The 55,733-nt window shown below is 39.9% G+C and carries 61 protein-coding genes and 3 pseudogenes (2 of these 64 cut by a window edge); 47 read left to right on the forward strand and 17 right to left on the reverse strand.

The genetic code is table 11. From position 1 onward, the window contains the following. The 4 genes from ACJV7B_RS00215 to ACJV7B_RS00230 all read right to left on the reverse strand — a co-directional run. Nucleotides 1-161, reverse strand: partial view of an aspartate/glutamate racemase family protein gene (locus ACJV7B_RS00215; RefSeq protein ID WP_004136284.1) — the 5' portion only. It extends 565 nt beyond the left edge of the window; 161 of the gene's 726 nt are visible here — the first part of the coding sequence; the start codon lies at nucleotides 159-161; its stop codon lies beyond the left edge, outside the window. 42 nt (nucleotides 162-203) lie between these two features. Next, entirely contained in the window at nucleotides 204-1,445 is a 1,242-nt protein-coding gene (locus ACJV7B_RS00220; RefSeq protein WP_119520502.1) for a carboxylate--amine ligase, read from the reverse strand. Between the two features lie 85 nt (nucleotides 1,446-1,530). Next, nucleotides 1,531-3,303 carry a UDP-N-acetylmuramoyl-L-alanyl-D-glutamate--2,6-diaminopimelate ligase gene (locus tag ACJV7B_RS00225; protein ID WP_375169000.1) on the reverse strand — a complete coding sequence of 591 codons (1,773 nt, stop codon included), beginning with the start codon at nucleotides 3,301-3,303 and terminating at the stop codon, nucleotides 1,531-1,533. 80 nt (nucleotides 3,304-3,383) lie between these two features. Continuing rightward, nucleotides 3,384-4,163: an exonuclease domain-containing protein gene (locus ACJV7B_RS00230; protein ID WP_375169572.1), complete on the reverse strand. Its 780-nt coding sequence runs from the start codon at nucleotides 4,161-4,163 to the stop codon at nucleotides 3,384-3,386. A 107-nt stretch (nucleotides 4,164-4,270) separates the two neighbouring features. On the opposite strand from ACJV7B_RS00230, the gene ACJV7B_RS00235 reads away from it, so the two are divergent. Then, nucleotides 4,271-4,843 carry a sigma-70 family RNA polymerase sigma factor gene (locus ACJV7B_RS00235; protein WP_375168999.1) on the forward strand — a complete coding sequence of 191 codons (573 nt, stop codon included), beginning with the start codon at nucleotides 4,271-4,273 and terminating at the stop codon, nucleotides 4,841-4,843. Nucleotides 4,844-4,903: 60 nt separating this feature from the next. Here the strand turns inward: ACJV7B_RS00235 and ACJV7B_RS00240 are convergent, their stop codons facing one another. The 4 genes from ACJV7B_RS00240 to ACJV7B_RS00255 all read right to left on the reverse strand — a co-directional run bounded on the left by ACJV7B_RS00240 (nucleotide 4,904) and on the right by ACJV7B_RS00255 (nucleotide 7,786). Then, nucleotides 4,904-4,978 (reverse strand): 50S ribosomal protein bL37, encoded by a 75-nt coding sequence (locus tag ACJV7B_RS00240; RefSeq protein ID WP_369803150.1) that lies wholly within the window; start codon nucleotides 4,976-4,978, stop codon nucleotides 4,904-4,906. Nucleotides 4,979-5,084: 106 nt separating this feature from the next. Next, nucleotides 5,085-5,585: a Cys-tRNA(Pro) deacylase gene (gene ybaK, locus ACJV7B_RS00245; protein WP_116793876.1), complete on the reverse strand. Its 501-nt coding sequence runs from the start codon at nucleotides 5,583-5,585 to the stop codon at nucleotides 5,085-5,087. A gap of 176 nt (nucleotides 5,586-5,761) precedes the next feature. Next, nucleotides 5,762-6,817, reverse strand: coding sequence for a type I glyceraldehyde-3-phosphate dehydrogenase (gap, locus tag ACJV7B_RS00250; RefSeq protein ID WP_004134581.1), 1,056 nt, complete (start codon nucleotides 6,815-6,817; stop codon nucleotides 5,762-5,764). A gap of 171 nt (nucleotides 6,818-6,988) precedes the next feature. Further along, entirely contained in the window at nucleotides 6,989-7,786 is a 798-nt protein-coding gene (locus ACJV7B_RS00255; RefSeq protein ID WP_116793877.1) for a thiamine diphosphokinase, read from the reverse strand. 245 nt (nucleotides 7,787-8,031) lie between these two features. Here ACJV7B_RS00255 and asnB point away from each other — a divergent pair, with 245 nt between their 5' ends. The 10 genes from asnB to ACJV7B_RS00305 all read left to right on the forward strand — a co-directional run bounded on the left by asnB (nucleotide 8,032) and on the right by ACJV7B_RS00305 (nucleotide 18,218). Then, nucleotides 8,032-9,918 (forward strand): asparagine synthase (glutamine-hydrolyzing), encoded by a 1,887-nt coding sequence (gene asnB / locus ACJV7B_RS00260; RefSeq protein WP_116793878.1) that lies wholly within the window; start codon nucleotides 8,032-8,034, stop codon nucleotides 9,916-9,918. 227 nt (nucleotides 9,919-10,145) lie between these two features. Then, the gene (gene infC / locus ACJV7B_RS00265) at nucleotides 10,146-10,883 is read left to right on the forward strand and encodes a translation initiation factor IF-3 (protein WP_205727541.1); all 738 of its coding nucleotides are present in this window, start codon (nucleotides 10,146-10,148) and stop codon (nucleotides 10,881-10,883) included. Continuing rightward, nucleotides 10,864-11,058: a 50S ribosomal protein L35 gene (gene rpmI / locus ACJV7B_RS00270; RefSeq protein WP_004128670.1), complete on the forward strand. Its 195-nt coding sequence runs from the start codon at nucleotides 10,864-10,866 to the stop codon at nucleotides 11,056-11,058. The genes infC and rpmI overlap by 20 nt, the downstream gene beginning before the upstream one ends. 68 nt (nucleotides 11,059-11,126) lie before the next feature. Continuing rightward, nucleotides 11,127-11,510, forward strand: coding sequence for a 50S ribosomal protein L20 (gene rplT / locus ACJV7B_RS00275; RefSeq protein ID WP_004105106.1), 384 nt, complete (start codon nucleotides 11,127-11,129; stop codon nucleotides 11,508-11,510). A gap of 96 nt (nucleotides 11,511-11,606) precedes the next feature. After that, nucleotides 11,607-12,566 (forward strand): site-specific tyrosine recombinase, encoded by a 960-nt coding sequence (locus ACJV7B_RS00280; RefSeq protein ID WP_375168998.1) that lies wholly within the window; start codon nucleotides 11,607-11,609, stop codon nucleotides 12,564-12,566. Between the two features lie 48 nt (nucleotides 12,567-12,614). After that, nucleotides 12,615-13,454 carry a ParA family protein gene (locus ACJV7B_RS00285; protein WP_004134586.1) on the forward strand — a complete coding sequence of 280 codons (840 nt, stop codon included), beginning with the start codon at nucleotides 12,615-12,617 and terminating at the stop codon, nucleotides 13,452-13,454. Nucleotides 13,455-13,662: 208 nt separating this feature from the next. Further along, entirely contained in the window at nucleotides 13,663-15,588 is a 1,926-nt protein-coding gene (gene typA / locus ACJV7B_RS00290) for a translational GTPase TypA (RefSeq protein WP_375168997.1), read from the forward strand. Nucleotides 15,589-15,633: 45 nt separating this feature from the next. Beyond that, nucleotides 15,634-16,041 carry an alcohol dehydrogenase gene (locus ACJV7B_RS00295; protein ID WP_116793882.1) on the forward strand — a complete coding sequence of 136 codons (408 nt, stop codon included), beginning with the start codon at nucleotides 15,634-15,636 and terminating at the stop codon, nucleotides 16,039-16,041. Nucleotides 16,042-16,122: 81 nt separating this feature from the next. Continuing rightward, complete coding sequence (locus ACJV7B_RS00300; RefSeq protein ID WP_375168996.1) at nucleotides 16,123-17,121, forward strand: prephenate dehydratase domain-containing protein; 999 nt, start codon at nucleotides 16,123-16,125, stop codon at nucleotides 17,119-17,121. Further along, a complete protein-coding gene (locus tag ACJV7B_RS00305; protein ID WP_375168995.1) occupies nucleotides 17,115-18,218 on the forward strand; it encodes a prephenate dehydrogenase in 1,104 nt (367 codons plus the stop codon). The genes ACJV7B_RS00300 and ACJV7B_RS00305 overlap by 7 nt, the downstream gene beginning before the upstream one ends. Before the next feature lie 37 nt (nucleotides 18,219-18,255). Here ACJV7B_RS00305 and ACJV7B_RS00310 read toward each other — a convergent pair whose 3' ends face one another. Beyond that, a complete protein-coding gene (locus tag ACJV7B_RS00310) occupies nucleotides 18,256-18,549 on the reverse strand; it encodes a DUF6725 family protein (protein ID WP_375168994.1) in 294 nt (97 codons plus the stop codon). Between the two features lie 78 nt (nucleotides 18,550-18,627). On the opposite strand from ACJV7B_RS00310, the gene ACJV7B_RS00315 reads away from it, so the two are divergent. The 13 genes from ACJV7B_RS00315 (at nucleotide 18,628) to ACJV7B_RS00375 (ending at nucleotide 33,806) form a co-directional block, all read left to right on the forward strand. Then, nucleotides 18,628-19,596 carry a tyrosine recombinase XerC gene (locus ACJV7B_RS00315; protein ID WP_116793886.1) on the forward strand — a complete coding sequence of 323 codons (969 nt, stop codon included), beginning with the start codon at nucleotides 18,628-18,630 and terminating at the stop codon, nucleotides 19,594-19,596. A gap of 384 nt (nucleotides 19,597-19,980) precedes the next feature. Beyond that, nucleotides 19,981-21,618 carry a peptide ABC transporter substrate-binding protein gene (locus ACJV7B_RS00320; protein WP_375168993.1) on the forward strand — a complete coding sequence of 546 codons (1,638 nt, stop codon included), beginning with the start codon at nucleotides 19,981-19,983 and terminating at the stop codon, nucleotides 21,616-21,618. Nucleotides 21,619-21,832: 214 nt separating this feature from the next. Further along, a complete protein-coding gene (locus ACJV7B_RS00325; RefSeq protein ID WP_004128653.1) occupies nucleotides 21,833-22,759 on the forward strand; it encodes an ABC transporter permease in 927 nt (308 codons plus the stop codon). A gap of 14 nt (nucleotides 22,760-22,773) precedes the next feature. Continuing rightward, nucleotides 22,774-23,751 (forward strand): ABC transporter permease, encoded by a 978-nt coding sequence (locus ACJV7B_RS00330; protein ID WP_116712362.1) that lies wholly within the window; start codon nucleotides 22,774-22,776, stop codon nucleotides 23,749-23,751. A 24-nt stretch (nucleotides 23,752-23,775) separates the two neighbouring features. Then, entirely contained in the window at nucleotides 23,776-25,791 is a 2,016-nt protein-coding gene (locus ACJV7B_RS00335; protein ID WP_419388665.1) for a dipeptide ABC transporter ATP-binding protein, read from the forward strand. 137 nt (nucleotides 25,792-25,928) lie between these two features. Then, entirely contained in the window at nucleotides 25,929-26,795 is an 867-nt protein-coding gene (locus tag ACJV7B_RS00340; RefSeq protein WP_004128646.1) for an exodeoxyribonuclease III, read from the forward strand. 155 nt (nucleotides 26,796-26,950) lie between these two features. Beyond that, the gene (locus ACJV7B_RS00345) at nucleotides 26,951-27,712 is read left to right on the forward strand and encodes a DUF3710 domain-containing protein (RefSeq protein ID WP_119520474.1); all 762 of its coding nucleotides are present in this window, start codon (nucleotides 26,951-26,953) and stop codon (nucleotides 27,710-27,712) included. Nucleotides 27,713-27,742: 30 nt separating this feature from the next. Next, nucleotides 27,743-28,522: a DUF3159 domain-containing protein gene (locus ACJV7B_RS00350; RefSeq protein ID WP_419388666.1), complete on the forward strand. Its 780-nt coding sequence runs from the start codon at nucleotides 27,743-27,745 to the stop codon at nucleotides 28,520-28,522. Between the two features lie 51 nt (nucleotides 28,523-28,573). Next, nucleotides 28,574-29,983, forward strand: a complete 1,410-nt coding sequence (locus ACJV7B_RS00355; protein ID WP_419388667.1) for a class I SAM-dependent RNA methyltransferase — start codon at nucleotides 28,574-28,576, stop codon at nucleotides 29,981-29,983. 279 nt (nucleotides 29,984-30,262) lie between these two features. Next, nucleotides 30,263-31,219, forward strand: coding sequence for a recombinase family protein (locus tag ACJV7B_RS00360; protein ID WP_419388668.1), 957 nt, complete (start codon nucleotides 30,263-30,265; stop codon nucleotides 31,217-31,219). Nucleotides 31,220-31,245: 26 nt separating this feature from the next. Next, the gene (locus ACJV7B_RS00365) at nucleotides 31,246-31,839 is read left to right on the forward strand and encodes a DUF4097 family beta strand repeat-containing protein (RefSeq protein ID WP_415691511.1); all 594 of its coding nucleotides are present in this window, start codon (nucleotides 31,246-31,248) and stop codon (nucleotides 31,837-31,839) included. 92 nt (nucleotides 31,840-31,931) lie between these two features. After that, nucleotides 31,932-32,216 carry a hypothetical protein gene (locus tag ACJV7B_RS00370; protein ID WP_419388669.1) on the forward strand — a complete coding sequence of 95 codons (285 nt, stop codon included), beginning with the start codon at nucleotides 31,932-31,934 and terminating at the stop codon, nucleotides 32,214-32,216. A 111-nt stretch (nucleotides 32,217-32,327) separates the two neighbouring features. Next, the gene (locus ACJV7B_RS00375; RefSeq protein ID WP_246904755.1) at nucleotides 32,328-33,806 is read left to right on the forward strand and encodes an Lsa family ABC-F type ribosomal protection protein; all 1,479 of its coding nucleotides are present in this window, start codon (nucleotides 32,328-32,330) and stop codon (nucleotides 33,804-33,806) included. A 583-nt stretch (nucleotides 33,807-34,389) separates the two neighbouring features. Here ACJV7B_RS00375 and ACJV7B_RS00380 read toward each other — a convergent pair. After that, on the reverse strand, nucleotides 34,390-35,193 hold the full coding sequence (locus ACJV7B_RS00380) for a sulfite exporter TauE/SafE family protein (protein ID WP_004136325.1): 804 nt from the start codon (nucleotides 35,191-35,193) through the stop codon (nucleotides 34,390-34,392). A 129-nt stretch (nucleotides 35,194-35,322) separates the two neighbouring features. On the opposite strand from ACJV7B_RS00380, the gene ACJV7B_RS00385 reads away from it, so the two are divergent. The 11 genes and pseudogenes from ACJV7B_RS00385 to ACJV7B_RS00435 all read left to right on the forward strand — a co-directional run. Beyond that, nucleotides 35,323-35,661, forward strand: coding sequence for a hypothetical protein (locus ACJV7B_RS00385; protein ID WP_419388670.1), 339 nt, complete (start codon nucleotides 35,323-35,325; stop codon nucleotides 35,659-35,661). A 46-nt stretch (nucleotides 35,662-35,707) separates the two neighbouring features. Next, a complete protein-coding gene (locus tag ACJV7B_RS00390; protein WP_004136327.1) occupies nucleotides 35,708-36,199 on the forward strand; it encodes an NUDIX hydrolase in 492 nt (163 codons plus the stop codon). Between the two features lie 265 nt (nucleotides 36,200-36,464). After that, entirely contained in the window at nucleotides 36,465-36,644 is a 180-nt protein-coding gene (locus ACJV7B_RS00395) for a hypothetical protein (RefSeq protein WP_009994761.1), read from the forward strand. Nucleotides 36,645-36,827: 183 nt separating this feature from the next. Continuing rightward, entirely contained in the window at nucleotides 36,828-37,106 is a 279-nt protein-coding gene (locus ACJV7B_RS00400) for a hypothetical protein (protein ID WP_116793898.1), read from the forward strand. Between the two features lie 172 nt (nucleotides 37,107-37,278). Then, complete coding sequence (locus ACJV7B_RS00405) at nucleotides 37,279-37,890, forward strand: CadD family cadmium resistance transporter (protein WP_419388671.1); 612 nt, start codon at nucleotides 37,279-37,281, stop codon at nucleotides 37,888-37,890. A 312-nt stretch (nucleotides 37,891-38,202) separates the two neighbouring features. Beyond that, complete coding sequence (locus ACJV7B_RS00410; RefSeq protein WP_004136333.1) at nucleotides 38,203-38,397, forward strand: hypothetical protein; 195 nt, start codon at nucleotides 38,203-38,205, stop codon at nucleotides 38,395-38,397. 132 nt (nucleotides 38,398-38,529) lie between these two features. Next, nucleotides 38,530-39,702 carry an ATP-binding protein gene (locus ACJV7B_RS00415; protein WP_004136335.1) on the forward strand — a complete coding sequence of 391 codons (1,173 nt, stop codon included), beginning with the start codon at nucleotides 38,530-38,532 and terminating at the stop codon, nucleotides 39,700-39,702. Between the two features lie 351 nt (nucleotides 39,703-40,053). Continuing rightward, on the forward strand, nucleotides 40,054-41,040 hold the full coding sequence (locus tag ACJV7B_RS00420) for a helix-turn-helix domain-containing protein (protein WP_419388672.1): 987 nt from the start codon (nucleotides 40,054-40,056) through the stop codon (nucleotides 41,038-41,040). Between the two features lie 222 nt (nucleotides 41,041-41,262). After that, a complete protein-coding gene (locus ACJV7B_RS00425; protein ID WP_004134760.1) occupies nucleotides 41,263-41,412 on the forward strand; it encodes a hypothetical protein in 150 nt (49 codons plus the stop codon). Nucleotides 41,413-41,415: 3 nt separating this feature from the next. Then, complete coding sequence (locus ACJV7B_RS00430) at nucleotides 41,416-41,901, forward strand: NUDIX hydrolase (protein WP_004136341.1); 486 nt, start codon at nucleotides 41,416-41,418, stop codon at nucleotides 41,899-41,901. 158 nt (nucleotides 41,902-42,059) lie between these two features. Continuing rightward, nucleotides 42,060-42,515 (forward strand): annotated as a pseudogene (locus ACJV7B_RS00435) (DUF4097 family beta strand repeat-containing protein); the annotation flags it as partial. Between the two features lie 90 nt (nucleotides 42,516-42,605). On the opposite strand, the gene ACJV7B_RS00440 reads toward ACJV7B_RS00435, so the two are convergent. Next, the gene (locus ACJV7B_RS00440) at nucleotides 42,606-42,983 is read right to left on the reverse strand and encodes a type II toxin-antitoxin system death-on-curing family toxin (protein ID WP_419388673.1); all 378 of its coding nucleotides are present in this window, start codon (nucleotides 42,981-42,983) and stop codon (nucleotides 42,606-42,608) included. Then, nucleotides 42,980-43,228 (reverse strand): type II toxin-antitoxin system Phd/YefM family antitoxin, encoded by a 249-nt coding sequence (locus ACJV7B_RS00445; protein ID WP_419388674.1) that lies wholly within the window; start codon nucleotides 43,226-43,228, stop codon nucleotides 42,980-42,982. Before ACJV7B_RS00445 ends, ACJV7B_RS00440 begins: the two co-directional genes overlap by 4 nt. A 169-nt stretch (nucleotides 43,229-43,397) precedes the next feature. On the opposite strand from ACJV7B_RS00445, the gene ACJV7B_RS00450 reads away from it, so the two are divergent. From ACJV7B_RS00450 to ACJV7B_RS00470, 5 genes are all read left to right on the forward strand, one after another. Beyond that, nucleotides 43,398-43,538: a hypothetical protein gene (locus tag ACJV7B_RS00450; protein ID WP_419388675.1), complete on the forward strand. Its 141-nt coding sequence runs from the start codon at nucleotides 43,398-43,400 to the stop codon at nucleotides 43,536-43,538. A 248-nt stretch (nucleotides 43,539-43,786) separates the two neighbouring features. Then, a complete protein-coding gene (locus ACJV7B_RS00455; protein ID WP_419388802.1) occupies nucleotides 43,787-44,221 on the forward strand; it encodes a hypothetical protein in 435 nt (144 codons plus the stop codon). Between the two features lie 130 nt (nucleotides 44,222-44,351). Next, nucleotides 44,352-44,648, forward strand: coding sequence for a type II toxin-antitoxin system RelB/DinJ family antitoxin (locus ACJV7B_RS00460; RefSeq protein WP_419388676.1), 297 nt, complete (start codon nucleotides 44,352-44,354; stop codon nucleotides 44,646-44,648). A 13-nt stretch (nucleotides 44,649-44,661) separates the two neighbouring features. Then, a complete protein-coding gene (locus ACJV7B_RS00465; protein ID WP_419388677.1) occupies nucleotides 44,662-45,945 on the forward strand; it encodes an MFS transporter in 1,284 nt (427 codons plus the stop codon). A gap of 364 nt (nucleotides 45,946-46,309) precedes the next feature. Further along, nucleotides 46,310-47,503: a hypothetical protein gene (locus ACJV7B_RS00470; protein ID WP_419388678.1), complete on the forward strand. Its 1,194-nt coding sequence runs from the start codon at nucleotides 46,310-46,312 to the stop codon at nucleotides 47,501-47,503. 128 nt (nucleotides 47,504-47,631) lie between these two features. On the opposite strand, the gene ACJV7B_RS00475 is transcribed toward ACJV7B_RS00470, so the two are convergent. Beyond that, nucleotides 47,632-47,964 (reverse strand): type II toxin-antitoxin system RelE/ParE family toxin, encoded by a 333-nt coding sequence (locus ACJV7B_RS00475; protein WP_419388679.1) that lies wholly within the window; start codon nucleotides 47,962-47,964, stop codon nucleotides 47,632-47,634. Continuing rightward, a complete protein-coding gene (locus ACJV7B_RS00480; protein ID WP_419388680.1) occupies nucleotides 47,961-48,266 on the reverse strand; it encodes a type II toxin-antitoxin system RelB/DinJ family antitoxin in 306 nt (101 codons plus the stop codon). Before ACJV7B_RS00480 ends, ACJV7B_RS00475 begins: the two co-directional genes overlap by 4 nt. Before the next feature lie 486 nt (nucleotides 48,267-48,752). Between ACJV7B_RS00480 and ACJV7B_RS00485 the strand changes: the two genes are divergently transcribed. The 3 genes and pseudogenes from ACJV7B_RS00485 to ACJV7B_RS00495 all read left to right on the forward strand — a co-directional run bounded on the left by ACJV7B_RS00485 (nucleotide 48,753) and on the right by ACJV7B_RS00495 (nucleotide 50,824). Beyond that, nucleotides 48,753-49,259: a GNAT family N-acetyltransferase gene (locus ACJV7B_RS00485; RefSeq protein ID WP_297643787.1), complete on the forward strand. Its 507-nt coding sequence runs from the start codon at nucleotides 48,753-48,755 to the stop codon at nucleotides 49,257-49,259. A 9-nt stretch (nucleotides 49,260-49,268) separates the two neighbouring features. Beyond that, nucleotides 49,269-50,209 (forward strand): annotated as a pseudogene (locus tag ACJV7B_RS00490) (hypothetical protein). A gap of 369 nt (nucleotides 50,210-50,578) precedes the next feature. After that, nucleotides 50,579-50,824 (forward strand): hypothetical protein, encoded by a 246-nt coding sequence (locus ACJV7B_RS00495; RefSeq protein WP_116793902.1) that lies wholly within the window; start codon nucleotides 50,579-50,581, stop codon nucleotides 50,822-50,824. Between the two features lie 39 nt (nucleotides 50,825-50,863). On the opposite strand, the gene ACJV7B_RS00500 is transcribed toward ACJV7B_RS00495, so the two are convergent. From ACJV7B_RS00500 to ACJV7B_RS00510, 3 genes are all read right to left on the reverse strand, one after another. Beyond that, entirely contained in the window at nucleotides 50,864-51,103 is a 240-nt protein-coding gene (locus ACJV7B_RS00500; protein ID WP_419388681.1) for an IS3 family transposase, read from the reverse strand. A gap of 293 nt (nucleotides 51,104-51,396) precedes the next feature. Further along, nucleotides 51,397-51,672 (reverse strand): type II toxin-antitoxin system RelB/DinJ family antitoxin, encoded by a 276-nt coding sequence (locus tag ACJV7B_RS00505; RefSeq protein ID WP_119486770.1) that lies wholly within the window; start codon nucleotides 51,670-51,672, stop codon nucleotides 51,397-51,399. Between the two features lie 123 nt (nucleotides 51,673-51,795). Beyond that, nucleotides 51,796-52,206 carry a hypothetical protein gene (locus tag ACJV7B_RS00510; protein ID WP_004136366.1) on the reverse strand — a complete coding sequence of 137 codons (411 nt, stop codon included), beginning with the start codon at nucleotides 52,204-52,206 and terminating at the stop codon, nucleotides 51,796-51,798. A gap of 346 nt (nucleotides 52,207-52,552) precedes the next feature. Here ACJV7B_RS00510 and ACJV7B_RS00515 point away from each other — a divergent pair. The 4 genes and pseudogenes from ACJV7B_RS00515 to ACJV7B_RS00530 form a co-directional block, all read left to right on the forward strand. Then, nucleotides 52,553-52,699 (forward strand): annotated as a pseudogene (locus tag ACJV7B_RS00515) (restriction endonuclease); the annotation flags it as partial. A gap of 204 nt (nucleotides 52,700-52,903) precedes the next feature. Next, the gene (locus ACJV7B_RS00520) at nucleotides 52,904-53,200 is read left to right on the forward strand and encodes a type II toxin-antitoxin system RelB/DinJ family antitoxin (RefSeq protein ID WP_419388682.1); all 297 of its coding nucleotides are present in this window, start codon (nucleotides 52,904-52,906) and stop codon (nucleotides 53,198-53,200) included. A gap of 423 nt (nucleotides 53,201-53,623) precedes the next feature. Further along, a complete protein-coding gene (locus ACJV7B_RS00525) occupies nucleotides 53,624-54,199 on the forward strand; it encodes a hypothetical protein (RefSeq protein WP_419388683.1) in 576 nt (191 codons plus the stop codon). A 322-nt stretch (nucleotides 54,200-54,521) separates the two neighbouring features. After that, nucleotides 54,522-55,733 carry the 5' portion of an MFS transporter gene (locus ACJV7B_RS00530; protein ID WP_410314687.1) on the forward strand. 102 nt of this gene lie beyond the right edge of the window, so 1,212 of the gene's 1,314 nt are visible here — the first part of the coding sequence; it begins with the start codon at nucleotides 54,522-54,524; its stop codon lies beyond the right edge, outside the window.

Raw genomic sequence — 55,733 nt, forward strand, 5'->3', positions numbered from 1 at the left:
ATATAAGCCGTTCTATCTGGCACAGAAGCGTCGTTAAACACCACATAATCCAAAAACTCTTGATCATTATGAGCATGTGTTTCTTTATTCAGTAAACGAATATAGCTTTCTGTTGCAAGAGTACCCATTCCGCCAAGTACAGCAAAAAACGGCCGTTTCATCGTGTAATTTTCCTTTCGGAACCCATATTGTGCCGGAGTATTTCACGCCTTATTGCGGAAAAATTCAGCATAGCGCTTCTTGTAAATTGAAAACATATGACGAATCATAAGCCAGCGTAGTAGGTTCATATCCTTCTTATATTCTAGCGTAGTGCCCCAATCGCCGCGACTAATCATACTAGTACCACGCTTCTTTTCTTCGCCTTCTGCTACATAATTTAAGAAAATAGAGCGTGGAATTTCCATCCACAATTTTTCTCCACGGCCAAATACAGTATTTCCGTCAAAAGGCTTATGGTCAATTAAATCTTCAACAAAATATTTCGCAATATTAAAGCCGTTTAAAGTCACAAAGTAGCTTGAGCGGCCTTGACGTAAGTTTATTTCAAAAAGTTTATACTCTCCGTCGCGCTCATCGTATTTCATATCAAAATTAGCTACGCCAACGTATTTAATATCTTCTAGGAACGCTTTAATGTTGCGGAAAACTTCCTCATTGTAGTCAGGAATAATAGCAGCGTAATTGCCGACCGCTTCTGGAGTTGGGTCTTCAAGAAGCGGGTGTCCAAGGAACATCATTCGCACATTGTGCTCGCTGTCTACGTATGCGTTTAGAACGCGCATACGGCTATCGTCGCCCGGAATAAAGTCTTGCAAAATCATTTCGCCATCGTAACCGGCTTTATAAGAACGTTGAATAAGAGTATCAAGATCCTCAGGCGTGTTGATAATAAAAGCCTTCTTACGCCCATCAAAATCGACTTTAAGCCATTTGGCGCTATCTGCAGGCTTCATAGCAATCGGGAAATCGAATGGAAGATCTTTGTACGCGCAAGAAGCTACTTCCTCAGCGTTTACTACCTTAGTTTTTGGATGTGCAAGATTGTACTTTTCGCAAGTTTTATAGAACGAGCTTTTAAGGCTAAGCTGTCGGTTTAATTCATTTGGCAAAGTGTGGAAAGCAAAATAGTCGCGCAATTTTTCTCCACACTGGCTTAACAAATTTGCGTAAACATCTCCGCAAGGAATAAGTAGAAGCTTAGTATTTGGATTCTCTTTCTTCCATGATTCTCCAAACGAAAGCATTGTGCTTAAAAATGTTTTAAGCTCGCCAAAATTTGGGACGATTCTCACATCAATAATCTTGCTAAATTTTGTAGGAGAAAGTTGGAAATATGCAAAAGCTATAGAAGTAATACCGTATGCTTCATGGAATGCTCTAGCCATTCCGTAAGCGTTAATATCGCTGCCGAGCAGCACTGGTTGGAATTTTTGATTAGTCATTAATATCTTCTTTATGGTTTATTCGTTCGTTTATTTGTAGCATGTATTCGTAGCGTTTACTTCTACGTTTTTGCAATACTTAATGTTAAAGCGTAAAAAGACGTTTTATGATTTCTGAATCACCCTCGTAAGGCACATGCTTGTTTTCGTGTTTAATCCAACGCTCATCGCCTTTGCCAATCAAAAGAATAACGTTGAATTTTTCTTCGCGATTAAAGCTTTTTCGAGCGTCGTCAACACTGTATTCCACTGCATCTGGACGGTCTATAATAATATGCGACTTAACGTTTTCGTTAGTTATGTAGCCTCGCATATCTTTGCAAATATCCATTTCGTCTTCTGTATTTGTGTCTTCAGTTGTAAAAATAAACTGGTAAATACGATTTTGAGCAGCTTGAACGATTTCCTTACGACGATCGTAAGCTTTATTACCTGCAGATCCTGTTACTAGTGTAATTCTAGGGTTTTCCTTACCGTAACGTTCATCAACAAAATCAAGAAGTGCTTTAGTGGAAATATAATTATGCGCGTAATCAACAACAGCAATTGTGTTAGACTGTGCGTCTTTGAATACTTCCATGCGTCCAGGAATCTTAATATTTTCAATAGATTTCAGTGCTGCTAAATCAGTATCCTGATTAATTGAAAGTTCTCCAGCAATAGCAATTGCTGCTAAAGCGTTTTCGTAATTAAAATCTCCCGCAATTGCAAGCGAAAAGTCGTCAACAGTAGAGTAGTGTACGTCTTCATCGCCGTTATCTTCGTCCGTATCTCTAATAGAAATGCAATGCGACTCACTGTTTCCTGTAGGCATTGCAATGTAGTCAGGCGTAAGTAGCTCGGCATAGTCGTCGTCGTTAACAGATGCGCAATAATCTATGTGATTATCTTCTAAATCGTCACTATTCATAGCTTCGCAAGAACTATTGTCTATTTCATCTTTTTGGATTCTTGCAAAAGTTGTTACAGGCACATTGTTACGTTCTGCATCTTGCAACAAAAGATCTGCGTGATCAGCATCCGCATTTAATACCAATCGCTTAGTATTTGCAATAATTTGACGTTTGCAATACAAGTAATCTTCAAAAGTTGGGTGCTCAATAGGACTAATATGATCCGGACTAATATTTAAGAAAGCTGCAACGTCAAACTTAAGCCCGTACACGCGATTTACCTTATAAGCTTGGGAAGAAACTTCCATAACAAGGTATTTCATGCCGTTATCTACAGCTTCGCGCATCATTTTAAAAGCGTCGAAACTCTCGGGAGTTGTTAAATCTGACTCAACGTAATTAACACCGTCTAAGCAGTTATCTACGGAGGAGAACAACGCTGCTTTTGAGCCAGAATGTGCGTTTAGAATAGCGTGAGTAAAGTATGCGGTAGTTGTTTTACCTTTAGTTCCAGTAATTCCAACAACTGTGAGTTTTTCTTGAGGATTTCCAAAGAATGCTGCAGAAAGTATGCTCATTGCTTTGCGCACGTCTGTAACAATTAAGCCAACAGCATTTGTGTACTCGGCGTAACTCTGCTCAGCAACGTATGCGCTAAGACCTTTGCTGTCTGCGTCTAAAAGATATTCAGGTTTAAAATTGCCCTTAATAAAAAGCAAAGTTCCAGGCTTAATATCGCGAGTATCGTAAGTTGCGTGGGCAAAACACTCATCCGCATCAAAATTGGCAAAATAATACGGGTTTAAAGACCATATTTCATTACGGGAATGCGTAGAGTCTGTAGCTTTTTCGCTATTGGAAACTGAATCTTGTGACTCGTGATGCTGAATCATTTCGCGCAACAAGCCATATTGTTGCAAAAGCTTACTTGCGCTTGTTAGTGACAACGTGTTGTGCATAGTCATATTTTTCTTTTCGCTAAACATAAGTAAATATTTTTAAGCAATAATGCAATTGGATTATAAATTGTTTATTTTAAACAAGTTTAAAGCCAAGTCCCACGAATTGGCTCACGGCCATGAGATTCAAGCCACTTGTTAAAACTATCTCTCCAACGAATATATGCTTCTCTCTGCCAACTCATTAGCTTGCTTAATGTCATGCTTCCAATTTGCTCATACGCATTGCAAATAGGAGCAACTAAATCAAGAGCTGCCACAGTATCTGCAGTAGCATCGTGGAAGTCACCAATTGGTTCAACGCCATAGAATCGGGAAGTAAGAGTTAAAGTGCGTTTCCCAGGTCTTATAGAAACAGCGCGATCAATAACTAGCGGATCTACCGTAAGAACATCGTTTTCTGTAAGAGTGCTTATGCTGCAAGCTGGTCGTTGATTTAAAGATTTGAGTTGCCAACGGTTCAAATCATGACGAAGCATAGCAACATCAAACGGTGCGTTATAAGCCAGCAATGGAATATTTTTTGCTTGAGCCAAGCTAACTGCTTGTGCCAGGGTTTCAAGTTCTTCTACAGGTTCTCCGCCGTGTTCTTGAAGGTATTCGTCTGTGAAACCATTTACTTCGCTTGCTTTAGGATTCATAGGCTGATGAGGGTTAATTAGCCATGTAGAAACAGTATCGCCTTCGTGTCCTAAAGAAGGATTTCTTAAAACCAAGGTTGCGGAAGCTATTGCGTCTTTACCAATATTTGCTCCGGTCGTCTCAGTATCGAAACCAAGCAGCCACGATTTTGAAAGTGGAGTGTTTTCCTCTTGAAATGGAGCTGCATTTAAAGCATCTAACAATTCTTTAATATTTGTTGGCATAGTCACAATATTACCGCAATGGCGGGTTTTGGCGCGCGGGCAATCTACAAAGCGATTCGTCGAGATATTTGCAAATCTATGTGCAAAGTAAAAAGTATTATTAAGTTATGACTAAGTCTAATAAGTGCGCGCTTGTTAAGCGTAAATATGAGCAATTTGAGCAGCTTATTACTCCATGTGTTGATTCTTTATACACTCAAGCTATGCGATTAACCAATAATGCGCAGGATGCTCAAGATTTAGTACAAGATACTTTTGAGCGTGCGCTAAAATCTTTCTCAACTTTTCATCCTGGCACAAATTTTTCAGCTTGGATTAACAGGATTGAGCGCAATTTGTATTTTAATCAATACGCAAAAGAAAAGCGTGCGCCTAAGCGAGCAAACGATAAAACTGGCGATTATAACGATTGGGATATTTACGAAGCTTCTAATCATGCTCCAAGTGGACTGGTTTCTGCGGAACAAGAGTATTTTGAAGGATTCGCTCCTAAGGAGATTATTGCAGCTTTAGGAACTCTTCCTCCTGATCGCAGAAAAGTTTTTGTTGAGGCTGCTATCAATGGGAAATCTTATAAGCAGATTGCCAAAGAAGAAGGCATAAAAATTGGTACTGTTATGAGCAGGCTTAATCGTGCTAGAACTCAGTTAAAGCACGAGCTTGCAGATTTATGCAGATAATCAAAACAAAAAGCCCGCGTAGAAGCGGGCTTTATAGTATTTATAAGCAAAAATTACAGCTTAAGCATTTGGCCTTTTGCCGTGATTTGCTGCTTTTTTACGACGCGCCTTGCGCTTGCGGCCACGCATACCCATAATGGTACTCCTTAACGATTAATTAACAACCTTAGGGATTATCGCACGTTGCCAAGACGTTATACTAGCTCACGCCTAGCTTATGCTAAATCTCGTTGCAGAAAACTTATGCTGCAATATCTGCAACGGTTGCATTTAACAATGTTACGATGTCTTGAGGATTAAGCACCACGTCAAGTCCGCGCTTTCCTCCAGAAACAAGAATCTCATCAAACTGCATTACGCTAGTGTCAAGAACTGTTTCATGATGTGTTTTCTGACCAAACGGCGAAATTCCGCCAACCACGTATCCGCTTTCACGTTGCGCAACTTCTGGGCTTGTCATACTAGCTTTCTTTGCGCCAACAGCTGCAGCAATTGCTTTCATATTTAGTCGTCCATTTACTGGAACAATTCCAACTACTCGCTTTTCGCCAGTATCAACCATAAGTGTTTTACAAACTTGGGCGGCACTTACTCCAAGTTTTTCAGCAGCTTCAATCCCATAGCCGTCATCCATATGATCTGCATCATGCTCATATTGAGCAATTCTAAAATTGATTCCTGCTTTTTCTAATTGAGCAATAGCAGGAGTTGCTTTTCCTGTTTCTGCATGTTTTTTACTCATTGCGTTTCCCCTTATATTGCGTGGCTTAGTAGCAATTTTGTGTTACATGATATGCTATACCAACTTTTGACTTAATGTGAATCTAAAAAATAAACCCCTTGTGAGCTTAGAAAGCAGCACAAGGGGTTTTATAAACCTTACAAAATCAGATTATTCTGATTTTTACTTGAGCGAAATCACTCGGAGATTTCAGCGAAGTAAAGAAGGGTGCGAATCATGTTAGCGGTGAAGCCGCACTCGTTATCGTAGAAGGTAACGGTACGAGCCAAAGTTACGCCGTCAACGGTGTTCACATCGGTCTGAGTTGGGTCGAAAACGCCACCGTGGGTGTCGCCAATAATGTCGGAAGACACGATGCTGTCGGCATTGTAGCCGAAGTACTCGCAGTTCTCAAAAGCCTTCTTGAAGGCTTCGTTGATTTCTTCAGTGGTTGCTGGCTTCTCAAGAACGGTGGTCAACTCGGTAACGGAACCATCTGGAACCTGAATACGCTGTGCGTGACCCTGGAGCTTGCCGTTAACTTCTGGCACAACCTTGCCGATTGCCTTAGCAGCGCCGGTGGAGTGCTCAATGGTGTTGCAAGCTGCAGAACGGTTGTTACGTGGCTTGGAGCCGCGTGGGCCGTCAAGAATCATCTGAGTTCCGGTGTAAGCGTGGATTGTGGTCATGAAGCCGGACTTAATTCCCCAGTTATCTTGCAAGAGCTTAACCATGGCAGCCATGGAGTTGGTGGTGCAAGAACCAGCGGAAACAATGTTGTCGGAGGCCTTCAAAATCTGATGGTTTACGCCGAATACGACTGTTGGGGTGGTTTCATCCTTAGCAGGAGCGGAGATAAGAACCTTCTTAGCGCCAGCGTTCAAGTGAGCCTGGGACTTTTCTGCAGAAGTATAGAAACCGGTGCATTCAAGCACAAATTCAACGCCATCATTCTTAACCCATGGAATGTTATTGGCGTCCTTCTCGGCGTATACCTTATAAGTCTTACCGTCTACGACGATTGCGTCTTCGGTAGAAGTCACCTCAACTGGGGTGCCGTCATCGTGGCGGAATGTGCCGTGGGTGCTGTCGTACTTAAGCAAGTAGGCGAGCATAGAAGGAGTGGTCAGATCGTTGATGGCTGCGACTTCGATATCACCGGCTTGACCGCCGCGAGCTTGAAGCTCAAAAATACGACGGAATGCAAGACGACCGATGCGACCGAAACCGTTAATACCAATCTTGACTGTCATGTGGTTCTCCCTTGAGTGAGACCTCGTGCGCAACGTTTAAGTCGCGCTATTTTCGCGATGAAAACTCACGCATTGTGGTCATCGTTATTTGAATTAACGGTGTTTATTTTAGTGTGCGGTCTGTACGAAAAGTTGCAGAATAGTGCACGTAATGTGTAAAGAGTTAAAGGTCTATTCGTTGTAAGTCATAGACTCTGCAGCTGCAGTAGTTGAGTCAGTTGGAGTTGCTTCACTTTCCAGAGGAACAGCTAATGCTTCAGAAATAGAAGTGTCAATTTTACCTAAATCTCCAACAGGCCTCTTGAACCAGCTAACTTGCGGCAAAGGAGCGTTAATTGGGAATGTTACAATAAGCGTTCCTTCATGAACATCAATATGAGCCGGTGTGTTGTTTAATAATTCGTTGCTTAAACCTTGAACAGCGTCGCCGTGCATAACAGCATGCTCAAGCTGATATTTTAGACCAGTCTCGTTTACATCATTTGAAACAGGAGTGTGCGAAAACACTGAAACTATGCGAGATTCGCTTCCGTTTGATGCTGGAAAATCAAGTGAACCATCGTGAATAGCGGTAACGATTTGACCGTCGCCATATAAGAAGCCAATTCCGCCGCGACGAGCTAAGCGAACCATAAGTTGAATATTGGAAATTGTATGGTCAACGCGTCCACCTAAGCCGCCAAAAATATGGAATTCTCTAGCTCCTTTAGACCATCCAACTTTTAATGCGGAAAGTAAATCTGGATCGTCCTTTTCAGATGGCAAACGTGTAATAATGGCGTCGGTAGGAAGCTTAAGGCGAACAGAATCAAAATCTCCAATAAGAGCATCTACATGCAAACCTAATTCGCATGCATGATCCCATCCACCATCTGCAGCAATAGTTAGTGCGCGATCCGGCACATGCTCACGTGTATTGTCGTAATAATCTCCTGCTGCTAGTACTACGCAGCGTTGCAAAGGTTCCATATCATCATAATAACGCGCTATTAGTATCTATTTAATGCTTCCAAACAATAGTTTACAAACGCTGTATTGAGTAGTATTTTGTTATGTTTTTGCTTGATATTCTTCAATAACATAAAGCGCTTGATGTAACATTGCATATCAGACTAGATTTTCTAAGACATTATAGATTTTCTGCATAAGTAGCAGGAAAATAATTTGTTGGAAAATAATATGACTTGTGTTGTGCACCTTACGAGGAGAAATAAATGTGCGGAATTGCTGGGTTCATTAATGACACCCCAATTAACGTCAAAAAACAAATTGTTAAAGATATGACGGATGTAATTGCTCACCGTGGGCCTGACGAGTATGGCACAATGATTGATGATCATGCAGCATTGGGATTTCGTCGTTTAAGCATTATTGATCTTCACGGCGGTTCTCAGCCAATGTATAACGAAGACGGAAATCTTGCAGTTACATTCAACGGTGAAATTTATAACTACAAGCCACTTCGCGAAGAACTTATTAAAGCTGGTCACATTTTCCACACTGATTGCGATACAGAAGTATTAGTGCACGGTTATGAACAGTGGGGTAAGGATTTACTTAAACGTTTGCGCGGAATGTTTGCGTTTGTTATTTGGAATAAGCAAACTCAAGAATTGTTCGGCGCTCGCGACCATTTTGGTATTAAGCCTTTCTATTATGCGCAAATGAACGGTACTTTTATGTATGGTTCCGAAATTAAATCTCTTCTTCGTCACCCGGATTTTAAGAAGGAACTAAACGAGAACGCGCTTAAGCCTTTTATGACTTTCCAATATCCTGCAATTAGTGAGACTTTCTTTAAGGGCGTGTTTAAGCTTCCTGAAGGACATTGCTTCACTTATAAAAATGGTGAGATGAAAATCGAACAGTATTACGATCCTAATTTCCGTGAAAGCAAGCAGCATTTGAACGAGCTTGTGGATTTGATTGATAAAACTGTTTGCGATTCTGTTAAAGCTCATCAGATTGCAGATGTTGAAGTTGGTTCCTTCCTTTCTTCAGGCGTAGATTCTAGCTATGTTGCCGCTGTTGCTCGCCCAGAGCACACGTATTCAATTGGTTTTGCTGGTGGACGTTATAACGAGTCCAAGCAGGCTGGAGAATTGGCGAAAATTATTGGCTTGAATAATAAATCTGAAATTATTGATGCTGAAGACGCATTCCGTTATTTCCCGCAGATTCAATGGTATTTAGATGAGCCTGATTCTAACTTCTCTTGCGTCCCATTGTTCTTCCTAGCGAAGCTAGCTTCTCAGGATTTGCGCGTTGTGTTAAGCGGCGAAGGCGCAGATGAATTATTTGCAGGATACATTGATTATGGTGTTCACACGCGTTCCAAGCTTATTAAAGTTGTGACGCGTATGCTCGCAAAGTTGCCGAAAAAGTTGCGTTATGCAATTGGTAGAGCAGCAAAAGGAAAGCATTTCCATGGAGCATGGCATTTGTACGCTAATTTGGCTCCAGCTGAGGAGCATTTTATTGGACAGTCAAAGGTTTTCAATGAGGAAGATGCTGTAAAACTTTTGAAGCCTGAATACCGTAAAGGTCCGCATGTTATGGATATTGTTGGTGCTATTTACAACAGAATTTTAGGTAAGGGTCTTTCGGAAGTTAAGAAGAAGCAGTATCTCGATATGCATCAGTGGATGCCGGGAGATATTTTGCTTAAGGCAGATAAAATGACAATGGCTCACTCTTTGGAGCTTCGTGTGCCTTTACTTGACCGTATGCTTATGGATGTTGCAGAGCAGGTTCCTACTAAGTATTTGATTACTGATGAAAATACGAAGTTTGCTTTCCGTCAAGCGGCTGCACGTCATTTGCCTAAAGCTTGGTATGACCGCGAAAAGCTCGGTTTCCCAGTGCCAGTTAAGGATTGGTTGCGCGAAGAACGTTTTTATAAGATTGTGCGCAAAACTTTTGAAAGTGACGATGCGGCAAAGTTCTTCGATCGTGACGCTTTACTTCAAATGATAGATAACAACTATGCTAAGCGTACTGACGATCGTCGCAAGATTTGGACAGTTTACACTTTCTTGACCTGGTATGACGTGTACTTTAATCACGACGGATTGAAGCCTGATCCTGTGCAGGTTGCGTAAGCAAGTCTATTAACAATTTGCGCAATGGTTATTTGTCAAGGCATGTAGTATACTAAACATTTGGCTTGAGTAATCAAGAAAGTGGGATGTCCCCACCTGGAAGCCTACTGTGGTTTCGGGTTCATTACTTCGCTCATGCGAGTTGGCTTTGTTTTAAGCTGCTTGCCGCGTGTAATTTTGCGCGTTTTATTGATATGAAGTGTTGAATCCTTAAACTCTTGGACTTCTTGGTGTATTGCATTCTACCAGTATTTAGAAGGATTGGAGTCATCATTAGCGACGAACCACGCATTAACGAGGAGATTCGAGTCCCTCAGGTGCGCCTTATTGGTCCAAAAGGCGAGCAGGTGGGAGTTATCGCAACCTCTGTCGCGTTAAACCTTGCAAGGGAAGCTAACCTCGATCTCGTCGAGGTAGCGCCTACTGCTAAGCCTCCAGTAGCCAAGCTTATTGACTACGGTAAGTACAAGTACAACGAAAAGATGAAGGCTCGTGAAGCACGCCGTAATCAGACCACTGCTGAGGTTAAGGAAATTCGTTTCCGCCTCAAGATTGATGATCATGATTTTGACGTTAAAAAGGGTCATGTACTTCGTTTCTTGAACGGTGGAGATAAGGTAAAGGTCACTATTATGTTGCGTGGCCGCGAACAGTCTCGTCCAATTGGCGGCGTTGAACTGTTACGCCGACTTGCGGATGAGGTCTCTGAAAGTGGCACCGTTGAGTTTGCGCCGAAGCAAGAGGGTCGCAATATTATTATGACTCTCGCTCCAAAGGGCAAGAAGATTCATACACAGTCTGAGCAGCGTCGTAGAGGCGCTGAATCTCGTGCAGAGCGTCAAGCTCGCCAGGCTGCACGTCTTGCGGCAAAGCAGGAAGTGCAGGCACAGGCTGCAGATGCAGTAAATGCTATGCAATCCGATCAACATCACAAGGAGGGCAGCAATGCCGAAGATGAAAACTAATTCCGCAGCGTCCAAGCGCGTTCGTCTTACCGGTACCGGTAAGGTGATGCACGATGGTAGCGCCATGCGCCACAACTTGGAGCACAAGTCGGCTCGTAAACGTCGTGCTCTTTCCGAAGATAAAGTATTGGCTACTGCGCAGAGCAAGAAGCTTAAGGGCTTGCTCGTTAAGTAAGTAACAAGTAAGAATTGCTTGTAAACGAATACGCAATCATAAATTTTTAAGAAAGCTGAGGAATACTTATGGCACGAGTAAAGCGCGCAGTAAACGCTCACAAGAAGCGTCGCGTTGTTCTTGAGAGGGCTTCTGGCTACCGCGGTCAGCGCTCCCGTCTTTACCGCAAGGCAAAGGAACAGCTGCTCCACTCATTTACTTATAACTTCCGCGATCGCAAGGCTCGCAAGGGTGATTTCCGCAAGTTGTGGATTCAGCGCATCAACGCTGCAGTTCGCGCTGAAGGCATTACCTACAATCGCTTCATTCAGGGCTTGCATTTGGCAGGCATCGAATTGGATCGTCGCGCTCTTGCTGAGCTCGCTGTTTCCGATATTGAAGCATTCAAGGCTGTTGTCGAAGCTGCTAAGGCTGCATTGCCAGCTGACGTAAACGCTCCAGTTGAAGCCTGATTTCGCTTTAATAGAGTTTGATTTTAAGCCCGTCTATTTTAAGGCGGGCTTTTTCTTTTAAAACAACAAATTTACTTATTAGCTATAATTATTTTTATGCGCTCAAATCTTGATTCTGACAATAGAAAAAATAATATTCCTGAAGAATTTGCATCTTATATTCAACGTTTTATTGCGCATATTGATATTGAGCGTGGTCTTTCTAAAAAAACTGTATCGGCATACGCTTCAGATTTGCAAGATTACGCATCTTGGCTTTATGGTGAACGAAAAATTAAAGATGTTACCGCTATCTCGCAGTTAGATATTGAATCATATATTAGAACTTTGCATAAATTAGGTTTGGGATCTCGCACTGTTGCTAGAAGACTTGCAAGTATTCACGAATGGCATCGTTTTATGCTCGCTCATGGAGATATTAGCGCTGACGCTTCAGCGTTTGTAAAAGCGCCAAAACAGGCAGATTACTTGCCGGATGTGCTAAGCATTGATGAAGTAAATCGTGTTATTGAAGCTGCTGGAAATTTTGGTAGCGAGGACGCTATTTCGATTAGAGATGCAGCTTTGCTAGAATTTTTGTACGCTACAGGAGCGCGAATTTCGGAAGCAGTTGGTGTAAAATTCGAAGATATTGATTTAGACGACTCCGTTGTAAAACTTACTGGCAAAGGCGCAAAGCAGCGTCTAGTTCCAATTGGTGGTTGCGCGATTAGGGCTATTCGTAAGTATATTGAAAAATCTCGCCCAATATTATCTTCAAAAGGCAAGAAAGAATTGCACACTATTTTCTTAAATAAACGTGGCAATGCTTTATCTCGCCAGTCAGCATGGTTTGTTGTGGTTGATGCAGGTAGCCGCGCAAAACTTGGACGCCCCTTGCACCCGCATACGCTACGGCATTCCCTTGCCACGCATCTTATTGCAGGAGGTGCAGATGTTCGCACAGTTCAAGAGCTTCTTGGTCACGCTTCTGTAACAACTACGCAAATTTACACGCACATTAGCCCAGATGCTTTATTTGAAGCGTATGTAATGAGTCATCCTCGTGCTAGATAATTTCATTCTCAGAGTTTCGTGAGTATACCTGTTGATAAAGTGGGGAACATGCCTACTGATTTACTTGGACGCGAATACGAGACTTTTCATGCGCCGGAGCCGCTTACTTCTCACGGTCCTGCGCGAATTATTGCTATGTGCAATCAAAAAGGTGGAGTCGGTAAAACAACCAGCTCTATTAACATTGCTGGAGCTTTAAGCCAGTATGGTCGTCGCGTTTTAATTGTTGATTTCGATCCGCAAGGTGCTGCAACTGTTGGTCTTGGCATTAACGCTAACGCGCTTGACAACACGGTTTATACAGCATTATTCGATTCGTCAGTAGATGTTCACGACGTAATTCGCCATACTGAAACCGAAAATATTGATATTATGCCAGCGAATATTGATTTATCTGCTGCAGAAGTTCAGTTGGTTACAGAAGTTGGCCGTGAACAGATTCTCGCAGGCGTATTGCGTAAAGTTAGAGACGAGTATGACGTTATTATCGTAGACTGCCAGCCTTCTCTAGGTTTGCTTACTGTAAACGCGCTAACAGCAGCAGATGGCGTAATTATTCCGCTTGCTGCAGAGTTCTTTGCACTTCGAGGTGTTGCTCTTCTTATGCAATCTATTGAAAAAGTGCAGTCTCGAATTAATCCAAATCTTAAAGTATTTGGCGTTCTGGTTACTATGTATACACGCACTTTGCATAGCGAAGAAGTCTTACAGCGCATTTACGAAGCTTTCCAAGACCGAGTTTTGCATTCCGTGATTTCCCGCTCTATTAAATTGCCGGATTCTACTGTTGCTGCAGTTCCTATTACTATTTTTGCTCCTGAGCACAAGACTGCAAAAGAGTATCGTGAGGTTGCGCGCGAGCTTATTGCTAAAGGTGTTGTTGCTTAAGTTTTTTACTGCTTGATTTGCGCGAGTTGTTTTTACTTCTCGCACTTTTTTGTAAGGCTGTCTTAGCTCGCGAGTAAAATCGGCGAGGTTTGGCAGTTTGCCGATTTTGGTTTTGCCAATAACGTATTGCGGCTATTTGATTGGCTTCAGCTTTAAAATAGTTGCTTGTAAATAGTTACTTAAACGCGAAGAATGGAAGAGGTTTGTGATGACTGTTCGCGGTGATATTCGAAATGTGGCAATTGTGGCGCACGTCGACCACGGTAAGACCACTCTGGTAAACGCCATGCTTCAACAGTCGCACGTATTCTCTGAGCGTGAAGAAGTTCCAGATCGCGTTATGGATTCCAATGATTTGGAACGCGAAAAGGGCATTACTATTCTTGCTAAGAACACGGCTGTGCAGTACACCGGTCCGTTGGCTGAAAAATATGGTCACCCAGAAGGCATTACTATTAACGTGATCGATACCCCTGGCCACGCTGACTTTGGTGGCGAGGTTGAGCGCGGTATTTCCATGGTTGACGGCGTTGTTCTTCTTGTTGACGCTTCTGAAGGTCCACTTCCGCAGACTCGTTTTGTGCTTCGTAAAGCTTTGGAAGCTAAGCTTCCGGTTATTTTGTGCGTGAATAAGGTTGATCGTCCAGATGCTCGTATTGAAGAAGTTGTTGGCGAATCTACAGATTTGCTTCTTGGCTTGGCTCAGGATGTTGTTGAGGAAGGTATTGATCTTGATCTCGATGCTTTGCTTGATTTGCCAGTAATTTATTGCGCTGCTAAAGCCGGTTATGCTTCTCAAAATCAGCCAGAAAATGGCGGTTTGCCAGATAACGACAATTTGGAACCACTGTTTGATTCTATTATTTCAAATATTCCAGCTCCGCAATACGAGGAAGGCGCTCCTCTTCAAGCTCATGTTGCAAACATTGATTCCTCCGACTTCCTTGGACGCTTGGGCTTAGTTCGTATTTATAACGGCATTTTGGAAAAGGGTAAAACTTACGGTCTTTCCCGCGTCGACGGCTCTATTGAAAACTTCCGTGTTTCTGAGCTTCTTCGCACTCAAGGCTTGGAGCGTACTCCTGTAGCTTCTGCAGGTCCTGGCGATATTGTGGCTGTTGCTGGCGTCAACGATATTATGATTGGCGAAACGATTGTTGATCAGAACGATCCAAAGCCTCTTCCGTTAATTCATGTTGACGATCCTGCAATTTCTATGACTTTCGGCGTAAACGATTCTCCTCTTGCTGGAACTGAAGGCAAAGATCATAAGCTTACTGCTCGTATGATTAAGGATCGTTTGGACCGCGAGCTTATTGGTAACGTTTCTATTAAGGTTATTCCAACTGAGCGTCCAGATGCTTGGGAAGTTCAGGGTCGTGGCGAGCTTGCGTTGGCTGTGTTGGCTGAGCAGATGCGTCGCGAAGGCTACGAGCTTACGGTTGGACGTCCTCAGGTTGTTACTAAGACTATTGATGGTCAAATTAACGAGCCTATGGAAAGTACAACTATTGACGTTCCAGAAGAGTACATGGGTACTGTTACCCAGCTTATGGCTGATCGTAAAGGCCGCATGGATTCTATGAGCAACCACGGTTCTGGTTGGGTTCGTTTGCAGTTTACTGTTCCTTCTCGTGGTCTTATTGGTTTCCGCACGGCTCTTCTTTCTGCTACTCGCGGAACTGGTATTGCAAGCTCTATTTCTGCAGGCTACGCTCCTTGGGCTGGTCAGATTGTTACTCGCCAGAACGGTTCCATGGTTTGCGATCGCAAGGGTGTTGCAACTCCTTACGCTATGCAGCGTTTGCAGGCTCGTGGTATCTTCTTTGTGGATCCGCAAAGCCCAGTTTACGAAGGCCAAATCGTTGGTATTAACAACAAGCCAGACGAGTTGGATGTAAACATTACGCTTGCTAAGCACATGACTAACATGCGTTCTTCGACTGCTGATGTGCTTGAGACTTTGACTCCGCCAATTAAGATGAGTTTGGAAGAGTCTCTTGATTTTGCTAACGAAGACGAGTGTGTGGAAGTTACACCTGAAGCAATTCGTGTTCGCAAGATTATTTTGAGCCGTGACGAATGGTATAAGTGGCGTGCTAAGCAGCGTCGTCAAAACAATAATGCTGCGTGATGTATTCTCGAAAATACTATTTGTAAATTGAGGCGCTGATTTACTATGACAGCAAAACCGTGGTCGCATCGCTTACCTTTATGGGGTAGGTATGCGACCACGTGTGTTTCTTCTGCAATATGCGCACTAATTGGAACTTTTGTGCATCGCGCTGGAGCAATGAATAATTTGCCATATGGTTTTGTTATTGCCGTAATATTGCTCGCACTTTCTGCTTGGTGTTCCAGAGCTCGTAGTGGATGGTGGGGATTATTTATTCACGCAGTAGTTTTTTCTGCTGTTGTATGGATTCTAGCGCTTGGTTTTATTGGTAACGCAATTCTTATTCCTGTAGGCTTTACTATTCCTATGCCTTGGTGTGTGAAATACGTTGGGTATTTTTGGCTTTATGGCATTCTTATTGCTCACGCAATTTTGCTTTGTATGCCTCAGCGTTGGTTTGTTGTTGAATAGTGTTAAATAAGTAAAGAATTTACAGTAGTCTTTACAATAGTTTTGACAGTATTTTTTACAGTGGTCTTTAAGGGAATAGCCATGGATAGTAATAAGAACAGTAATAGTGCTCGTAAATTATGTTATTTAGGGCCGGAAGGTTCTTTTACTCATCAAGCTGCTTTAAAAGTTCAACAGCAGTTACAATCATTTGATAATTTGCCACTTATTCCAGCTGCTTGCGAGAATGTTCTTAGCATTGCTAGTGAAATTGAGAAGCATAACAATTGGGGTGTTATTGCGTGGGAAAACAATATTGAAGGCGTTGTAATACCTAATTTAGATTTACTAATCGATGCAAAAAATATGGTTGGCATTGCTCGCGTAGGCGTCGATATTAGTTTTGATGCTGTTATTTGCAAGTCAGATTCAATTGATAACTGTTCTGCTATTGTTGCTCATCCGCACGCGTTGGCACAATGCCGTAAGTTTGCTCAAAAGCGCGGTTTGAAAGAAAAAACTGCGTCTTCAAACGCTGCTGCTTGTAGGGATTTAGTTCCTGGCGAAGTTGCTTTATGCCCTAGAATTTGTGCCGATTTATACAATAGGCAGATTGTGAGCGAAGGTGTTGAAGATTTTTCTGGCGCTCGCACTGAGTTTTTAGTATTAGCTCCTCGAGATGAGGTTTTAGATTTTGTTAATATTCAGCGCGAAAACTTTTCATCATTTTCATCAATTATTGCTTTTATTCCGCGTTGCACGGGCGCTGGCGTGCTAGCAAATTTGCTTGACGTTGTGCGCGATCATGGTCTTAATATGACTTCTTTTATGTCTAGGCCAATTAAAGGGCAGGATGGTTTATACAGTTTTATTGCAACTGTTGATTCTGCTCCTTGGGATTCTATGTGTAAAGATATGATTCAAGAGGTTGTTGAGCATGGAGATTGGGTTCGAGTTTTAGCAGTGTATCCTTCCGAAAAGCGCAATAATCCTGTGATGAACGATTGGATGCTGCCTAATGGCGGAGTGTGTGTTGAACCTTCGGTTGATTCTTTGCGCAATTTGAACGTAATGCAGGCAGAAAGAGAATTATTATGGTAGAAAACGCTGAATTTTCGCAAAATTTTTCTGTTGGTATTGTAGGTCTTGGTCTTATTGGTGGATCTCTTGCAAAAAGACTTGCAAAATTGCCTGAATGTAGCGTTTATGCGTGGAATCGTCATCATAATCCATACGAAGAAGCTGAAAATTTAGGAATTACTTGCGTGGACAATGTGCAAGATTTAGCTAAGCTTCGCCCAAACGTTCTGATTTTGTGCAATTCTCTAGCTTCTATGCCAAGTATTTTGCAGGAAATCGCACCTTATGTTGACAAATCTCGCACAACTATTAGCGATGTTGGTAGTGTAAAAACTTTAGTTCGCCAGCAAGTTGCTGCAGCAGGTTTGCAGGATTGCTACGTTGGTTCGCATCCTATGGCGGGTAGTGAATTTACTGGTTGGAAAGCTTCTAGTGCTGAGCTTTTAAATGGTGCTTTGTGGGCTTTAACCGTTGATAGCAACACGGAATTTTGGCGAGTTAGCAATGTTTTACGAATGATTGTTTCGCTATGCAAGAATCGCGCAATAGTTTTAGACGACGAAACGCACGATAATTCTGCGGCACTTATTTCTCACATGCCTCACGTTGTTGCGACTTCTCTTGCAAATGTATTATGCGATCAGCCTAATCGTGCTATTGCTTTGCAATTATCTGCAGGCTCTTGGCGAGATATGACGCGCGTTGCTCTTACAGATCCTCAACGCACGCGCGCAATGGTAAGCGAAAATCGGCATAATACTGCGAAATTATTGCGTTCTGTAATTTCTGAACTAACTTTTGCTGCGGATATGCTGGATCAAGATGTAGAAGTTGCTGACGATAATGAGCAAGAGTTTTTTGCTAAAGCTCAATCGTGGAGAGAATATAAATACCAGCAGCGCAACTCGTGTAAAACGAATACGCAACAAAGTGATGCTGCAAATCAAAGCGATGCTGCTAATAGCAGATTGTGGAAGTATGATTCCAGAATCAATTGGCAGCAGGAATTACTAGAATCCGCGCGCTTAGGTGAATCTATTGTTGAAATCTGCGGATTTAATACCAACGAATCTTCGCAACTGCTATTGTGCGCAGATAATTCTCTAAGCAACGTCTAATGCGAGTTTGTGCTTAGTGTGGCGCGAGTTTTAATGTCTATATTTTAAGCGGCTTTTGGAATTTGCGTTCCGGCATTGGCCTTAAGCGTGCAATTGTGCTGGCATCAATGAACATTTCTTCGGCAGCTCTAGTGCCGTTTGCTGCAGGATCTCGAAGTAAGTGAAGCGTTTCTCCATCCCACTCAAGTACGTGCCCAATCGCATCATGATACTCGATTTTTTGCTTTCCATCGTTATTTTCTTCTATAATTTTGTATGTTCTTACTACTATGCGCGTGCCTGCAGGTATTCGCTGTGGTAGTGTAGTCAAGTTTTTTATACGTGTTTCCATAACATGCTCCTTGTTGTATTATGCATGTGACTGGCGCGTATGGCAAACGTTTATAAAGTTACGCAAGGGTGATTAAGCATGGAAAATAAGCGAGTGGCTTCCAATAGTTTCGTAAATTTTCCTGCCCAATATGCGAGTTTAGTAGATGATTACATTACGTATGTAAGCGCGAATAAGGGCTTGGGGGAGCGCACGAATCGAGCTTACACAAGTGATATTAAACAGTGTTTAGCATGGTGTAATCGTCACGGTTTTAAAAATATTTCAGATCTTACTACGGATGATTTGCGTTCTTGGATGGCAGACGCTTCTAGAAATCATGCTCGTTCAAGCTTGGCAAGAAAAGTTGTTGCTGTGCGCGGATTTTTCGCATGGTGCCAGCATGTTGGGTTTATAAATGGTGACCCTGCAGAAATTTTGATGACTCCAAAAATTAAGAATGTTCTTCCATCTGTTTTAGATGAGTCTCAGGCAGAAGCGCTAATGAATAATATTGATTCTAAAGCTAATGATTCATCTTCGTGTAATAAAAATCAGAAAGCTGTTGAACTTCGCAATGCTGCAATTATTGAGCTTTTATATGCAACTGGCATTCGCGTTGGTGAGCTTACTGGATTAAATATTCAAGATATTAATTTTTCATCGCATACTATAAAAGTTACAGGTAAGGGAAATAAGCAGCGCGTTGTTCCTTTTGGGATTCCGGCCGCAAAAGCTTTGTCTGAATGGCTTTCAGATAGCGGGCGAAAAATTTTATTGAAAGATTCTGCACAAACTGCAATATTTCTTGGCGCTCGCGGAAAGCGCATTGATCAGCGATTAGTAAGACAAGTAGTTCATGATGCGGCTAAAAGTGCGCATGTTCCGGATATTTCTCCGCACTCTTTGCGTCACAGTGCGGCTACGCATATGCTTAACGGTGGGGCAGATTTGAGAGAAGTGCAAGAATTGTTGGGTCATTCTTCGCTTAATACTACTCAACGCTATACGCATGTATCTATAGAAGCGTTGAAACAGCGGTATTTACAAGCTTTTCCGCGTGCTTAATTATCTGCATATTAGATGCATAATTTCTCTGTAATTAACAAAGCCTTTACATAAAAGATTACATAATTTACATATATGTAATATATTTAAATCAGTAAAAAACAGTAAAAATTATTGGTAAAATAGTAAGTTTTTTAGTTTTTATGCGAAAAGATGGTGTTTTAATCAGTAATTTTTAGATATAAACAGTAAATTTTACAATTTACTTATACTCTTGCAATGTTTGCAAAAATACGTATCATTGAATTTTAATCAACGAAGAGGCCTTGTCATTGGCTAAAAGAATCCATCTGGCAATAAAAACTAGATGGATTTTATTTTATTCATGACTTGGCTTTTTGTATTGATATAGCATCCTGCCTACCAGACGTTAGGAGAATAAATATGAAGAATAAGGCTTTAGCTTTTGCCGCTGCGGCCTGCTCGTTGGCCATGTTGCTTGGTGGCTGCGGCTCATCTGCTTCGAAGACTGCGCAGACAAACGGTGGAAAAGTTATTATTACCGTAAATAACACTGAGCCACAGAACGAATTGGTGCCTGGCAACATTAACGAAAACGCTGGTGCACGTCCTGCTATGTTGGTCAACTCAACGTTGGTCACTTTTGACGAAAAGGGCAACCCAGTAAATGAGGATGCTGAAAGCGTTACTCCAAACGCAGACGCAACTCAGTACACTGTTAAGCTTAAAGAAGGCAAGAAGTTCAGCGATGGTACTCCTGTTACCGCTGAAAGCTTCACCAAGGCTTGGAGCTTTGTTGCCAACGCTAAGAATGCACAGAAGTGCGCTTCCTTCTTCCAGACCATTAAGGGTTATGACGAATTGCAGAAGGATGGTTTGAAGGGCGACGAACAGCTTTCCGGTTTGAAGGTTGTAGATAAGAACACCTTCACCGTTGATTTGAAGCAGCCAGATTCCGTGTTCCCAATTAAGGTTGGCTACTTGGCATTCGCTCCACTTCCAGAATCCTTCTACAAGGATCCAAAGGCTTATGGTGAAAAGCCTGTTTCCTCCGGTCCATACTTGTTCAAGTCTTGGGATCACAACAGGCAGATTGAAGTTGTGAAGAACCCGGCTTACGAAGGCCCTCGCAAGGCTCAGAATGATGGCGTTACCTTTAAGATTTACACCGATGGTAATGCTGCTTACCGTGACGTACAGTCCGGCAACCTTGATATGACCGATAACATTCCAGATACTGAAACCAGCAACTTCCAGAGCGATAGCACAATCACTGCTTACAACAAGCCTGGTTCTGTAATTCTTCAGTTCAGCATTGCTTCCAGCTTGCCACACTTCGATGTTAAGACTGAAGAAGGCCGCTTGCGTCGTCAGGCAGTTTCTATGTCTATCGACCGTAAGGCAATTGCTGAAAAGGTGTTGAACAAGACTGCTGCTCCTGCTAACGACTTCACTTCTCCAAAGACCCCAGGCTACGATCCTAATTTGAAGGGTAGCGAGCATTTGAAGTTCGATGCAAAGAAGGCTAAGGAATTGTGGGCTAAGGCAGAAGCAATTTCCAAGTATGATGGTCCTCTTACCTTCACCTACAATGCTGATAACGCTGTTGCTAAGTCTGTGTTCGATGCAGTTGTGAACTATGTGAAGAACAATTTGGGTGTTAAGGCAGAAACAACGCCAATCCCAACCTTCCAGGAGTTCCGCGATGCATGCACCAAGCGTAAGGTTAAGGGCGCATGGCGTGCAGGCTGGATGCCAGATTATCCAAGCCCAGAAAACTACTTGACTCAGCAGTTCGCTTCTGTTGCAGCTGATGGCAATGGTTCTAATGATGGCGATTACAAGAATCCAAAGTTTGATGAATTGCTTACCAAGGCTACTGCATCTTCCGATGCAAGCGAAGCAACTAAGCTTTATCATGAAGCTGGCGAAACTCTTCTTGAGGATCTTCCATCTGTACCACTGCTTTACATGAATGCTAAGGCTGTTATGAATCACAATTTGAAGGGATTCGTAATGGATTGGCAGAACATGCCACTGTACTACCAGCTTCATAAGTAAGATTTAAATCTTCATATGGAGTTTATATAAATTAATTTCATGATATTCAGAAAAATACTTAATTCTGATATCACCTCTCAATAATTTAATATCGCGTATAGCGAAATTGCTACTCCAGTTGAAGGAACGAAGGAAATAATCCAAAAAATTTCTTTAACTGGAGTGGCACTTTGTTGTTTTTGCGAGTAATTGTTAACAATTCAAGGAGAAGCCGATGGGTAAGTACATTCTGCGTCGAATTTTGCAGATGATTCCTGTTGTTCTCGGCACAACATTATTGGTTTATGCTTTAGTATTTGCTTTGCCGGGTGATCCGGTAAATGCAATGTTTGGCGATAAACCAGTTAATCCTGCTGTCGCAGCACAAATTCGAGCTAATTATAATTTAGATAAACCATTTATTATTCAATATTTACTGTTCTTAAAGAATGCGCTTACTCTTGACTTTGGCCAAACCTTTGCAGGTCAGCCTGTTATTGATGAAATTGGTCGTGCATTCCCGGTAACCATTCAGCTTGCTGTTATGGCGTTTGCATTTGAAGCGCTGTTCGGTGTAACTTTCGGTATTATTTCTGGTCTTAAAAAAGGCAAATGGTACGATAGCGTAATTCTTATTGTTTCTCTGCTTCTTATTTCCGTACCAACCTTTGTAACTGGTTATGCTATGCAGTATTTGCTTGGTATTAAGTGGCATATTCTCCCTCCTAATGTAAGTAATGATCCTGGATTCTTAGATATGCTCACTCCTGCAATGGTTCTTGGATCTGTATCTATGGCATATGTAATTCGACTTACAAGGTCTGAAGTTTCGTCAAATATTGCTCTCGACTATGTTCGCACGGCTCGCGCTAAAGGCTTAAAAGAAGGCGCTGTTATTATTCGGCACATTCTTCGAAACTCTTTAATCCCAGTTGTAACGTTCCTAGGCCAGGATCTGGGCGCTCTTATGGGCGGCGCAATGATTACAGAAACAATATTTAATATTCACGGTATTGGCTTCCTTACTTATCAAGGTATTTTGAAGGGTGAAAGCAACCTGGTAGTTTCTGTAGTTACCTTGCTTATGCTGATTTTCGTAGTCAGTAATTTACTTGTTGATATCTTGTACGCGGCTCTTGATCCGCGAATTCGTTACGCGTAAGGAGAAGCATAATTATGCAAGAAAAAGTTGAGGAAAATTTGACTGCTGCAGATATTGCTCTTCCAGGACAGGAACGTTATGTTGCTTCCTTGGATGAAACTCCGTTACAAGAAGTTGATTCCGTTGACGAGTCTGCTCCTGCTACGAGCATGTGGGCTGATGCCTGGCGTACTTTGAGACGAAATCCTTTGTTTATTATTTCCGCAATATTGATTATTGCAATTTTATTTATTGCATTATTCCCAGGATTGCTTGTTAAGCAAGATCCTATGTATTGTGTACTTAATAACTCTTTGATGCCAAGGTCTTCTGGTCATCCTCTTGGATTCGATAAGCAGGGATGCGATATTTACGCTCGTGTAATATACGGAACTCGCACTTCTGTAACAATCGGCATAATTGCTACAGCTTTGGTTGTTTTAGTTGGTTCTTTAATTGGCGCTATTGCAGGCTTCTTCGGAGGTTGGGTTGATGCTGTTCTTAGCCGCATTACCGACATCTTCTTGGCTTTGCCTATGCTTCTTGGCGCTATAGTTGTTCTCCAAATGTTTAGAACCACAAAATCAATGTGGAAGATAATTCTCGTTATGGTTCTATTCGGTTGGGTTAGTGTTGCTCGAATAGCTAGAAGTGCTGTTATGGAATCAAAGAATCTAGAATTTAACACAGCTTCTACAGCTTTAGGATCTAGGCCTATACGAAATCTCTTTAGGCATATTATTCCAAACTCTTTGGCTCCAATCATTGTTGTTGGCACAACTTCTCTAGGCTCCTACATCGTGTTGGAAGCAACACTTAGCTTCCTAGGTATTGGTTTGCCAACTACTACCGTGAGCTGGGGTGGAGATATTGCTACTTACAGCAGGTACTTCAATAATAGTCCAGAAGTATTGTTCTATCCGTCATTTGCGCTTGCTATTACAGTTCTTGCCTTCATTATGATGGGTGACGCTGTAAAGGATGCGTTGGATCCAAAGAGCCGTAAGGCGTGAAGTTAGCGTGGAGGAATAAAACTTATGAGCATTTCAACGCATAAAAATGTAGACGCTCTCGCTATGCAGCGTGAGCAAGGTCCATTGCTTGAAGTGAAAAATCTTCAGGTTGATTTCACTACTGATTCTAAGAAAGCTGTTCACGCTGTTCGAGATGCAAGCTTTAGCGTATATCCCGGCCAGTGGGTTGCAATCGTAGGTGAGTCTGGTTCTGGAAAGTCCACTTCTGCAATGGCAGTTTTGGGTTTGCTTCCAGGAACAGGTCATGTTACGGGTGGTTCTATTAAGCTTAATGGCCAAGAAATTAGCAAATTAAAACCAAAAGAGTTCGCTTCTTTGCGCGGCACTGCAATGGGCTTGGTGCCTCAGGATCCTATGAGTAACTTGAACCCTGTTTGGCGTATTGGTACACAGGTTAAGGAAGCTCTTCTTGCAAATGGTGTTGATGTAAGCCATGAGAAGCGTTCTGCTCTTGCGGAAGCTCTTGCAGGTGATGCTGTAGAAGTTAAAAGCAATGAGGACGAAACATTCCTTGGTTCTAAAGAGTTACCAGAATTGATGGAAGTTGCATGCAAGTCTTTGGTAGAAATCGGACTTGATGAATTCAAGATGAATGAAGCCATGGGCTACTACAAAAAAGAGTGGGTTCCAGGTTCTGAAACTCGTTGGCGCGTTGCAGACGATTTAATCAAGTATGGTGTGAACGACGACAAAGCTTGGGAAATTGCCAAAAAGTATGTTGTTGGCGCTAATGTTGACGATCGTATTGCAGGTTTACTTGATGAGGCTGGTTTGCCTGATGCTGCAACTCGTGCACGTCAGTTCCCGCACGAGTTTTCTGGTGGTATGCGTCAGCGTGCGTTAATTGCAATTGGCTTGGCTTGCCGTCCAGATCTGCTGATTGCAGATGAGCCAACTTCCGCACTCGACGTTACTGTGCAAAAGCGCATTCTTGACCATTTGCATACGCTTACTGATTCGCTTGGAACTTCCGTTCTGTTCATTACTCACGATTTAGGTTTGGCTGCAGCTCGCGCGCAGCACGTTGTTGTTATGTATAAGGGTCGTGTTGTTGAATCTGGTCCATCTTTGGACGTTTTGCAGCATCCACAGCATCCTTATACTAAGCGACTTGTTGCTGCCGCTCCAAGCCTTGCTTCTCAACGAATCATTTCCGTTAAGGAGCATGGTGGTAATGCGGATAATTTGCTTGAGCATCACGTAGTAGGCGAGCAAGCTCTTGAAAAGAGCGAGCATATTATTACAGTAGATCACTTAACCCGAGAGTTTAAGCTTCCGCGCAAGAAGGAACTTTTCAAAGCTGTTGACGATGTTTCGTTCTCTATTAAACGCGGAACAACGTTGGCAATTGTGGGTGAATCCGGTTCTGGTAAGTCTACTGTTGCAAACATGGTTTTGCGACTTCTTAAGCCAACAAGCGGAACTGTTACTTACGAAGGCAAGAATATTGCTGACTTAAAGGGCGCGGATTTGCTTGATTTCCGCCGTCATGTGCAGCCAGTATTCCAGAATCCTTACGGTTCGCTCGACCCAATGTATTCGATTTATCGTTCTATTGAAGAGCCTTTGCGAATTCATAAGATTGGCGATAAAAAGAGCCGCCAGAATCGTGTGCGTGAACTCTTGGACATGGTTCGTATGCCTGCTTCTGTTATGACTCGCTTCCCGAACGAGCTTTCAGGCGGCCAGCGTCAGCGCATTGCAATCGCGCGCGCAATGGCATTGGATCCGGACGTTATTGTTTGCGACGAAGCTGTTTCTGCTTTGGATGTGCTTGTGCAAGATCAGGTTTTGCACTTGCTTAACGATTTGCAGGCAGAACGTGGATTAAGCTACTTGTTCATTACTCACGATTTGGCAGTGGTTCGTCAGATTGCGGACGAGGTTGTTGTTATGCAGCACGGCAAGCTTGTTGAGCACGCTACAACCGACGAAGTGTTTGATCATCCTCAAAAGGAATATACTCGTGATCTTCTCGACGCAATTCCTGGTGGAAACTTGGAGCTTGGATTAGATTAATTAAATAATACAAGCTAATAATAAAAGGTGCAGAGTTTATAACTTGGTTAATAACTAGGTTTATAAATTTCTGCACCTTATTTTTTTGTTTTACGTAGCGCGCATATTTGTGTAACGCGCATATTAGAGTTAGATTTATGATCACAATTACTACTTCAAACTTAAATGGTATTCGTGCGGCCGAGCGTAAGGGGATGCTTGACTGGTCCGATTCTCACACTCCTGACGTGTGGTGTATGCAAGAAGTGCGCGCTCCGCAGGATGCAATCGACCCAATTATGACAAAAATTGAAATGGGATATCGCGCGTCTGAAAATATCTCAAATCCTGTAGAAAACGATAATTTTACTTATGCAAACGAAGTTTGCCGCATAAAAGGTCGAGCTGGGGTAGCGCTAGTAACATCACTTCCTGTAATTGAAAAACGCTACGGTTTGCCCGGCTTAAGTGATGATGTTGATTCTGGGCGATGGGTTGAAACTGACGTCCGTACCCCTGAAGGGTATGAAATTACTATTGCTTCAGTGTATGTTCACGCTGGAAACGTGGACGATCCGCAAAAAATGCAGCAAAAATTCCGCTTCTTAGACACAATGCTTATTCGCTTGGGTGAGCTTAGAGATATTGCTGCAAGTGGCGGGAATCAAGCGATTTTGTGCGGTGATTTTAATATTGCGCATACGCCGTTAGATATTAAAAACGCTAAAGCAAATGAAAAAAGTGCAGGATTTTTGCCGGAGGAACGCGCGTATATTGACCGCTGGATTAACGAGTATGAATTTGTGGACGTTATGCGCATGCTTGCGGGAGATATTCAAGGACCATACACTTGGTGGAGTCAGCGCGGCAAAGCTTTCGACAATAACGTTGGTTGGAGATTAGACTATCAGTTTGCAACGCCAGAAATTGCGGAAAGCGCTTGTGGCTTTGTGATTGATCGGGCTGAAAGTTATGAGGCAAGATGGTCGGATCACGCGCCTTTAACCATAAAATACGGTGTGTGATTATTAATCACATAACTGAAATAAATAAAGTAATAGCATTTGCTCATATGCATATTTTCAGTGCTTTGTTTGTGATAATCTGGTGAAGTTGAGCAATTTACGATGATTAGCATTATGCTTATTGTTGTGCTTGTTGTTTTAAGAAACGAGGAATAATGGGCTGGTTATTTGGCCGAAATAAAGAAGTAGAATCTTCAAAAGATATAGATGAAGTTGTGAAGTTAAAAACTGGTCCATGGGATTTCAACGATGAAGATGCTCCTGATTTCAGTGATTATCTTGACTTTGGCTCAATTTATATTCCATATTTCCAAGGTATAGAATTACGCGTAAAAAAGCAGCGTGAAAATGATCAAGTAATTGGTGCAACAGTAACTTACGGATCGTCAAGTGTTGAAGTTGAAGCTTTTGCTGCTCCGAAATCTACTGGTATTTGGAATGAAGTATGCAAAGACTTACTTGACGGAAATAGCCAAGCTTGCACCGCGCAAGGCGAATTTGGAACTGAACTTTTGCTGCCTGTAAAAGTTGGAGAAAAGAGTATTACAACTCGTATCGTTGGAGTTGATGGTCCTCGCTGGATGCTTCGTGGAGTATTTTCTGGGCCTGCAGCAACAGAGTTGGCAGAAAATAATAATGAAACTAAGCAATTAGACGAATGGTTTAAGGGGATTGTTGTAAATCGCGGTGAAGAACCATTAGCGCCTCGCGATCTTATTCCTATGCATGAGCCATTAACTCGTGAAGAAAAAGAATCAGCGCATAGATTAGAAGAAAATAATGATGAAAGTAATAGTTCATCTGAAGAAAATGCTGATGACGCTTTAAAAAAAGAAGATAAGCCTTTAGGATACGATCAGCAAGTTGATGTAAAAACTACGCTTTCTCGCGGACCAATGTTTTCTGAGGTTAGATAGCAGTAAGTTAAGTAGCATAAGGATATCGTCTTGAAGAAAAATAACGCTTATGGCAAAAAAAGTTCTGGGCTTGCTTCCCTTGCCTCTATCGGTTCTGATGGAAGCAACTTTTCTGTAATTGATTCCATAGGTGGTATTCGAGGAATAATCGAATCCATGCTACCTGGCTTGCTGTTTGTTATTTGCTTTGTTATAACACGAAATGTGCAAACAACGGTTATTGTGGCAGCTGTGATTGCTGTTTTGCAAGTTGCGGTTCGTCTTATTCAAAGGCAATCTCTTATGGGAGCAATTAGTGGACTTGTTTCCATTGCAATTTGCCTTATTTGGGTGTGGACGAGTCATCAAGCTCGCGACTACTACATGATGGGCTTTATTACAAACGCTGTGTATGGTGTGCTTCTTGCGATTTCGCTGATTGCGCGCGTGCCAGCGCTTGGGCTTGTGATTGAATCGATTCGTAAAATGCCTACGGAAAATTTTGGTGCGTGGCTTCACGAATGGCTTGATTATAAGCCGCTTAAGCGAGCGTATATGTATGTAACAGGATTGTGGATTGCTGTTTTTGTGCTGAGGCTCGTTTTGCAAGTGCCATTATATTTGACGAATCACGTTGTGTGGCTTGGCACTGTTCGATTGCTTATGGGATTGCCGTTCTGGGCGCTCGCAATTTGGGTTTCTTACTTGATTATTGCAACGCCATTTATGCGTCTACATCATAAAAATCGCGAAGTAGAGCAGAGTGAAGTAGAGCAGAGTGAAGTAGAGCAGAGCGAAGTAAATTCTAGCGAAGTAAATCAGATTAACTAAAATCAGTGTTAGAGAATCAGCTTAACAAAGCGCAAAACTAAGGGGTAGTCTATGCAGGTGACGATGCGAATCGAGCGTTATGCAGATCAAGGAAGATGTGTAGGTCATCTTGACGGACGCGTTGTATTCGTGCGATTTGCGTTACCTGGTGAGCTGGTTGTTGTGCGCATGGATGAGCCGATGCGTGCAAAAGCACACTTTTTCACTGGCGAAGTTGTAGAAGTTTTGGAGCCTAGCGAGGATCGTGTGGAGCCGCAATGGAAACTCGCGGGTCCCTTGTCTCAGGGCGGCGGAGTTGGTGGCGCAGATTTAATTCACGTTTCTTTGCCTGGTCAGATTCGTTGGAAGGCTTCCGTAATTGCCAATCAATTCCAGCGTTTAGCGCATATGGATATTGCGGAAAGCGATGTTAGCGTTGAGCGCATTCCAGGGGATGAGGAGCTTAACGGATTTAATTGGCGTACGCGCATGGAGTTGGTGGCGGATGATGAAGGGCGATTGTCTATGCGAAAGCGAGAGTCGCATGATCGCATTGCGATTGATACTATGCCACTTGCGTCGCGCGCGGTTTTAGCAGTTGCGGATTCTTTGGACTTGTGGAATCGTACTTTCTCGCCAAATTCGCAAATTCGCCTTGCTGTTCCAGAGCCGCGTGTTGATGGTTTAGATTTTAATGATAAGTCTGCGCTTCTTAGTGCGATTGGTGAAAATTATGCGCTTATAGTAAATGATGAGTTGGTTGCAGGCTCGGCATTGTTGCGCGAGCGCGTGCGTGTTGCTGTTAATGAAGATTCATCTCGTGCGCGTACTTTTGATTACGATGTTGATGCGCGCGGTTTTTGGCAGATTCATCGCGCAGCTCCAGAGCATTTGGTGAACTACGTTTTGGGATTAGTTCGTTCTGCACTTGGTGGGCGCACTAAGAATACTGTTTTGTGGGATTTGTATTCTGGTTCGGGTTTGTTTACGATTCCTCTTGCGACTTTGGCTAATGTTGGCGGAGATTCTGCTGGTGATGCAGGTTCCGTTGGTTCTGCAGAGCCAGCTCGCGTGCTTAGCATTGAGGGTGCGCCGATTGCTGTAAAGAACGCAAGGCGAAATATTGGACGCGCTGGTCTTAGCAGGGATGTTGTTGAAGCGCTTGAAGGGGATGTTGCGCAAACGCTTGAATCGCAGGTGTTTAAGGCGAGTAAGTCATCTAAGATTGTGCGCCGATTTGCGCATCCAGATGTTGTTGTGTTGGATCCTCCTCGCGCTGGTGCTAAAGCTCAAGTTTGTAAGCAGATTGCGAAGTCTGGAGCAAGAAGCGTTGTGTACGTTGCTTGCGATCCGACTAGTCTTGCTCGCGATGTTGGCACGTTTAAGGAGCTTGGCTACAGCGTTCAGTCTTTGCGCGCGTTCGACATATACCCCAACACTCATCACGTCGAGAGTGTTGTATTGATGTCAAAGGCTGATTAGGTGGGTGCAAGTTTGCCCTTGTGTAGCAGGGGTTAGCGAGGGCTATCGTTAAAAGGTTTAATGCGAAGCGGCTTTAAGCTGGGTTCTCGCGGTTTTTGAGCGTGATTTTGCTGTATGAGGGAACATGTCGACGCTTTAGGGTCGAGTGCACAGGATGTTAACGTTAAAAGGTGCACCCACTTTGCACCCAGGGTGGTGAAGTGGGAAAATAAGGTTTAGGCTAATTATCATGGAGAAGAAATCTAAGTTTCGTTAGTCTAATAATAAGGAGAGATGGCTATGGACAAGATAGATGAGCTAAATAAAGATGTGATAGTCATCCATCCTCAGCGTGTAATTAAGGATTATGCGGTTGGGGTTTATGCTCGTGTGAGCACAAATCGTAAAGAACAGCTGGATAGCCTTGCTGTTCAGGTGTCTGGTCTTACTCGTCTTGCTGCTTCTCACATGACTTGGTTTGTTGCAGATATTTTTCTTGATGTTGCTTCAGCTAAGGTTGGATCTTCAAGAAACGAGTTTAATCGAATGATTGAAGAATGCGAGAAAGGTAATCTTGATATTATTCTTACTAAAAGTGTGAGCCGTTTTGGTCGTGATACGAAAGAAGGATTAGAGGCTATTAGAAAGATTCGATCATGTGGCACGAGAATTATTTTTGAGACCGATAAGATTGATACGGAAACGGTTGATGATGAACTTTTAATCAGTGTGGTTCAGGCTTGTAGTCAAGCAGAGAATGATTGGCGTAGTGAGAATATTGTTTGGGGATTAAGGCGTAGAGCAGAAGAGGGCACATCAGGTCTTTATAGCAGGGCTTGTTATGGTTATAAAAAAGATAAACATGGCATGCTTATTATTGATGAAGACCAAGCACAAGTGGTAAGAGATATTTTTGACTGGTATTTAAAAGGATTAAGTATCGGCGGTATTATTAAAAGGTTAAAAAGTAGAGGTGTTAAGTCTCCAAAGGGAAAAGACAGCTGGAGCAAACGGGCTGTTGAGAGCACTTTGACTAGGCGTAAATATACAGGCGATGTGGCGATTGCTGTTCCGGGAAATGCGGATTGTCAGTATTTGAATACAGATCATCATGCAGGCATTATTTCTAAAGAGAAGTTTGAAGCGGTTGAGCTTGAGATGGCGGCTCGGAGTAATTTGGAAGTTGGAGAGGACGGAACGGTCAAACGCAAGTCTAAGAAATATAGCTCAAAAGGTAAAATGAAATCTGATTATTAGTATGTGCACGAGGAGGTGCTTAAGGAATGGATAATAAGAAGTTTATCGCAGAGACAAAAGATGTTCGCTTAACGGTGAAACGTGCTGATACCTTTGGCGTGAGCTTTGTTAACTGTGAACAAGATATATTGAGGGTTGAGGAAGCGCAAAATGTTATAAGGCTTATTCAAACTAAAAAAGTCTCAGCTTCGAATTGGCTGAGGTGGTTTACTCAGGGTATGCCTGAAATTGTTGTGAGTTTGCCACATGATGTGGAAGTTTGTGAGGTTGAATCTGATTCTAATCAAGTGCTCATCACGGATATTGAGATTGGTAAGCTTTATGTAGAAGTGAACAATGGCAAGGTAGAAGTTGTTAATTTGAAAGCGGATGATGTCTTTCTTAAATGTTGTAATGGGTCGGCTTCAGCAACAAACGTAGAAGTAACTCATGTTTGTACACTTGATACGTTAAATGGCATGAGTATTTTAGAAGGAACAATCACCAAGGATGCAAGCCTTGGAGTAGTTTGTGAGAATGGTGTCACCGAGGTTTCAGATAAGAAGAAGGTAAACTGTAAAAACGATGGTTTTGCGCATTACATGGTGCACTGCCTTAATGGGAAAGCTATTGCGAAGTAGCAGACATGTAGATCAAAAAAAGAAGCAATAAAACTTGATATAAGTTGGAATTAGAGCGTATATAGACATACCAATAAAGGAGGAAGTCGTATATGCTCTATGTAAAATTTGATGATTTCGAAGATGTTAGCGTCATGGGAAATGAGAAAGACCATGGCATGTTTATTCCGATTAAGGATGGAAATGTGTATGCTGAGTGCGAACGGTGCGGTGTAGTTGAAAGGATCGCCTCACCATGCGAATTCATTGCTAGCACATTTAGGTCAAGAGTGAACTTCGATGAGGGTTATGAACTTTGCGAGAAGTGCTTGCAAGAGGTTGAGTTTGTTACTGTCGCTTTGAGAACTGGAAAATTGCCTAATCGAGAATTGAAATAACTGAAAAAGCAAAGCAGTGATAACCGTAGTAATACAGGAAAAACTAAACGTTAAAAGGTGCACACACACTTTGCACCCAGGGTGGTAAATGATAATTTAGGGAGGCGTTTTATGTCAGTAATTAAAATTGAAAACCTCACTTTCTCATATTATGGATATGTAAAACCCATATTTAAAAATGTATCGTTTTCCTTTGATACAAACTGGAAAACGGGTTTGATAGGAAGAAATGGAATTGGTAAATCAACTCTATTTAAGTTACTTTTAAATCAAGAAACTTATCAAGGCAAAATAAGCAAGGATGTTGAATTTATTAAATTTCCACCAAATATAAGCGATACTTCAAAATTAGGAATTGAGTTATATAAAGAACTAATATCAGATGATGAAGAATGGAAATTATTTAGAGAACTCAGTTTACTAAATGTAGATGAGAACCTTGTTTATAGGGAATTTGAAACGCTTTCTAAAGGAGAACAAACAAAAATCCTTTTAGCTATTTTGTTTACAAGAGAAGATGGCTTTTTACTTATTGATGAACCAACAAACCATTTAGATATGGACGGAAGAAAAATTGTAAGTGAATATCTGAAAAGTAAAAAAGGATTTTTGCTTATATCTCATGATAGAGATTTTTTAGATGGTTGTATCAATCATGTTATTTCTATTAACAGGAATTCTATTGATGTCCAATCGGGAAATTTTACATCATGGTATGAAAACAAAGTGATGAAAGACCAATTTGAAATTAGTCAAAATGAGAGATTAAGAAAAGATATTAAACGATTAAAAGAGTCTGCAAGACAAAGTCAAATTTGGTCTGATAAAATTGAGAATACTAAAAATGGTGTGAAAGTATCAGGTGTAAAACCAGACAAAGGACATATAGGTCATCAATCAGCCAAGATGATGAAAAAATCTAAGAATTTGGAGAATAGACAAAACAAGGCAATAGAAGAAAAACAGAGTTTACTAAAAGATATCGAAATAAAGGAAAGCCTATTACTGCATCCGTTACATCATCATAAAAATCCTCTAATATCGGTTAGCAATTTATCATCATGCTATGGAGAGAGACAGATATTAAGCAATGTAAGTTTCGAGATAAAGCAAGGCGACATAGTGGCTATATATGGGGGTAATGGTAGCGGAAAATCAACCTTGATTAAAATTTTATTAGGTATAAATCACGAGTATACAGGTGAGATAAAATTAGCAGGTAATTTAAAAATCTCGTATATTCCTCAAGACACATCTAATTTAACAGGTAGCCTAAATGAATATATTCACAAGCAAGATGTTGATGAAACATTGTGTAAAACAATTTTAAGAAAATTAGATTTTTCAAGAGAATTATTTGAAATGGATATGAAGAATTATAGTGATGGACAAAAAAAGAAAGTTTTAATTGCTGTAAGTTTCTCAAAGCCAGCTCATATATTTGTTTGGGACGAACCACTGAATTATATAGATGTAATATCAAGAATACAGATTGAGGAAATTATAAAAGAAGCAAAGCCTACACTCATATTTGTGGAACACGATAAGCGATTTGTAGAAGATATCGCCAATAAAATAATACAATTTTAAGTAAAATCCAAATCCCAGTTTGTAGTGCCTTAGACTTTTATCATCATACGACATTCCCCTTGCCAGCTTCTTTCCTGCAACGAACGTTAAGGCTCTTTTTTGATGCATGGTTATCATCAGGGTAGTCTTGATACATGTGAGATTGTCGTATTGATGTCACGGGCTTAATAGGTGGGTGCAAGTTTGCCCTTGTATAGCAGGGGTTTGCGAGGGCTATTGTTAAAAGGTTTAATGCGAAGCGGCTTTAAGCTTACTTCTCGCGGTTTTTGAGTGCGATTTTTCTGTATGAGGGAAGATATCAACGCTCTGGGGTCGAGTGCACAGGGTGTTAACGTTAAAAAGTGCACACACTTTGCACCCACCATGTGAAGTGAGGATATACAGTATAGTTTGCGTAATTATTTATCACGCAAAAAACATGATAATAAAATTTATACAAGCAAAAAGAGATGTTACTCAAATGGCATAATTGTAAAAAGTTACTTTATAACATTCTCCTATATCGTGGGGCTTAAATCTAAGCCCCACTTTTTATATTAAAAACTATTTTTTCAAATAAATAAAAGTCAAAGACTTTACATATTTAACGCTTATTCTTAGCTAAAATACCTGTTTTTAATATCATTTGTAAGCATACGCTGAACAAAAAAATACAAAACAATATATTGCATATAAAAGGTGAAATACTGCGCGCAATTATTGCGCCTAAGTTTACAGTAAATGTCGCAAAAATACCGATAATAATTCCTTCAGTAAAATGAGTATAATGGTAACGAGCATTAGCAATACTACCACTTATAACTGTAGGAAGCGTGGCAAGCAAAGCAGTTCCTCTTGCCATAAGGTCTCCCATGCCGAGCAAAAGTTGCACGCATGGCACTATAATTCCTCCGCCACCAACGCCTAAAATACCTGAAAAAATACCAGAAACAACGCCTATAAATATAAGACATATAGCTTTTAAAAAACTAACATTAAAATCTACATTTCTTAACGGAATCCAAACTTGACTAGAACATATAACTAGTAATACAAAAAGTGTAAAACACCAAGGAAATATTTTTTTAGGCAAAATATGTGAAAAATATACCCCAATTTGTGATCCGAAAACTGAACCTATTATTAGAAAAAATGCTGATAAAAATGACACTTTGCCGTTTAAACCGTAAACAATGCTTCCACAAAGTGACGTTATAATTATGGCAACAAGAGAAGTAGCAGTAGCATGACGCTGATCAAATTTCATAAAAACAGTTAATGCAGGAACTATCACCATTCCTCCACCTACACCGAACAATCCTGATAAGAAACCTGCTAATAGTCCAATGAAAACGATTAAAACAATATTATGGAAGTTATATTTGATTTTAAAAATATTTCTCAACATATATCTTTTCTTCACAAAATACCTCCTCGTACTTTATTCACTGCTTTTACTATATTATATGAAAAATAGAATATTTCTATACTAGTTCAATTGTAATTTATGTATTTATTTATCTAATTAACGTAAGTAATGGATAATAAGAAGTTTATCGCAGAGACGAAAGATGTTCGTTTAACGGTGAGACGTGCTGATACCTTTGGTGTGAGCTTTGTTAACTGTGAACAAGATATATTGAGGGTTGAGGAAGCGCAAAATGTTATAAGGCTTATTCAAACTAAAAAAGTCTCAGCTTCGAATTGGCTGAGGTGGTTTACTCAGGGTATGCCTGAAATTGTTGTGAGTTTGCCACATGATGTGGAAGTTTGTGAGGTTGAATCTGATTCTAATCAAGTGCTCATCACGGATATTGAGATTGGTAAGCTTTATGTAGAAGTGAACAATGGCTTTGTATCCACTGGAGAAAGATAAAATTCATATTTAATGAAATTGACAATCAGGCCTTATGGAGGGTTTTATGGCTGAGATTTGGGATGCGTATGATAAAGAATTTAATAAATTAAAGAATATTACATTAGTGAGAGGAGAACCAATTCCTGACGGCATGTATCATTTGGTGGGCGAAGTAATTGTTAAACATATAGATGGTACTTACCTTATTATGCAAAGAGATTTTGAAAAGAAATTCGGTGGAATGTGGGAGTTGACAGCAGGTGGTTCTGCATTGCAATATGAAACACCATTAGAATGTGCAGTAAGAGAATTAAAAGAAGAAACAGGTATTGAAGCTTCAAAAATTATGGAGATCGGAAGATTTGTGCAGGATGTTTACCACTCTCTTTATGTTGAATATCTATGCGTAACCGATTGTAAGAAAAATGCAATTGCTCTTCAAAAAGGAGAAACGGTTAATTATAAGTGGGTAGATAAAAAGAGCCTTTTGGAAATGAGCCAAGACGAGTTAGTATCATCAAGGGCAATCAAACTTATTAAAACAGTAGATATATAAATTCAAGTTTTGCTGTTTGAGGGAAGATATCAACGCTCTAGGGTCGAGTGCACAGGATGTTAACGTACTTCGCTTGCGTTGAAAGCACACTGTGCTTTCAACTTTGAGCAAGCTCAGCGAATCGAAGTGCATTCGCGAATTATGTCTTAATCGCTCATGCAAGTCGATTCGCCATTTTGCACCCACCCTGTGAAGTGGTAAAATATAGCTCAAAAGGTAAAATGAGGCCTGATTATTAGTATGTGCACGAGGAGGTATTTAAGGAATGGACAAGCTCGTTCGTTTTTGCCGTGAAGTAGCGACATTCGGCTTGACGGTTGCCTTAATCGCGATGCTGGTTGCCTTAATATGGGATGGCACACTTGCTATTAGAATTGGTTTCACCTCTTTTGTTATTGGTGTCACAGTGATTTCGCTTAAGACTGTCCTTCGAAAGACTGATTGAATTTTGTTTGGTTCAAGTCAATAGTTGAATATCTCACGTTGGGTGACTATTACTGATTTCTGTCAGTAATAGTCATTTCTTTTTATGAATCTTAAAGTCAGGCTCAATGTCCGTCCTGTTTAGCCGGTGATTAGGGGTAATCGTTAAAAGATTAACAACTGTATCAATGAAAATGCACGGAAATTGCAGAACAAGGATGAGTATGAGAAAAAATATACGAGTCTAGTGAACAGGTTCAATACTGTAGAATCAAGGCTTAAGGGAGTAAAAGCTCGCATTGTTGAAAAGCAAATGAGGCATGATGGAGTTGAATATTTTATCGAGGACTTGAAAAAGCAGGACTTGTTAACGGTTTTCGATGAAAACGTCTGGCTTAGCATGGTTGACCATCTAACTGTGCATCAATATGGAAAGGTTGAGTTTACTTTCCTTGATGGGAGCAAAACGGAACTAAAGTGTTAAGCTTACAGGAAAAGTGTAAGATAAAATAAAAGTATATCAGCAAGTCGCTGACGTGTTTTTTGCTGTTAAAAGAGTTACGGGTTGAGTATCAATGGAGAGAAGAGGGTGCGTCTGTCTAAAAAATGTCCGCACCCCCTTGTCTAAAAAATTTAACATTTTGAAAGGAGAAATAATGGAAACAATAGTATCCGCTTTATTAGTTTTTGTTTCTACATCCATTGACTACTTAGTTGTTTTGACTATTTTATTCGCTAGTCAAGGAAAGAAAGGTTTGAAATCAATTTATGTAGGGCAGTATTTAGGTACAGGACTGCTTGTACTGGCTAGTCTTATTGCCGCTTACTTTTTAAATTTTATTCCACAAGATTGGATTATCGGACTCCTTGGTCTAATTCCGATAGGTCTTGGTATAAGAGCAATTTTTGTGGATGAAGATATTGATGAAGAAGATATCGAGGGGAAAATTACCGGAGATGGATCAAAAATCTTAGCATTTACAAGTTTGACAGTGGCAATGGGTGGAGATAATTTAGGAATTTATATCCCCTATTTTACAGGAAAGAGTTTGATTGAGATTAGTATAAGTTTAGTAATATTTGCCTTAGGGATTTTGATTCTATGCAAATTATCTCAAAATCTCGCCTCAATTTCTGCTATCGGAGAGACTGTGGAAAAGTACGAAAAAGTAATTGTACCTGTCGTGTTTATTGGACTCGGTCTTTATATATTGATTGAAAATGGAACTATTAATTATTTAATAGGTCAAGTCCTAAAAGTGGTGTAAATTCATTTCCTTCCCTTTATCTGCTATTTTTATGTTCAAACTCAAACGAGAAAAATAGATGCCACTATCGCTACCATCATGGCACTTGACCGTGCTGTCTGATGCAGGAGGCTGATTAGCCGGGTGCATTTTAGTCCTTGTATAGCAGGGGTTTGCGATGGCTATCGTTAAAAGGTTTAATGCGAAGTGGCTTTAAGCTGGGTTTTCGCGATTTTTGAATGCGATTTTGCTGTCGAGTAGTTGTGCGCTCTAGTTGCTTATGTTTTGGGGAACAAAATGGTATAAAAATTGTAAAAAAGTTCCCTACATTATTTGATTTCTCACGGTAACGGTTTGCTGGTTATTCCAGGAAATAAGGTTTCTGAGTTTAAGAAGTTGCTTGTTGGGTATTATGAAGGTGAAGATTTGCAGGCTGTGACTGATGTGTTTGCTTGCGTTAGTGAGGATGATTGGAAAGCACGGTGTGTAAAATACATGTCATCAAATCATAAAGGGCAAAATATTTAGTGTACGGAGCAATTCTTTTGCTGCGTGTTTTTTACTCGTAAAAGATAAGTTGACCATTTTGGGCGTAATTTTAAAGTTGAACTTGAAATTTACGCCCAAAATGTATACCCTATTATGAAAAGGGAGTCTTTTATGATAAAAAGAAAAGTTGCTGAAAAGTTGGTGCAAGTTTCCAAGCAAGTGCCTGTAGTTACTGTAATTGGACCAAGACAATCTGGTAAAACTACCCTAGTAAAGGAGTGTTTTCCAGAATACAATTACGTCAATTTAGAAGATCCTTTTACTAGAGCGTTAGCTACAGAAGATTACCGAGGATTTTTTGCAAGCTACAAAGAACCTCTTATTATAGATGAAGTTCAGCGAGTGCCTGAGCTTCTTTCAGCAGTGCAAGTTATGGTTGACGAGGACAGAGAGAGAAATGGACGATTTATACTAACTGGAAGTCATCAATCAACCCTGCAAAAAGAAATTTCTCAATCTTTAGCAGGTAGAACGAGCATAGTAACGCTTCTCCCATTAAGCATGGATGAACTTGCCGAAGATGGACGTCTAGGTAAATTATCTGCCGATAAGTTATTAATTCAGGGTTTTATGCCTGAATTATATAGGGAAAATTCAAGAGAAAGCAGTGTGTATTATCGCGATTACTTGAATACCTATGTGGAAAAAGATTTACGCGAAATGTTGGAAGTTAAGAATTTGGATAAGTTTCTACGATTCTTAACCTTGCTTGCAGGCAGAGTTGGGCAAGTTGTAAATTTGTCTTCTATGTCTGGAGATGTTGGCGTTTCATCTGCAACTTTGTCGCAATGGCTGTCAGTACTTGAGGCATCTTATATAGTCTATAAGTTACAGCCATATTTTTCTAACATTTCAAAGCGACACACAAAATCGCCAAAAATCTATTTTACAGAAATTGGATTGGCTTCATACTTATTGGGAATTGAAACAGAAAATCAAGCGAATAGAGATCCGTTACGTGGAAATCTTTTCGAAAATCTAATCGTTTCGGAAGTCCTAAAATCTCGATTGAATGAGAATAAAACTCCTCAGCTGTTTTACATGAGAACAGAAAAAGGTATAGAGGTGGATTTGATTATAAAGAAAGAAAATGCTTTATATCCGATCGAAATAAAAACATCAATGACACCTAATAGATCGTTTTCTAAGAATTTGCTATCTTTTGTAGATGCGGAAGAAAATGCAAAGAATCCTAAAATTATTTATACAGGACAGTCATACCCACAATTTAATGGCGTTGAGTATGTTAACTTCAAGGACATGAAAAATTACCAGATGTTCTAGATGACGCTGGTATAAATGCTTATGCATTGTCAAGCGAAATAAACAGACGGTCGTTACTATGGGATTGAAATCTCTACGAACTGAGTCATCTGTGCTGTGTGGCTTTACTGGTGTATTAGTAGGACGCTTGGCGGATTTTAGTTCCGATGTTTGGCGACGTTCGTTAAGATGATTGGAAAGCGCTGTGCAAAAATGAGAGAAAACAAATTGGCGGCCGGTTGCGCTCATTTGTCGGCAGAAATTGCGCTTTCAACGGAAATTGCCAATCGCACTTGCTACTACGCAACTGCTGTTTCATCTATAATTTCACCATAATCATGATGAATTCGAGTTTGAAATGGAGATGTTTTTATGATTTTAGCAGATAAAATATTGGAACTGCGTAAACAAAACGGTTGGTCGCAGGAAGAATTGGCGGACAAATTGGGCGTCAGTCGCCAAGCTGTTTCCAAATGGGAAGGCGCACAAAGTATCCCGGATATGGAACGGATAATTGCATTGAGCCGTTTGTTTGGTGTTAGTACAGATCTTCTGGTAAAAGATGAAATTGATGTTATGGGGAAGAACGTCAACGCAGATGAAAATGCCTGCCAGGAAGAAGCCGGCGTTCGCATGCGGGTAATTGAGCTGGAAGAAGCCTCCGCTTATATTGCTCACAGAATATCATTTGCCGCCTATGTTGCTCTAGGCGTTCTTCTTTGTATTCTGGCGGCAATCCCGTTGATAGGCAGTAATCTTTTGCTTTCTCCCACAGTAAATGCGCAAGTCGGCAAAACTATTGGCTTAGCATTCAGCGTTGCGATTATTACTGTAGCTGTAGTTATTTTTATTATTCAGAGTTTCCACGAAAAGCGTTATCAATATTTGGAAAAAGAGGACTTTGAAACGGCTTACGGCGTTGACAGTGTGCTCAAAGAACGCTTGGAACGGTTCATGCCGTCGTATGTGCTGCGGACGGTCAGCGGTGTCGTTTTATGTATGGTTGCCTTTATTTTTCTTATAATTTCGGATATAGTGCCGAAATTTTATCAACTTTCATCCGGCTTTTTTGTAGTTATCGCTATTGCCCTGGTGGCAGCAGCTGTTTATTTATTCGTACAGGCGAATATTGTTCGCTCGTCCTATTACCGTTTGCTGCAACCGAAGAAAAAGATTGTCTATCCTGCAAAGATTAGGTTATTGCTCCAAGCTTACTGGCTTATAATTATCTTCATTTATTTAGCCTACAGTTTCATCACGTCCGATTGGGGAAAAAGTTGGATTGTTTGGCCGTTGGCTGCATTGACTTACGGAGTAATAGAAGTAGTGCTCAAAGTGTGGAGGCTCGGAAAGAAATAAGTGACTTCCAGCGTCGATTTTGTGGCGAATAACAGGTGTTATCCAGACGAAATATGGTATGCTTGCGCTTATATTACCCCCCCAAGGAGTGAAAGTATGATTAAAAATGTCGTACATATAGGCTTTAACGTCGTGGGTGTGGACATTTTTTAGAGAGCCACACCAAGCCTTCTTCTGTTCTCGATAAGATTTATTCCTCCAAGTTATCAAGTCTCTTATTTGATGGCTGGTGAAGAGACTCGTAGTAGGGAATTTGGTGTTTATCGATTGGTTAAGGATAATTATCCTAAATATGTTTTATTGATGGATACAATGAATTTTTCGCAAGAAGGTATTATACACAAATATTTACCAGATTTTCTAAAGGAGTAAACTATGGAACATAATTGCGGATTTATTAACGATAAAAAAGCATTTAGATATAGAGCGGCAGCCATCATAGTCGAAGAAGGTTGTGTGCTATTTGCAAGAAATGATGAGGACGACTATTTCTACTCAGTTGGCGGAGCGGTTCACATGGGCGAGACATCAGAAGAAGCCGTTAAGAGAGAAGTATTTGAAGAGACAGGTCTTAATTACGAGGTCGATCACCTTGCTGTCATACACGAGAACTTCTTCATCGGCAGCTCTGGCTTAAAAGGAGTAGACTTCCATGAGCTGACATTCTACTACATGATGAAACCTATGGGCAAAAGAGATTTTACGAGCCAAAGCACTACAGAGTCAGGTGCTAAAGAGACAATGCATTGGTTACCTATAGATGAGCTTGATAAGTGCAAGGCTTACCCGACATTTATGAAAGAATATCTTAAATCGGAGCATAGTGGAATAGAGCATATAATTTCAGATGAAAGATATTAATGAATCCCGCTATTATGGCAAGAGATTGTTGCATAAACATTATTTCATTGAAATTGACAAATAACCGCCAACAATATATTACAATAATTAACAGTACCTGACGCGCCTCTTAGCAATGCGGACCAAGTCGGGTCTTTTGATTTTTGGTCTATAACCCAGCTTTTTACTGGCTTAAGTGGCTTGCTAAAGGCAGTCCTGAGGTCATTGTTACGTTGCTGGAGAATGTTGATTTTTGTGAGATTGAAGCTGAGTCTAATCAGGTATTAGTAGCAGATATTAAAGCTGACAAGATTTATGCAGAAGTTCATAATGGCAGGGTGGAAGCAAGGAATGCTCAGGCGAATGATGTTTTTCTAAAGTGTCTTAATGGTTCTGCTGTGGCGCATAATGTTAAGGTTGTTGTTTCTTGCATGGTGGATACGTTAAATGGTACGAGTGCTTTAGAAGGAGAAATTACCAAAGGCGCATGTCTTGAAGTAGTTTGTGAGAATGGCGTGACTGAAGTTTGTGATAAACATAAAGCAGATCTTGGTTGTAATAATCTCGGTCGCAAAACAAATGGATGTGCTCACTATGCTGTGCACTGCTTGAATGGAAAAGCTGTAGTGAAGTAATACTGTTGTGGTTTTTTATGTCCGCTACTTTGACTAGTCGCACGAAATAGAGTTTGGCATATTCTAAAAATGTTTTTAAATGTTGGAGTATTAGGCTTGGTGATTTTTAATCCAAGTGTAAAGGTCATTTTCATTTGCCTTGCCTGATGCAACTTTGAGAATAATATCAATCAGTTCTTCATCTTTATAAGACAACATAATGTTGTTGAGTGCCAGAAAGATTAGCATGACATGTGTGCCGATACGCTTGTTTCCATCTATAAAAGGGTGGTTCTTTATAAGACCAAAAGCTAGACGTGCTGCCTTATCTAAGACAGATGGGAAAAGTTCATTCTCGTCAAATGTTTGCAGTGGAGTCTTTAATGCAGAATCAAGCATTCCTACATCTCGGATACCTGAAGAACCACCACTTGCTTCAATCAGAGCCTGGTGAAGTTTAATCACCTGTTCTCGTGTTAGATGCTTCATTTAGCAAGTTCCTCATAAACTTTTTTGTTCTTTTTGATGAACATGTTGGATAAAGCCATAACTTCATCGTTTGCTGGAACAGTAACTTTTTCAGTTTTGGCTTTTGGGAATTCTAAAATTACGTAGCGAGGAGCGTTGTTTTTCAAAATAACAGCTGATCCGTATGTGTCAACAAGTCGCGCAACTTTAGAAAAGTTTTGATTTGCTTCGGAAATAGAAACAAGTGTGTCTGTATTTACATTCATATCGAGAACCTCCATTTTTAGGAGAATTATAGCATATATTTTAGGATAAATAAATCCTAAGTATTTTGAGAGTTATTTTAAAATGACATATAGTCTATATGTGATTTAGTTGCTTATGTTTTTGGGGAACAAAATGGTATAAAAATTGTAAAAAAGTTCCCTACATTATTTGATTTCTCACGGTAACGGTTTGCTGGTTATTCCAGGAAATAAGGTTTCTGAGTTTAAGAAGTTGCTTGTTGGGTATTATGAAGGTGAAGATTTGCAGGTAATTGCTTCGTTTATGAGTGAATATTGTTGGAGGCATTAGACGTGCATGACGATATTAATTCTTCTGGTTCTTCTGTTTCGTGAACCTTGCTGTCTATTAAATAGTATAGTTTGCTAGTAAATGAAGAGATTAGCGTCGATAATCTAGACAAATTAATAAAAAAAAATAGTATATTTATTAAGATTATTACAGTGACCAGGGTGAATAGTAGATTTTGTTTGCTTAATAATCTGTTTTATAATCATTTAATCCAAAGTTGTGTTAATGAAAAGGAAGGTAATGGTGTTATGAGAAGTAAAACTATTTTTTGTAAAAACATTTTTCAAAGTTGTCTTGTTATGCTTCTGCTGCTAGGTTCTCTCTTTTCTCTTGCGGGATGTGCCGACGATGATGAGAAGGCGGCGCTTGCGTCGTATCATTGGGAAACAGTGGCGGTGTCTCAAGAAGAGTTTCGTATACCAGAAAACTATATGAATAAGGATGAGTTGTATCTCTTTGTGTCACGAGATATTCTGGATTCTCATTATGATTTGTCTAAAGTCACTCTTGGAGATAAGCCAATCAAATTAGTTGACTCACAGTTTAATTTGCCTAGTTCAGGACTTAAAGCTTTATTTTTAGTTGGGAAATTTGATTTAAAAGACAAGTCAAGTTCTTATGTTCTTAAAGTAACAGGGATTAATAAAACAGGTAATGTTGCTATAGGCTATAAGAAGAAATAGTAGTATTTTGCACTAAATTATTAGTGCGAATGTTGAAAGCGTATATATCAGTCGAGACATCCTATTCATGTAAATTGTGTTGCAATATGCGATACAGTATTTTACGATGTGTGCATGGAGATTGGTTGATATGGCAGTTACTAAAACAGCGAATGTGAATGTGAGAATACAAGAAAATATTAAGCAGCAGGCGGAGCAGATTCTGGAAACTATTGGAATTACTAGGGCTACTGCTATTGACATGTTTTATCGTCAAATCATTCTTAATAACGGTATTCCGTTTTCGCTTACTATTCCAAAGTCGCTTCCAGCACAAGATGATATGGATGAGAAAACGTTTAATGCTTTGATGGATAAAGGCTATGATCAGGCGGTTCAAGGTGATAGTTATTCGATAGATGATGTTTTTGAAGATCTTGAACGATGATAGGAACAGAAAAATGTCAGATTCATCGATGAAAGAGAAGGAAAAGCAGGAACATACTCCCAGAGAGGAGAAAAATCCACTATATTGTGAATCACATGAGCAAATATGTGAGAACCTTAACAGTGCAAATAAGGAATTGCCCAAGTATAAGGTTTTGCGGCTGAGTGCGGAAATCTTTTCCATCTTAATTATTGTTGGAACTGTTTTTATGGCGTCCAATAAGCTACAGCTTTTTGGATGGATCACTTATTGTTTTGCAATTCTGTTTCTTGTTGGAGTTTCTATTATTTGGGTTATTTGTGTTATTTGGCAGCGCAATATACATAGTCGTTTTCGGAGTGCGAATGTAGAGCGTAATAAATCTTTTCTTAGCTATGGTAAGCAACAGGGGAAGAGTAGAATCTCACTGGTTCTTTATTACTTTTTTGTGTTAAGTGGTATTCTAACTGCATTCTTTGGAATAACTGCGGTACGTCTTCCAAATCAGTGGCTTTTGCAGACTTGGGTGTATGTTATATGCGCGGCAATGCCAGTTGTTTGGATGATTACGATTGCTCTTGAATGTGTCTTCTATAATATCTATCTTATTTCACTCGTACGGAAGATAGGTATAAGAATTGTACTTCGTTATCTATCTGTTCTGCTTTGTGTGCTGATTATCTTAGGTCTTGGATTTTTTGACGTTTTGTTTATTGTTGGCAGATATTCTGTGAAACAAAATGATAATGGTACATACACAGAGCACGTGGATGATATGTATGCTCCTTTTGAGTATTATCTTTATAAGTCTGAAGGCCCATTTTTCCTTAAGTATCTTCGACCAATGAAAGATTCAAGTGATACTGATCCAAAAATAAGTGAATCTGAGTGGTATAGCAGAATCAATCGCAATAACAGGAAAGATACAAGATTAAAAGATACAAGATTAAAGGTTGAAGAGCCAGATAAAAATTACGATTTGCATGATGCCGCTGAGCGTGATTTAGAATCAAAGAGGGAAAGAAATGCAGCGCTTAAGATATTTGATAAGTATTTTGCGGCGAAAGGATTTACGTTTAAGGAGAGTTATACTGCGAAGGGGGATATGTATTTTGTTCTGAGTGAAAGCCGTTCGGACATTACTTATCTGCAGTATAACAGGGATTCTCAGGATGGAAAATGTGGTCTTTATATTCTGTTTAAGGCTTCAAAATCTTCAAACGGAAGCTGGTCGCCGAGTGATGCTCATATGCAGAACACCTATACTTATGAATATAGCACTGGACTAATTGCAAAGAGCAGTAGGGCATATTGGTAGTAGGGTTGATTGGTAGTAGGGCAGAATTGTTGGATGCCAAAATCGAAGAGTATCTGAAGATTGCCAGATAGTGATTGCCAGATAGTAGAATCCATATTTGCGTGCTCTAGTTGCTTGTGTTTTTGGGGAACAAATCGGTGGAATAATCGTAGAAAAGTTCCGTATTGGAGATAAAGAATTTATGAAAGTTGGTTTGCTTCGTAATAAGTAGTAAATGGGTGGGGCGGATTGGATTGTAATATTTTTTGAAACATGTAGTTTTAAGTGATTCGGTAACATTTGATAATGTTGTTTGCAAAGTTTCATAGTATTCAAGAGAGTAAGAAAAATAGAAGTATATTTTCTTTCAGATAGTATTGTTCTTATGTGTAACAGTAGTGAGCTTTCGGCAAGTAACAGTGAAAATGTGTTAGTAGATTTTACTGAAAAACTTCTTGTGGATGTTAAAGATTTTACTAAGAACAACAATAAAGTATTAAGTGTTCCCGTATCTGAATTATTGAATTTTGGATCTGGTTTATCGTCATTAATTCCTGCATGTAATACAGTTACTCAAACAATAACCATTCCTACGGATGGTCTTTATAAGATTGCTAATAAAGCTGCAGGTGATACTCTAAAATACGCAAAAAATGGGAATCTATGGGGATCTTTAAGAAAAGCTGACGGTGGTTCTAGAATGATGCAGATTTCAAAGATGGAGTCTTTGCAAGGTTCTATGAAAACAGCACTTCCGTTTAATCCTGCTCTTTTAATGATGGCTGTGGCTATTTATTCTATTGAAAAAGATATGAAAAAGATTAAAGAAACTCAGGAAAAGATACTTACCTTCATGGAAGTTGAGAATGAGTCACAGATTGAGGCAGATGTTGAGTCATTGATGGGGATTGCTTCTACTTATAAGTGCAGTTGGGATAATGAAATTTCTGTTATGAATAATCATAAGCTTGTTATCGATATTAAGAATCGTGCTAGAAAGAACATTATTGCTTATCAGAAAAAGATTACTGATATTCTTTTGTTAAAGAAGTTTATTGTGTCTAAAAGTAACGTAAATTCGACGTTGTCTGATTTAGGGAAAAAGTTTAAGTATTACAGATTGTCGTTGTATATTTTCTCTCTATCATCTTTGATGGAAATAATGTTAAGTGAAAATTTTGCGGAAGAGTACATTAGTAATGCAGAAAATGAGATAAAGAAATTGTCTGATGACTACTGTGAGAAATTTGAAAAAAGCTCTTTATACTTAGAAAAACTTGGTAATTCGGAAGTGGAAGTCAACGTTGTGAAAGCTATGGGTACTGCTGGTACGGCTGTTGGTAAGTTGATTGGTGGTATTCCTTTAGTTAAAGATGGTTCTGTTGATGAGTTTTTACAAGATAAAGGAAACGGATTACATGAAAATGCTAATGCAATGGTAGCAAAAGCAGTGAAGGAGTTTTCTGTTTTGCGTGATCCGGAAACAAAAGTGTTTGTGGAAAAAATGGAGGATATAACTCAAATCTACAATCGTACTTCGCAAATATGTGTTGATAAAGAAAAAATATATTTGTTGTAAGTTATATATTGTTTCGTGTTGTGAGAAAACGTTTAACGCGTTGATGTCAAAGGCTTAATAGGTGGGTGCGTTTCGTAGCGTTTGGAATTACGCTATTTCATTCGTTACTTTTTAGCCCAAATCGCGCATTAGTTGTTTGTGTCGTTAACAATACTTTCTATATTTCTGCCTGAGTAGAATATGCGAATAACTGTTACAGTCATTTGTTTTTCGTCTACTTGGTAGAAAACAGTGTAGTTGTCGACTGGAACTCTGCGTATTCCTTTAGAACACCACGGCTCCCAATTAACAAGTGTATATCGCATAGGCATAGTCTCAAGAGAACGTATAGCATGCTTAATGCTGTTGACTTGTTTTTTCGCAGTTTTTGGAACTTGTAAATTAAAGCGAATGTATTCGTATAGTTCAGTGAGATCAAGGAACGCTTGCGGAGAATAAATGACGCTATAGGTTGTGCTCATACGCCGTATTCCTTAGTGAAGAATTGGTCTACTTCATCTGCACTATATTGTTTGCCAGTCGAAATAGAGTCGATGCCTTTTTGTAATTCTTTATCCAACTCGGCTCTTGTTAAGCTGCCTAAAGCAGTAGGCGTATTAACTGGCAAGCGGAGTTCAAACGGCATGCCTTTTTGTAAAACGATTTGACTATAAAGCATTTGGATTGCTGAAGATGGTGTTATGCCAAGCTGGTTCAAAATGTTTTCAGCGTTTTCTTTAAGATTTGTATCGATTCTTGCATATACAGCGTTTGTGTTTGTCATTGTGTTCGCGTCCTTTCTGACCTTATTTTACAAAATGCTTGCAAGCATACGCAAGCAGATGAAAGCAAAAGTTTAATCACTATTCAGATTATGACTCCACATTGTTGTATCTTCGGATTCAAAATCAAGCTATTAAGCCAATCTTAAACCTTTTTGCAATATTTTCTTATCGTTAAAAAGTTTAGCGTGCGGCGGCTTTAAGCTTGGTTAGTGCGATTCTAGATGCGATTTTGCTATTTTATCAGTTATAACTTATAAATTATCGATTTTATCATTAAATTTCACTTATAGGTGTGATGAACTGTGATTAGTTAAGAGGTTGTAAGTGTATTCAAAAAGCCTGCACTTATTGGAAAAATAAAAAAATTTTTCTTTAATAAAGCTTGTATGTGTGGTTTTTTTTTTAATAGTAATACTATTAAAGCTAAACAGACTATTATGGATTCTAATTTTATTAAAATTGCATACTAAGAATAAGGGGAACTTATGAAATTAATTAGACCAGATAGTAAATATATCCAAGGTTATATAGAAGCAAATGAAGAAGATGAAATTTTTAGGCCGAATGCAGAAAGACGTTTTATAAACCCTGAGACAATTATAGAGAGTTCTTATAACTATGAGCATGGTATAAATTTACCTGAAAATTATGTTAAAGCTACTACATTTTGGCTGATAGATAATGAAAAATTTATTGGTGAAATTAATATTAGGCATGAATTAAATTCTTTTTTAATTAACTATGGTGGTCACATAGGGTACGAAGTTAGGCAATCTGAATGTATGAAGGGCTATGGAACGAAAATGCTTTCTATGGCACTTACATATTGTAAAGAGACTTTGAATCTACATAAAATTTTGATTACATGCGATGATGACAATATTGGCTCGATACGAGTTATAGAAAATAATGGTGGAATTTTAGAAAACAAAGTGAAAAATAGCTTATCAAGAGGAAATGTTACGACAAGAAGGTATTGGATTAATATATAGGAGAAGATGATGAGTGAGACGAAGGTAAGGCCAGTGCTTTTTAAGCATGCTTTTTGGGGTCATGTGATTACAGAAACTGTTGCTAGCGTTTGCACGCTTATTATTGCGCTGCTCGTACAGCAGTTCGTAGGGCACCGCGTACTAGGTTGGGAAACTGTGGTCATACTCGCGTTGAGTGTTGTGGTGTTTTCGCTGCTAAGTACAGCGTATCTGCAGTGGGATAGGCATCGTAGACCAGATGACGGGTCTGGTGATTTGCTTATTGGAATCATCGATTTTGTGCTCAGGCTTCTGGTGACTTCTGGTATTGCTTTATTGCTTGTTTCCGATATCACGCTGCTAAGCATTATTATTGGTGCAGCGATTACTAGTGTGTTGCTGTTTGTTTTTGAAAAGCCTTGGCAACGCGGGATGACGGATGCGCAATTACAGGAAGATTCACAGAAAGCTGTTGAGCTTGGCGTTCAAATGCTTGAAGAAGAGCGCGTAAAGCGCGCGAGGTGAGCAACATGATTGCATTACAGCATGCGAGCACAGGTAAAACAGACACTCCTAGAAGTACGTCTCTAACATTCTCCTCGTTAATCGTTGCGAATATGCTGATGGAAGCAGTATACGATGTCGTCATATTTGTGCTTGCATTGATGTTGCAATGGTGGATGCTTTGTACTATCGCTGGCTGGCGAACGCTACTCGTCATGTTCTTGGGCAATATGCTATTTTCTTGCGCGGCAGCTGCGGTTATGGTTCTGATGGGCGCATTGAAGACTGATCAACAGAAATGCCCAACAAAAAGTTGGTCTTTTTTGACTATTTCTGTATTGCTTAGACTGCTTATCTTCGGTGTTCTCGCTTGGCTTCTTACACCGAGTTTGGTATGGGTGAGCGTAGTTGTTGGCATTGCGCTTACCGATATTGTTCTCGTTATCAAGTGGCACCCTAAAAGGTGAATTTTTAATTTGTTTCGTTTATAATAGAAACAAATGTAAAAATGATAAATTTATCGACTATAATCGAAAAAGACTTGCAGCTGAGAATTTGGTGTTTATCTATGCGCCCAGGGTGGTTTATGCAAAAGTAACTATAAAAGTAATTACAATAGAAGTCCAAAAAAGTCCTAGTTTTTGCTGCAAGAATCCCCGTGAAAGGGATAGCATAACCCTATTTCTATTTGTTACAAGTAAAACTTAGAACACCTTAACATTTTATGTGTTATCAAAAATAACAACAACAATTGTATGGCAAAAAATTATTGGATAGAATGAGTATTAAACCTATTTGGTGTGCGACTCCGTGGAGTGAGTGAGGAGGATATTCTTATGTACAAGGTTCTTATGTTCGTGCTGAAGTTGGTTATGTTTACAGCTGTGAATTTTATGTTCCTTTACTTGTCGATGGTGGTATACGGCCATGATTTTGGTGTGATGTTCAAAACGTATGGAAATGCGCTCGGTCCGCTTATGTTTATGCTTGCTTTGATGACAACGATGTCGTTGCCTAATGAAGGAACTATTTTTGAGGGTAAGCGGCAAAAAAGTGTGTCTAAAAACCCGAGTTATCGTTGAAATACCAAGGAAAACTCGCTGTAGTTAAGCTGAAAAAGCTTAACATTTAGTATTACTTGACATTGAAAACAAAAGGGGCTTAGGACAATTTTTAGACATTTTGTGCAACCATAGCACGATGTTCCATAATTGTCTTTTAAGCCCCATTTTAATTCTGTGATTGTTGTAAAAATCAATATAAGTATGAATAGCTTGACGTAATTCTTCTGTACTATCCCAGCTACTGCGACTTAGATAACAAATTGCGAGAAAGTTATGCGATGAGAACGTTATTTGCAATTTTTATATTGCGAGCATGCTGTTAGCGATTAAGCCCTCACTTTGGTGTAAATTCATTTCCTTCCCTTTATCCGATATTTTTACGTTCAAACTCAAACGAGAAAAATAAGTGGTGCTTCCCATCATCACGGCGCTTGATCGTACTATATGATGCAGTAATGCGAACATAAAAATCGTGTATGACAGTCAAAAAATCCCATTCATGTAAATTGTGTTGCAATATGCGATACAGTATTTTATGGTATGTGTATGGATGTTGATTGATATGGCATTCGTGAACTTAACGTTGTACATCAGTCTTGCAACAACGCTTTCTTAAGGTCTTCCATAGAGGAATACGATGGTACGTTAGGCTCTCTGGAAATTCTTTTGGCTTCTTGCATGGCCGCTAATGTTTCGGTATTAAACTTTGGGATTTCTACTTTAAAAGGAAGTCCTCCATGCAAAACGCATTGGCGTAAGAAGATGTTTACGGCACTTGACATATCGATGCCGAGTTTGCTAAACAGTTCATTTGCTTCTGTTTTGACATTACTATCAATACGAATTTGAGTAGGACTTGTTGTCATAGTATTAGCTCCTTTTAAGACGATTATGATACGATTGGTATACGTTGTCAAGCGATAAATAGGCAATCACAAGCGTCGAGACTATAGTATTGATGTCAAGGGCAGATTAGGTGGGTGCATTTTTTAGGCTTTGTGCTTTTTGTTTCTTCTTCGTAAAAACTCTTTAACAATGATTGGAATTATAGTTGGGATACATTCAAGAGTAATAAAAAATGTAATGTACGTGCAAGTCCAGCTACTACCCAATTGCCGAGGAGACTCTTGTAATATCAATAAATCAATAGCAGGGGCGATAAGCGCGATAGCGATGGTTTTACAAACTCCTAAGTTTTCGAGTGTTTTTTGATTGACAACAATCGAGTAAAGAAGAATTTTTGTTAAACCAAGTGCATGAGCTATAACAATGAGTAAAAAGGGTGAGTCATAAACAATTTCCCAATCGAGTGATTTAAGAGAATTGATAATAAGTCCTAAAAGAGGGAGTAATAATGAAAAAAGGAATAATCGTATAGCTTGATATACAGATTTCTTCATAACTAACCTCCTTAAATTTATATAGTCAAGTGGATGCCTACTGTCATAGACAGACTATTTTTCACTTATTTTACGTTAATTTATCTTACTTTGAAAGTTGGGATAATCATATCCGATTAAAATCTAGCGGTCATGGGCAGACAGGACTTAAAGAACTGGATAAATACGGCATTGATTATCATATCGTGAAAACATATCCCAATGGGGTGAGGGTTGGATATGTGCCGAATTATAAGGCATCGAAAAAGAAGAATGGTGTTAATCAAGCGTGGTTTTCGGCTAGCTGGACAAGTAAGGACATGGTCTTTTTGTTACAACATCTAGGTTTTCGCAGAAACCTAAAGATTACGCTGACAATCATCATATTATTTTGGTTGATGGTGTGAAACTTGCAAATCTTATGATTAAGCATAATTTTTGCGTTTCAACAAGAAAAACGTTTGAGATTAAAACGATTGATACTGATGCTTTGCTTGAATATCAAGATGAATAGTTTTTGCATGTAAGTTTTATGCTTTGATTTTGTTATGTTTTAAGTTTATTAGTTGGTTTCTTACGGTTTTTGAATGCAATTTGCTTTTAATATTACGTATAAGTGTAAATGCTAATGCTGATGCTAATGCTGATGCTAATGCTGATGTTAATGCAATGCCAATGCAATGTCATGTAATCGTTGTAAGAAATAAGGGGTGATTGTATGGCGAAAACAGCTAACTTGTATACTCGTATTGATCCGGAGTTAAAAGAGCAGGCAGAGTATATATTGAATTCTTTGGGTCTTCCTCCTTCGAGTGCTATTACTATGTTTTATAAGCAGGTTGTTTTACAGCGGGGGCTTCCTTTTGATGTGAAATTGGGTTATAGAGAGCCGCGTGATGTGAGTTCTATGACTCAAGGTGAGTTGAATGATGAGTTGGAAAAGGGTTATAAGTCGGTTTTATCTGGTGATGTGAAGCCTGAGAGTAAGGTTTTTGAGTCCTTGCATAAGGCATAGGGTTCGTGGCGTGTGATAATTTTCTTATTTTTTATTTTGTTTTTGAAGAAAAGCATGAAGTTGTGGTTTCTCGTGTGCTTTATTGGAAAAGAGATATTGAGAAAGTTATAAATGGCAATTAAACCTTTTAACGATTGCTCGCTTCTATTGATAAAAAGTGCACTCATTTTGCCACACATCTGTTTATGTATGGAATAAAATCCCGTAGATTATCGGATGATTTTTAGCTACAATTATTTTGTAGATTGCATATATGCATTCTTTGCCCATAATTTACATCCCGTCAGTTTTATTAAACTCAAAGATGATTTGTGCTACGAGATGAATAAATATTAGGCAGATGATGGTGAAGAACAGGGTAAAGATTGAACATGAGAATCGTAGCTGCAATTAGGTAAAGATTAAGTTGTAGAGGAGGCGTAAATGAAGCATATCAAGCATTATGCTTTTTTGACTGTGCTAGTTTGCCTTATGTCACTTATTTCAGGTTGTAATAATCAAAATAGTTTTAGCGATAATAATAGAGAGCAAAAAACAGAAAATCAAAAGTCTGCAAAAAATGAAGGACACACAGAAAATAATGAAGATGTTGACTGGAAAGAGGTAACTGAAAATGGTGTTGATGAAACTTTGCTTATAAAAAACATAGATAAAAAGGTTCTCACGTATGTTGCTAAACAATTACAAAACCTATGCGACGAAATTGGTGAAAAGGGGCGCAAAGTTAAATACTATTGGCTGACAGGACAATGGTATAACGATGTAATATATTCTAAACAATATAATGGTGTCTTGTTGTTAGGCAAAAAAGCAATGAAACCATTGTTCCTAATAATATATAAAAGCAAACAGGCTGGAATGTATGAATGGGTTTGTAGTAAAGCGTTAGATGAAATATCTGGTTTTGATTTCTCTGGATTAAACAATGGCGTAGGCTGGAGCAATTCTAAAGAATTTTTAAAGGCATTTACCGATAAAATTATTGAACAAAAAAATTAACAACTCTCTGTTTACAATTGTCTTGGATGCTTACTAGGCAAGGTGAAACTGAGTATTATCAAGTCTATTATTTGTGATTGTTACTGGAGAAACTCGTAGTAGTTTTAGGATAGTTTCTCACGGTTTTAGATGCAATTTTTGCTTTTTTTTTAAACAAGAGTATTGTGTTATTAAATTTGTCAAATAAGCTATTGGATTTGTGTAGTTTGTAGTGAATTATTTAAGTTTGGTAGCAATTTGAGAGTAGTTATGTAAGTTTGCATGTAAGTATTCATGTGAGTTTGCATTATTTTGAAAGAGTTTTAGGGGAGAGCTGGTTGCTGTGAAGTCAATTTTTAGCAAGAATAATATTTTTATTCGTATGAGATCTATTAGTCCAGCATTGCGCTGGGCGCTTGTTGGCTTCTGTTTTTCTATGCTTGGCAATCAGGCGTATGAAGGCTCGGTTTTGCCTTCGATTATTATTGTGGGCTTGCCGGCTTGGGTGATTGGTTTTCGTAAGACTTTTATGACGGTTGCCGATTTTCTTTCGCCATGCTCTGGTTGGATTGTTGATAAGCTTGGCGGTTTTCGCGCTCTTGCTATGACTGAAGGCGTAGAAGGCGTGCTCAGTTTGCTGCCGCTTCTTATGTTTGGCTCTTCTGCGTGGAAGTGGTCGCTTGTGGCTCTTTCTTGCGCATTGTTGATTACTGGTCAAGTGATTGATATTGCTAGCGAAGTTTTTGAGGTTGATGCTGCCGGCGGCGATGACGGCATGATTGTAAACTACAGTGGCATTGTGAGCGTTTTGGCGAGTGTTACAGGAACCTTGCTCGGCTCTCCGCTTGGATCTTGGATTGCAAGCTGGTCGATTCCTGCGGTTTTGGTTTTCTCATCCGTGACTTCTTTTGCGGCTTGCGCTACGCGATTTATTATGAAACAAGACATTGCGCAAGCGTCTTGCGAAGTAGAGGAAGCGTCGCAAGATGTAGAGAATGAATCGCAAGCGATTAGTGAAGAAGGAGAAGTATCGCAAGTATCGCAAGAAAATGACGTTGATTCCAAATCTACATCCAATAAATCTGCAGCTAAGCAATCTGCGAATCCATTAATCAAGAGTAAAATCATGCTTCTTGCTGGATCTCTTTTGGTTGCTTTTATTCCTGCATGCTCTGTTTCCTATATTCTTCTCGGTCTTGGTAAGCAATATGGTTCTAACTCTTTAACAGTATTGTATATTTTCACTGGTGTAGGAAGCGTGCTCGCGTCCGTTTTGTATGCGCATTCGTCTCAAAAACTCGGTTTAAGAAAAGTTGCGATTTTAGGTATTGCTGTGAGCTTAGCTGCTTATTGCTTTATGTTTATTAATCTTTTGCCAATGATGTGCTTCGCATTCTTACTTGAAGCGATTGGCGGAATGCTACTAGTAGAGCCGATTATTGTTGCGCGTCAGATTCTGTTTAAAGGAAGTGCGCTCGCTAAGTTTTCTGGTTGGGCGCGTCTCGCGTTTGCGATTGGTGCTACTACTGGATCTTGGATTGGATTTGCATTCTCG

The sequence above is a fragment of the Gardnerella bretellae genome (assembly GCF_048545135.1).
Taxonomy (GTDB): Bacteria; Actinomycetota; Actinomycetes; order Actinomycetales; family Bifidobacteriaceae; genus Bifidobacterium; species Bifidobacterium greenwoodii.

Bases quoted from the DNA above. Each gene is read 5' to 3' on its own strand.
- ACJV7B_RS00220 (WP_119520502.1), bottom strand. From the start codon at position 1,445: ATGACTAATCAAAAATTCCAACCAGTGCTGCTCGGCAGCGATATTAAC.
- ACJV7B_RS00225 (WP_375169000.1), bottom strand. From the start codon at position 3,303: ATGACTATGCACAACACGTTGTCACTAACAAGCGCAAGTAAGCTTTTG.
- ACJV7B_RS00230 (WP_375169572.1), bottom strand. From the start codon at position 4,163: ATGCCAACAAATATTAAAGAATTGTTAGATGCTTTAAATGCAGCTCCA.
- ACJV7B_RS00235 (WP_375168999.1), top strand. From the start codon at position 4,271: ATGACTAAGTCTAATAAGTGCGCGCTTGTTAAGCGTAAATATGAGCAA.
- ybaK (WP_116793876.1), bottom strand. From the start codon at position 5,585: ATGAGTAAAAAACATGCAGAAACAGGAAAAGCAACTCCTGCTATTGCT.
- gap (WP_004134581.1), bottom strand. From the start codon at position 6,817: ATGACAGTCAAGATTGGTATTAACGGTTTCGGTCGCATCGGTCGTCTT.
- ACJV7B_RS00255 (WP_116793877.1), bottom strand. From the start codon at position 7,786: ATGGAACCTTTGCAACGCTGCGTAGTACTAGCAGCAGGAGATTATTAC.
- asnB (WP_116793878.1), top strand. From the start codon at position 8,032: ATGTGCGGAATTGCTGGGTTCATTAATGACACCCCAATTAACGTCAAA.
- rpmI (WP_004128670.1), top strand. From the start codon at position 10,864: ATGCCGAAGATGAAAACTAATTCCGCAGCGTCCAAGCGCGTTCGTCTT.
- rplT (WP_004105106.1), top strand. From the start codon at position 11,127: ATGGCACGAGTAAAGCGCGCAGTAAACGCTCACAAGAAGCGTCGCGTT.
- ACJV7B_RS00280 (WP_375168998.1), top strand. From the start codon at position 11,607: ATGCGCTCAAATCTTGATTCTGACAATAGAAAAAATAATATTCCTGAA.
- ACJV7B_RS00285 (WP_004134586.1), top strand. From the start codon at position 12,615: ATGCCTACTGATTTACTTGGACGCGAATACGAGACTTTTCATGCGCCG.
- typA (WP_375168997.1), top strand. From the start codon at position 13,663: ATGACTGTTCGCGGTGATATTCGAAATGTGGCAATTGTGGCGCACGTC.
- ACJV7B_RS00295 (WP_116793882.1), top strand. From the start codon at position 15,634: ATGACAGCAAAACCGTGGTCGCATCGCTTACCTTTATGGGGTAGGTAT.
- ACJV7B_RS00300 (WP_375168996.1), top strand. From the start codon at position 16,123: ATGGATAGTAATAAGAACAGTAATAGTGCTCGTAAATTATGTTATTTA.
- ACJV7B_RS00305 (WP_375168995.1), top strand. From the start codon at position 17,115: ATGGTAGAAAACGCTGAATTTTCGCAAAATTTTTCTGTTGGTATTGTA.
- ACJV7B_RS00310 (WP_375168994.1), bottom strand. From the start codon at position 18,549: ATGGAAACACGTATAAAAAACTTGACTACACTACCACAGCGAATACCT.
- ACJV7B_RS00315 (WP_116793886.1), top strand. From the start codon at position 18,628: ATGGAAAATAAGCGAGTGGCTTCCAATAGTTTCGTAAATTTTCCTGCC.
- ACJV7B_RS00320 (WP_375168993.1), top strand. From the start codon at position 19,981: ATGAAGAATAAGGCTTTAGCTTTTGCCGCTGCGGCCTGCTCGTTGGCC.
- ACJV7B_RS00325 (WP_004128653.1), top strand. From the start codon at position 21,833: ATGGGTAAGTACATTCTGCGTCGAATTTTGCAGATGATTCCTGTTGTT.
- ACJV7B_RS00330 (WP_116712362.1), top strand. From the start codon at position 22,774: ATGCAAGAAAAAGTTGAGGAAAATTTGACTGCTGCAGATATTGCTCTT.
- ACJV7B_RS00335 (WP_419388665.1), top strand. From the start codon at position 23,776: ATGAGCATTTCAACGCATAAAAATGTAGACGCTCTCGCTATGCAGCGT.
- ACJV7B_RS00340 (WP_004128646.1), top strand. From the start codon at position 25,929: ATGATCACAATTACTACTTCAAACTTAAATGGTATTCGTGCGGCCGAG.
- ACJV7B_RS00345 (WP_119520474.1), top strand. From the start codon at position 26,951: ATGGGCTGGTTATTTGGCCGAAATAAAGAAGTAGAATCTTCAAAAGAT.
- ACJV7B_RS00355 (WP_419388667.1), top strand. From the start codon at position 28,574: ATGCAGGTGACGATGCGAATCGAGCGTTATGCAGATCAAGGAAGATGT.
- ACJV7B_RS00360 (WP_419388668.1), top strand. From the start codon at position 30,263: ATGGACAAGATAGATGAGCTAAATAAAGATGTGATAGTCATCCATCCT.
- ACJV7B_RS00365 (WP_415691511.1), top strand. From the start codon at position 31,246: ATGGATAATAAGAAGTTTATCGCAGAGACAAAAGATGTTCGCTTAACG.
- ACJV7B_RS00370 (WP_419388669.1), top strand. From the start codon at position 31,932: ATGCTCTATGTAAAATTTGATGATTTCGAAGATGTTAGCGTCATGGGA.
- ACJV7B_RS00375 (WP_246904755.1), top strand. From the start codon at position 32,328: ATGTCAGTAATTAAAATTGAAAACCTCACTTTCTCATATTATGGATAT.
- ACJV7B_RS00380 (WP_004136325.1), bottom strand. From the start codon at position 35,193: ATGTTGAGAAATATTTTTAAAATCAAATATAACTTCCATAATATTGTT.
- ACJV7B_RS00385 (WP_419388670.1), top strand. From the start codon at position 35,323: ATGGATAATAAGAAGTTTATCGCAGAGACGAAAGATGTTCGTTTAACG.
- ACJV7B_RS00390 (WP_004136327.1), top strand. From the start codon at position 35,708: ATGGCTGAGATTTGGGATGCGTATGATAAAGAATTTAATAAATTAAAG.
- ACJV7B_RS00395 (WP_009994761.1), top strand. From the start codon at position 36,465: ATGGACAAGCTCGTTCGTTTTTGCCGTGAAGTAGCGACATTCGGCTTG.
- ACJV7B_RS00405 (WP_419388671.1), top strand. From the start codon at position 37,279: ATGGAAACAATAGTATCCGCTTTATTAGTTTTTGTTTCTACATCCATT.
- ACJV7B_RS00415 (WP_004136335.1), top strand. From the start codon at position 38,530: ATGATAAAAAGAAAAGTTGCTGAAAAGTTGGTGCAAGTTTCCAAGCAA.
- ACJV7B_RS00420 (WP_419388672.1), top strand. From the start codon at position 40,054: ATGATTTTAGCAGATAAAATATTGGAACTGCGTAAACAAAACGGTTGG.
- ACJV7B_RS00425 (WP_004134760.1), top strand. From the start codon at position 41,263: ATGGCTGGTGAAGAGACTCGTAGTAGGGAATTTGGTGTTTATCGATTG.
- ACJV7B_RS00430 (WP_004136341.1), top strand. From the start codon at position 41,416: ATGGAACATAATTGCGGATTTATTAACGATAAAAAAGCATTTAGATAT.
- ACJV7B_RS00440 (WP_419388673.1), bottom strand. From the start codon at position 42,983: ATGAAGCATCTAACACGAGAACAGGTGATTAAACTTCACCAGGCTCTG.
- ACJV7B_RS00445 (WP_419388674.1), bottom strand. From the start codon at position 43,228: ATGAATGTAAATACAGACACACTTGTTTCTATTTCCGAAGCAAATCAA.
- ACJV7B_RS00455 (WP_419388802.1), top strand. From the start codon at position 43,787: ATGAGAAGTAAAACTATTTTTTGTAAAAACATTTTTCAAAGTTGTCTT.
- ACJV7B_RS00460 (WP_419388676.1), top strand. From the start codon at position 44,352: ATGGCAGTTACTAAAACAGCGAATGTGAATGTGAGAATACAAGAAAAT.
- ACJV7B_RS00465 (WP_419388677.1), top strand. From the start codon at position 44,662: ATGTCAGATTCATCGATGAAAGAGAAGGAAAAGCAGGAACATACTCCC.
- ACJV7B_RS00470 (WP_419388678.1), top strand. From the start codon at position 46,310: ATGTGTAACAGTAGTGAGCTTTCGGCAAGTAACAGTGAAAATGTGTTA.
- ACJV7B_RS00475 (WP_419388679.1), bottom strand. From the start codon at position 47,964: ATGAGCACAACCTATAGCGTCATTTATTCTCCGCAAGCGTTCCTTGAT.
- ACJV7B_RS00480 (WP_419388680.1), bottom strand. From the start codon at position 48,266: ATGACAAACACAAACGCTGTATATGCAAGAATCGATACAAATCTTAAA.
- ACJV7B_RS00485 (WP_297643787.1), top strand. From the start codon at position 48,753: ATGAAATTAATTAGACCAGATAGTAAATATATCCAAGGTTATATAGAA.
- ACJV7B_RS00495 (WP_116793902.1), top strand. From the start codon at position 50,579: ATGTACAAGGTTCTTATGTTCGTGCTGAAGTTGGTTATGTTTACAGCT.
- ACJV7B_RS00505 (WP_119486770.1), bottom strand. From the start codon at position 51,672: ATGACAACAAGTCCTACTCAAATTCGTATTGATAGTAATGTCAAAACA.
- ACJV7B_RS00510 (WP_004136366.1), bottom strand. From the start codon at position 52,206: ATGAAGAAATCTGTATATCAAGCTATACGATTATTCCTTTTTTCATTA.
- ACJV7B_RS00520 (WP_419388682.1), top strand. From the start codon at position 52,904: ATGGCGAAAACAGCTAACTTGTATACTCGTATTGATCCGGAGTTAAAA.
- ACJV7B_RS00525 (WP_419388683.1), top strand. From the start codon at position 53,624: ATGAAGCATATCAAGCATTATGCTTTTTTGACTGTGCTAGTTTGCCTT.